This window comes from Pedobacter sp. CG_S7, from assembly GCF_040544395.1.
Classification (GTDB): domain Bacteria; phylum Bacteroidota; class Bacteroidia; order Sphingobacteriales; family Sphingobacteriaceae; genus Pedobacter.
The window spans coordinates 1-57,671 of the sequence record NZ_JBEONS010000013.1 but is presented as its reverse complement, the minus strand read 5'-3'; the positions used below and the strand labels follow the sequence as shown (position 1 = coordinate 57,671).

Here is a 57,671-nt window from a genome sequence, read left to right as displayed (position 1 = left end):
ATGTTTGTTATCACCCGTAAGCATGTAAACATCAATACCTTGCTCCTGTAAAGCTTGAACAGCTTTTTTAGAACCTGATTTAATTTCATCAGCTATGGCCACTATGGCAAAAACTTCCTGACTGTCTGCAAAGTAGATAACGGTTTGTGCTTTTTCCTGTAACCTTAAAACCTCCCCGGCTAAATCTTCATTCAGTTGAATGTTTAATTCAGTTAATATCCGGTGGCTACCTGCAAAATAAGTTTGTTTATTATATACGGCCTTTACCCCTTTACCTGTTAAACTCTCAAAGTCTGTTAGCGCTACTTTTTTAACCGATAAGCCGTTAAAGTACCGAACAATTGCTTCTGCAAGAGGATGTTCTGATTGCTGTTCTAAAGTAAGAAGGACTTGTTCCATTTGTACTTTATCACCTTTAAATTCTTCAGACCATCGAATTTGAGTAACAGTTGGTTTTCCTTCAGTGAGGGTTCCCGTTTTATCAATAATAACTGCATTCACTTTATAACCTAACTCGAGGGCTTCTGCATCTTTAATTAAAATCCCGGTTTCAGCACCTTTGCCGATACCTACCATTATGGCTGTAGGTGTAGCCAAACCCAAGGCACAAGGACAAGCGATGACCAACACAGTTACCATAGCCATTAAACCATGTGTAAAACCATTGCTTCCCCCTAGCCATATCCATGCAAACAAGCTTAGTATGGCAATCAATAATACTATGGGCACAAATATACCGGCAACTTTATCAACCAGCTTTTGCACAGGAGCCTTTGAGCCCTGGGCATCCTGAACTAATTTAATAATCTGTGCCAGCATAGTATCCTTGCCTACTTTTTCTGCCTTAAACTGGAAACTCCCTTTTTGATTGATGGTTCCAGCAAACACTTTTGAGCCCATATCTTTCAATACCGCCACTGGTTCGCCGGTAATCATACTCTCATCCACATAAGAATTGCCACTCACCACTTCCCCATCTACAGCAATTTTTTCACCTGGGCGTACCTGTAGCAGGTTTCCTTTGATTACTGCATTGACTTCAATTTCAATTTCTCCATTTGTGGTGATTAAATGTACTGTTTTTGGTTGTAAACCAATTAACTTTTTTATTGCTGTAGAGGTATTTGATTTAGCGTTTTCTTCAAGCAATTTCCCAAGCATGATAAATACAATAACCACAGCAGCAGCTTCAAAATAAACATGTGGCTGTAAACCTTTGGAAATCCAGAATTGTGGATAGAATGTATTGAACACACTAAATAAATAAGCTATTCCTGTACTTAAAGCAACAAGGCTATCCATATTGGCCATGCCGTGTTTGGCTTGCTTCCAGGCATTGATAAAGAAACTCTTCCCAAATACAAATAATACAGGGGTTGTTAATAACAACATCATGTAATTTGCATATTGCATTTCCATGAAGAACATGCCTATAATAACAACTGGTAAAGTTAATATCGCTGCTGCAATTGTCCGTTTTTTTAATGTTTGATAAAGTGCTGATTGCTGCTCTTCCTGTTGCTCCTTACCCGTTTCCTGATCCAGAATCAGATCGTAACCAATACTTTGAATAGCCTGCTGAAATGCTTCAGGTTGTATAACCTCAGGCTGATAAACTACCTTTACACTTTGTGTAGCATAATTAACCTCGGCACTGTTTACACCAAGCTGCGCCGCAATCATTGATTGCACACTTGTGGCACAGCTAGCACAAGTCATACCCAAAACAGGTAGAGAGATATTTTTTAAATGTTCCTTTTCGGCCATGGTATATTCTTATTAATACACAAAGATACCTCCTTTACTATCCGTTAATTTACATCATTCTGTGATATTTTTGCATAATTAGGCTGCAACAAGTATAAAACAAAAAACAAGCTAATAACAGCCTTATGACTGTTGTAATAAGTTCTTATTAAAGCTTAAGGAAGAGAATTTTGTTTTGGCCAGCTCAAATGAGCCAAACATTAAAAAGCCATAAACGAGGTTACTTACCAAAAGATTGCGTTCAAAAGGTATTGCTGCTATTAGTGCAGTAAGGTATCCACCGGATGTTTTAGGATAGATAGATCCTGCCATTAACACTACGCCGATATCAGAAACAATCCAATGAATGAAAACTGTGGCCAAAGAAGCAAGGATTACATTCACCGTGTTCACCTTTTTAAGGAAGGTACCGGCAAAAACCATTAAAACAAAACTTAAATATACCCAGAAAGCACCTTCATAAAAAAACACTAGCTTTTGGTAAAAAATATAGTTTAATACCAAATCGCTCAAAAACAATGTCAGTAAAGGCACGGCATAAGCTTTTATTTTATCTGAAAAATAAGCGCCTCCAAACATCGCCATCGCTCCAAGAGGAGTAAAATTAGTCCAGGAACTAAAACTTCCTAAATTCATGAAACGTGTGGCAGCTGCCGCAACTATAACAAAGATAAGGAAGGAATTACGGAAGTTTATTTTTTGTAATGACATCTTGTTGAATTTTGAAATGTAAAATTATCAATTCTTAGCGAATATTAAAACTTATACCAGCATTCATATTGAAGCCCATGCTGCTATAACCATAAAACTCCGTGTACTTTTCAGCTAATATGTTTTTTAAATCAGCAAATACTTTAACACGTTTATTTAAAAGCGCGTATTCTGCATAAAAATCCAATATTTTATATGCGGGCAAATCTATAAAAGCATAAGTACTGAAATCACCATCCTTACGCTTACCGGTATATTTAAAATTTGAACTCATATAAAAATCCTTTGTAAGCTGCACACCTGCATTAACACCAAATACATGTTTTGCCTTCCTGACGAGGAAATTAGAAACCTCATTTGTAATGTAATTGAACTCGGTACCTTCTACATAAGCATAATAACCCCTGGCATGGAAAATCCCTAATTTTAATGCAGGTTCCACTTCAAATCCTTTTACGTTTTGATTGGCCAGATTAATATAACTTGTATTTCCATAAACGATAGCATTGGTCAGGTCACGTTTATAGGTTGCAATTCGTAAATTGTATTTGTCCGCGGCAAACTTAAAGTCGACCCCAGCCTCATAGTTTTTAGATTTTTCTGGTTGCAGACCTAAATTCGCACCATATTCACCGAATAAATTCTCTAGTGTTGGCGCTTTAAATGCAGTAGAAATAGTACCATAAACTTTTATTTGTTTGCTAATAGCAATAGATGGCGTAAGGTTATAGGTGTAGTTTTCTCCATATGCCTTGTGCTTATTATAACGACCACCAATTTCTAAATTAAAGGCACTCACATCATGTAGAAATAAAGAGCCATAAGTACTAAATAAGTTAGTTTGAGGTGGTATAGCTGAATTTAACCTGAAAATGCTGGACCGGTTATCTACCCCAGCCAAGACATTTAATTTCCTACCAATATTCTGGTTATAAAATAAGTCGATCAAATGCGTTTTTCCTTCAGAAATGCTGTTGCCAAATTGGCTCCTTGAATCTGTCAGCGCATTTTCATAACTATAATTTAGCGTTATTTTACCAGATCCAAAATCATATTTAGTATTGAACCCGCCATTGAAATACTTCAATTTATAATTGTTTTCCAAATGATCTTCAAATGCATTGGCATCAAAATAATAGTGGCCATAGAAATAACGCAAAAATGGATTGATACTCAGTTTTTCATGGGCTTGTAAGGAGAAGTTTGCATTTACTGCACCAGTTTTATGTCCATCTTTTTCAAATGGGCCAGGGTTATTTTCTGGCAAGGCAGCTTCAGAGATACCATCGGTTTTGGCTTGTGTATAAGCAATATTATAAGAGAATTTATCGACATGGCTACTGATGCCTATCGTGCCTTTATAAGTCTGGTAGCTTCCATAGCTAGCCGTTCCATAAACACTATTGCCACCTTTTACACCTTTTTTTGTAATGATATTGATCACACCGGCTACAGCATCAGAACCATAGATTGTTGATTGTCCGCCCTTTAATATCTCTATATGATCAATCTGATCAATAGAAAACATCCTCAGGTCAAAGGCAGAACCATTTCCTACAGGACTGCTCACCAAAACGCCATCTATTAATACTACGGCATAAGCGCCTGATGCACCTCTGATAAAAACACTTTTATTTAAGCCTAGGTTTCCTGTTGCACCACTCACTACTATACCCGCCTGCTCATTCAGCAGGTCGGTCAGGTTTTTCCCATGACTGCGCTCTAAAATTTCAGGACCAATTATGGTAAATACTTTTCCCGTCTGGTGCTGTTTCTGATCGTTCTTGGTGGTGGATATAACAATTTCCTCTAGCTTAACCTCCTCTTGTGCTATGACTTCGTTGACAAAAGAAAATGACAATAAAGCCAATAAAAAATTAATAATGAAGTAGTTTTTAAAATTCATATGGAGTAAAAGTAATAACGCTTAAAGCTGGAATTTAAAGATTGCAAATCTATCATATTTGTAATACTGCACAAATATTATCTTTGACTATATTTAGCGTTTCAATTCTCCCTATGATCAAAACAGCATCCATCCTACTTTGTATGTTCAGCCTGCAAACTATGGCACAAAAAACTGATACCCTCTTGCTTGAAAAGTTAATGCGCTCTAAACCGGAACTATTTTCAACTATCCTCAATCACCCGCAAAAACACGAGGTACAAGTGCTATATACGCAGGTAATCCGCGATAAAAACATGCAGCCAACTTTTAAATCTTACAGTTACAATTTAAATGACCAGCGTTATTTTTACCCCGCCAGTACAGTGAAACTTGCCGCAGTGATCTTTGCCCTCGAAAAAATACAGGAACTAAAGATCAAAGGTTTAAGTGCTAAAAGCACCATGCTGACAGATAGCAGTGAAAGTGGACAAACGAAGGTCAGCATAGACGCTACTGCTAAAAATGGTTTACCTTCCATAGAACACTACATTAAAAAGATCCTGTTAACCAGTGACAATGATGCCTTTAACAGGTTATATGAATTTATTGGCAGGGCGGAAATCAATGAAAAATTAAAAAAATATGGTTTGCATAACAGCCGGATTCTAAACCGCCTTGCGATTGGTGATGCTGGAGAAGCCTCAAAATACACCAACCCCATCAAATTTTATAATGGCAAGAAACAGGTATATGTGCAACAAGCACAATATGACACTAAAGAATATCCTTTAACACTTAGCAATACAATAATCGGTAAAGCTTATATTGACAGCAACGAACGCCTGGTCAACAAGCCCTTTAATCTGGAAAATAAAAACGCGTTTTCTATTAGCGATCAACAAGCTTTGATGAAGAAGTTAATTACTCCAGAAGCTTTCCCTGCAGCTCAACGTTATAACCTTAGTGATGCAGATTATAAGCTTATTTACAAATACATGAGTAGGTTACCTACAGAAAGTGATTACCCTGCATACGACCCAAAGGAGTTTTGGCCTACTTATTCCAAAATGCTTTATTATGGAAGGGAAAAAAATGCTGTCATCAATCCTGACCTGAAAATTTTCAATAAATACGGAGATTCTTATGGCTTTATAATAGACAATGCCTATTTTAAAGATTCAAAGAACCAGGTAGAGTTTTTTTTAACTGCAGTCGTACAATCGAATGAAAATGAAATTTACAATGACAATAAATATGAATATGAAAGTATTTGCTATCCATTCATGAAAAACCTCGCAAGGATGATTTATGCAGCGGAACTAAATGACAGGTAAAAATCAATTATCCATTAGCAACTTCTTTTTAATGCTTTCCAATTGAGCTAACTGTTCCTTTGCTAATGCTGGAAACTGGAGGTATAAACTTGCCATAGTATGCTCCATAATTTTACTTATGGCTAACCTGGCTTGCCATTTATCATCTGCAGGAATAATAAACCAGGGGGCTTCTTTTGTAGAGGTCTCCTGAATGGCCTGCTCGTATGCTTTCATATAATCATCCCAAAGTTTTCTCTCAGCTAGGTCTCCTTCAGAAAACTTCCAGTTCTTTTTAGGATCAATGATCCTCTTGAGAAGTCTTTTCTTTTGCTCGTCTTTGGAAAGATGTAAGAAAAATTTAATGATTACGGTACCATTATTGCTTAAGTGCGACTCAAAATTACGGATACTTTCATAGCGGTTTTTCCAGAATTCCTTATCGATATTTTTAACAGTTGTATATCCAGGTAACTGTTCCGATAAAATATATTCCGGATGAACTTTACATACGAGTACATTTTCATAATGCGACCTGTTGTGGATCCCTATTTTACCTTTTGCAGGTAAAGCAAGGTTGTGTCTCCATAAGAAATCATGGGCATATTCTGCTGCATTTGGGGTTTTAAAGTTATGAACCTCACACCCCTGTGGGTTTAAGCCCGACATCACATGTTCAATCGCACCATCTTTTCCAGCAGTATCCATGGCTTGGAAAATAATTAATAAGGAATGAGTGTTGGCAGCGTATAACTTTTCCTGAAACACACTTAAGCGGCCCTTTACTTCTGCTAATTCCTTTTCACCCTGTTATTTGTCTTGCTGACCAGAATAATTAGTGGCATAGTGTTTAAGTGAATGGTTTTTTCCTGGTTCAGCAAAGTATTGCTCAATCTCTTTTTTCATCAGTATATTTATATTTTTAACGGAGGTGAAACTATCATAAGCTCCTAATCTTTGTTTTTGTTAGCCGTAGGCTTATGATGGATTGATGAAATGGTATTTTATGAATCCTACTTTACTAATGAAGCTTATTTAGCTTGCTTATTTAAATAAGCGCTAATAATTTCGCAAAATATTTACGTTAATTTGCAATATAAGTTTTAACACTTTTTAACTAAAACTGTTTTATAATTTTTTGATATTTATCCATGTTTAAAGAAATTCGTAATAAATACATTCGCTACCTTTCTATATTTATTTTTTCTATATTAATTTTCTTTTGTGCACTGCAATTAAATTTCTTGTGGCTGTTTGGTTATTCTCCTTCCTATGAAGACATTAAAGCACCTGCTCAAAGAGTTGGTTCTGAGCTCTACACCGCCGACGGAAAATTAATAGGCCGTTATTTTAAAGAAAACAGAACACCAGTAAATTTTACTGAGATCTCCCCGAGTGTTATCAATGCATTGATAGCTACAGAAGATGCGCGTTTTTACCAGCACATGGGTATTGACTTCAGGTCATTAATATCCAGTGGAATAGCTACTGCAAGCGGAGAAAAACGTGGTGGAAGTACGATTACCCAACAATTGGCGAAAAACTTATATCGTACGAGGTATAATAAAGCTCAGGGAGTATTTAAACATGTACCCGTCGTTCGAACGCTCGTTTCAAAATTAAAGGAATGGATGACAGCAGTTAAATTAGAATCCAATTATTCTAAAAAAGACATCATTACCATGTACCTCAACACGGTATCTTTTGGTAATAATGCTTACGGCATTAAAACTGCCGCAAGGGTTTATTTTGACAAGCAAGCGATGGAATTGGATATCCCTGAATCCGCACTACTGGTAGGTATGTTGAAAGGTACCACAACTTATAACCCCTTAAGAAATCCCCAAAGAGCTCTAGAACGCCGAAATATAGCGCTTTCACAAATGAATAAATACAATTACATTACAGCTGCAGCATTGGAGACTTATAAAAACACGCCAATCAAACTGAAAGAAGGGCATGTGGACGATAGTAGTTCAGGCGAATCTTACTTAAGGTCTGCAGTAGCTAAATACCTGGAAAAATGGTGCACAGATAATGGCTACGATCTTTATGAAGATGGTTTAAAAATCTACACCACCATTGATTCCAAATTACAAAAACATGCCGAAGAAGCCGTTAATGCGCAAATGAAGACGCTCCAAAAACGCTTTTATAATGTTTGGGGTAAGGAAGATCCATGGTACGACTCTGAAAAAAACAAAGTAGATTACCCGGACCGCGCAATGAAAAACCTTCCTATCTACACAATGCTGGTCAAGAAATTCAAGAACGAACCAGATTCTGTTGCTGCTTATTTTAATAAGAAAAAGAAAATGAGAGTCTTTACCTGGAGTGGAGACCGCGATACGGTTTTTTCCACATTAGACTCCATTGCCTATTATGGTAAAATTTTAAATACTGGGATGATGAGCCTTGATCCGTTTGAAGGGAAAATCAAGGTTTGGGTGGGCGGAATTGATCATAAGTTTTTCAAATATGACCATGTTAATCAATCTAAAAGACAAGCAGGGTCAACTTTTAAGCCCTTTGCCTATCTTGCTGCTTTGGAAAGTGGAATGAGTCCTTGTGATACTTTTACAGATAAACCTGTAAAAATAGCTTACGAAGAAAAAGGTAAAACGGAATATTGGGAGCCTAAAAATGCGAGTTATTCCAATACTTACCAGGAAATGTCGCTGCGACTGGCAATGGCCAGGTCTGTGAATACCATTACCGCACAGGTTACAGAAAAAGTGGGTTGGGACAATGTTGTTAAATGGGCTCATGAGTGTGGAATTGAAAGTAAGTTACAATCTGTTCCCTCTGTTAGTCTCGGCCCAAACGATGTTTCCGTTTTTGAAATGGTTAGAGCTTACGGCACTTTCCTGAATAATGGGATCAAAATAGACCCTATTTTAGTTGAAAAAATTACAGATCTTGACGGAAAAGTAATTGAAGAATTTAATGCGAAAAAAAAGAGGGTTTTAACAGAAGAAATCAGTTGGTTAATGCTTTACATGCTTAGAGGTGGTATGGAAGAACCTGGTGGAACTTCTCAGGCATTGTGGGAATGGGATCTTTGGAAAAAGAACAACCAGATAGGTGGTAAAACAGGCACTTCATCAGATTATGTGGATGCCTGGTATATGGGGATTACCAAAGATTTAGTTACCGGAGTTTGGGTGGGTTGTGACGAACGTACGGCACATTTCAAAACCGGGGAAACTGGGGAAGCATCGAGAACTGCACTACCTATTTTCGCTAAATTTATGGAGAAGGTTTACCAGGATCCTACATCGGGTTATACTTATGGTCCTTTTCCTAAAGCTACAGTAAAAATTAACATCAAATACAATTGTCCTACACCTCGATATGTGCCTGATACTGTTGCAACCGATACCATGCAAGTAGATTCTTTAGATATGGGCGAAACTATTCAGGATGATATACAGCTTCTGGGACAGCCAACTGAAGTCCAAAGTGCAGAAGAAAAAAAACAAACTGAACCTAAACCTGCAAAGCCTGCAACAATGGTTCCTTTAACCAGAAAAGAAGAAAGGGAATTGAAACGAGAACAACGCAAGTTAGAAAAAGAAAAAAATTCTGGGGAGGAAACAATTTAACTGTAATTATTCTTAAAATTAAGCTTACAATAATACTGACCATAGCTTCATCACCGTTAAAAACATAAAACCAATGAAACTAAATTCTACAATTTTTATGCGGTTAGTTTTATGCTTATTATTTGTATTGTCTTCAACCATTATGGTTAAAGCGCAGTATTTTGGTCAGAATAAAGTGAGGTATAAGAATGTGAAATTCAAAGTACTGCAAACCCCTCATTTTGAAATTTACTATTATTTAAAAAATGAGAAACTGGTTCAAAAGTTTGCTCAGGATGCAGAAACCTGGTATAAAATGCACCAGAAGATTTTCAGAGATACCTTCCAAAAAAAGAACCCAATTATTTTATATAATAATCATCCTGATTTTCAACAAACAACTGCTTTGCAGGGCGATATTGGAATAGGTACCGGAGGTGTAACAGAGGCCTTAAAAAATAGAGTTATTATGCCTGTTATGGAATTAAACAGTCAAACACGACATGTTTTAGGTCATGAGTTAGTGCATGCTTTTCAATACCATTCCCTACTGGAAACAGATTCCATCAATCTTGAGAATGTAAGTCAAGTGCCTTTATGGATGATTGAAGGTATGGCTGAATACTTATCCATAGGTAAAAAAGATGCCTTTACTTCTATGTGGATGCGCGACGCTTTATTGAACCGGGACATTCCATCGTTAAAAGACCTGACCAATTCAAATAAATATTTCCCCTACCGTTATGGCCAGGCTTTCTGGACTTTTATTGGTTCGGTTTATGGTGACTCCACAATAGTTCCTTTACTTAAGAATACCGCAAAATATGGCTATGAAAATGGTTTAAAATATACCTTGGGTTATGATGACAAAGCTTTATCTGGTCTTTGGAAAAATGCAATTGAATCCCATTACCGGCCAATGTTAAAGAATGATAGTTCACAGATAAGAATAACAGGCACCAAAATCATTGACAATAAAAATGCTGGAAATATGAATGTTGCACCGGCGTTAAGTCCTGATGGAAAATACCTGGCATTCATGTCAGAAAAAGATTTGTTTGGGATTGATCTATTCCTGGCAGATGCGAAAACAGGTAAAATCATTAAAAAATTAAGCAGTCAAATTTCAAATTCTCATATTGATGATTTTAACTTTCTTGAATCTGCTGGTGCATGGTCTCCTGACAGTAAGAAATTCGCCTTCAGCATTTTCAGCAAGGGTAGAAATCAATTGATGATTATTGACATTGAAAATGGTAAAACCCTTTTGAAAACAGGGATGGATAAGGTAGAACAATTCGGTAACCTTACCTGGTCGCCAAACGGAAATGACATCGCTTTTTCTGGCATGATAGAGGGTCAAAGCGACATTTTCTCTTATAACCTGCAGACAAAACAAATCACTGCCATTACCAATGATGTTTTTTCTGATTATGCTCCAAACTACTCTCCTGATGGCAAAAAGCTGATCTTTTCATCTGATCGGGCTTCAGTAAATGCTACAAATGAGCAGGCTGTTCATCCTATAAATCTGACCATTTACAATTTTGAAAGCAAAGCCTTAATTAACCTGCCTGTTTTTCCTGGTGCCAACAATTTAAACGCACAGTTTTCCGGCGATAGCCAAAGAATATTTTTCTTATCGAATAGAGATGGCTTCAGGAATTTATATGAATATAGCCTTTCCGAAAGTACAGTAAACCAACTTACAGCGTATTTTACTGGAATAAGCGGTATCACAGAGTACTCCCCAGCAATTTCTGTATCACGGAATGATGAAATCGTTTACAGCTATTACAGGTCTCAACGTTATACTTTATACAATGCTGACCGCCAGAATTTCACGTCCATCCCCGTTGATGCGCAAGCCGTAAATTTTGGCCCAGCCATATTACCACCGATGGAAAATGCAGGTGTCAATATTGTAAACCCAAATTTAGCCAACTTCCAGCGCTTCAATACAACACCTGTTGATTCCTTACATGAAATAGCTTACCGGCCAAAATTTAAATTAGACTACCTCGCAAATAGTGGTGTAGGAGTTTCTACCAGTAGTTTCGGGACTGGAGTGATGGGTGGTGTTGTTGGCATGTTCAGTGATATTCTTGGCAGAAACCAAATTATCGCCAATTTAGCCATCAACGGTGAGATATACGACTTTGGGGGTATGGTTGGCTACATCAACCAGCAAAAGCGAATTAATTGGGGAGCTGCAATTTCGCATATTCCTTATATTACCGGTTTTAGGCAAATTGTAACTGAAACTCTTCCTCAGGAAGGGGCAGATCCAATAGAGGTCATCACAGACAGAACTAACCTGATCAGAACCTTTGAAAATCAGGTGCAATTATTTGCAGCTTATCCTTTCAATAAAGTACACCGTTTTGAAGCAGGAACTTCCTTTTCAAGATACAGTTACCGTATCGACAGAATTAGTAATTACTATGAAAATATAGATGGATTTAAGGGTTATTATTTAGGCTCTGATAAAAAGAAAGTTTCCAAAGACCAAGCTGCAGAAGAATTTGGAGTACCCTTTAATTCCTTTTCTATCTTTAATTTGAAAGCTGAATTTGTTGGCGACAATACCATCATGGGTTTAACTTCCCCCTTAGATGGCTTTCGGTATAGAATTGGCGCAGGTCAAAACTTTGGCGATTATAAATTCAGTTCCATAAATTTAGATGGCAGGAAATACATTCGTATTAAACCATTTACAATTGCTGCCAGAGCTTTAACATATATGCGTATTGGAAAAGAGGGAGAAAACCTTTATCCTTTATTTGTTGGCTATCCCTACTTCATTAGAGGCTATGAAGCTAACTCCTTATACAACAATAGGAATATTGGCGGTAATTTTGACATTAACCAACTTTCCGGAAGTAAAATTGCTGTCTTTAACTTTGAAATTAGACTACCCTTTACAGGACCTAAAAAACTTGCACAGATACCTTCTAAATTTTTATTCTCTGATTTAAACCTGTTCTTTGATGCAGGCCTGGCTTGGAATGAAGATTCAAAAGTATCCTTTAAAAGTCAGCCGAATGGTATTTTATTACCTGACGGAACACCTGCTGAAAGAGTGCCTGCTTTAAGTGCCGGTATCTCCCTCCGGGTAAACATCTTTGGTTACTTCGTGTTGGAACCTTATTATGCTTTCCCCTTTCAACGAAAAGATGTTAAAGCAGGCGTATTCGGCTTAACTTTTGCTCCAGGCTGGTAATAAATGACCTGGCTTAAAGCAGCGCCTCAGGACATCCTGTTTAGCGTAAGTGCAATCTGATTATTAATCACCTTGCCCCTAATGAGGTGCTCAAAGTCTAAACCAATCGTTAAATCTACCCAGTCCGCATTGCAAGAACGCACCAGGCGTTCTTTTTGCATTCTGGTAAAACGGCTAATTAATTTAAACCGGTTAAGTGCCTGACTTTCTAATTTGAACTCTTCAAAATAAACCAGTCTCGTCAACTGCTGTCCACTATCAAAAAACAAGCTTGGCATCTGTTTATAGAAATCTAATGTCTTCATCAGATCAGCACTCATACCCACATGTAAACTGGTTCGGTTCCTATCAGTTAAGATGTACACAAATTTTTTCATAGCTTTTATCTTAAATTGTTTTAAACTAAATTAATTAGTATATATATTTGTACAACGAATAAATATTGCTAACTTTATTGGTACAATAATACTAACTATATTAGTAAAAAACAAAATTATTATATAATTTATTTTATGTCAAATATTTCAGCTAACCTTAAATACCTGAGGAAGAAAAAAAGCCTTACCCAACAGCAATTCGCTGATGCTATTGGCATTAAAAGATCTTTGGTTGGTGCTTACGAAGAGGATCGCGCCGAACCAAAATATGATTTACTAAAGAAAATAGCAGAATTCTATGAATTCAGCATAGATGAATTTATCAATGAACAAATCAATGATAAGTGGAAGCCAAAACTTAAAAGCCAGGGATCGAATCTCAGAATCTTAAGCATTTCTGTAGATAAAGAAGATAATGAGAATATCGAACTGGTGCCGGTTAAAGCAAGTGCTGGCTATTTGAACGGTTTTTCTGACCCCGAATACATCAGGGAGTTGCCGAAATTTCATTTGCCCCTACCTGGCTTAAAACAAGGAACATTCAGGGCTTTTGAAATCATGGGAGATTCCATGTTACCTATTCAACCTGGAAGTATTATTGTCGGAGAATACCTCGACAACTGGAACGATGTAAAAACCGGAGAAACCTATATTGTGGTCAGCAAAAATGAAGGTGTCGTTTATAAACGTGCGGGCAACCGTTTTAAAGAGAACAAGGAACTTAAACTCATTTCAGACAACAGAGTATATGATCCTTATCACATTGCCGCTGAAGACATACTGGAGATCTGGAAAGCTAAGGCTTATTTCAGTTCCAGCCTTCCTGACCCTACTCCGGACCCTACCATCGAAACCTTAACCAATATGATGTCTCAGATGCAGAAATCATTATCTCAACTCAACAGGAACTAAAAATATAAGACATAAAAAAAGGGAACCTTAACAGTTCCCTTTTTTTATAATCTTGAAGTACTATCTATTTAACTGTATCAATTACAGTTTTAAAAGCTTCTGGATGATTCATCGCTAAATCAGCTAGTACTTTACGGTTTAAACCGATGTTTTTAGTAGCTAATTTACCAATTAGTTGAGAGTAAGAAATACCGTGTTGACGAGCTCCAGCGTTGATACGTTGAATCCATAACCCACGAAATTCTCTTTTCTTAACTTTACGGTCACGGTAAGCATATTGCAAACCTTTTTCTACCGTATTTTTAGCAACGGTGAAAACCTTACTTCTTGATCCCCAATAGCCTTTGGCCATATTTAGGACTTTCTTCCGTCTTCTTCTCGAAGCTACTGCGTTTACCGAACGTGGCATAGTGTTGTTGTTTTTTGATAAACGGTGTTGCGTATTTCAGCAAACTTACTACCGGGTACCTGGTTAAAAATTAAATTATTTACCGATGCAAAGCATACGCTTAACGTTGCCTGTATCAGCTGCAGACACCATACTCGTGTGACCTAAATTACGCTTACGTTTTGTAGACATCTTTGTTAAGATGTGACTTTTGTATGCGTTCTTCCTTGCGATTTTACCGGTTCCAGTAAGCGAAAAACGCTTTTTAGCACTGGAATTGGTTTTCATTTTTGGCATAACCTGTGTTTATTTATGTAATTTACTTTATTTCTTTTGTAGTTTTGGCGCAAGGGTCAAAAACATCCGCTTGCCTTCTAACTTAGGTAACAATTCTACTTTACCTATGTCTTCCAAGGCTTGTGCAAATTTCAGTAACAAGATCTCGCCTTGTTCTTTATATACAATTGCCCTTCCTTTAAAGTGAACGTAAGCCCGTACCTTCTCCCCACTTTCAAGAAAACTAACTGCGTGTTTTAGTTTAAATTGAAAATCATGATCGTTGGTATTCGGTCCAAAACGAATCTCTTTAATAACAGTTTGTTTCGCATTAGCTTTAATTTCTTTCTGCTTTTTCTTTTGCTCGTAAACAAACTTACTGTAATCAATTATCCTACAAACTGGTGGAACAGCATTTGGAGATATCTCTACCAAATCTAATTCCAACTCGTCGGCAAGGGCCAAAGCTTTTGCCAAAGGATAAATCCCCGGTTCAACATTATCTCCAGCTAATCTCACTTCCTGAGCTTTGATGTACTGGTTAATGTTATGCTCTGCTTCTTTTTTCTTAAAAGGAGGACGTGGTCCCCTATTAAATCCTGGTCTGCCTAATGCCAAATTTATATCTTATTTAAATTGTAATTTCTTTAATTAATAATTCACTAAACTCCTGAATAGTCATCTCCCCTAAATCTCCATCTCCATGTTTCCTTACCGAAACTTTTCCTTCTGCCATTTCCTTCTCTCCGATAATAAGCATATAAGGGATTTTTTTAACTTCTGAGTCCCTGATTTTCCTTCCGATTTTTTCATCGCGGAAGTCAATCAAACCGCGAATATCGGAATTATTTAGTTCATCTGAAACTTTTTTTGCATATTCTTCATATTTTTCTGATATCGGAAGTATGATAAATTGTTCCGGCGACAACCATAATGGGAAGTTACCAGCGCAATGTTCAATCAATACTGCAATAAACCTTTCCAACGAACCAAATGGTGCACGGTGTATCATTACCGGTCGGTGTTTCAAGTTATCACTGCCTGTATACTCCAATTCAAAACGCTCAGGTAAATTGTAATCCACCTGTATCGTACCCAATTGCCATTTCCTTCCTAAAGCATCTTTCACCATGAAATCTAACTTCGGCCCGTAAAATGCAGCCTCACCATATTCTACAACAGTCGTCAAGCCTTTTTCATCTGCTGCCTCTATAATCGCAGCTTCTGCAAGTTCCCAATTCTCATCTGTCCCAATGTACTTACTTTTGTTATTTGGATCTCTTAATGACACCTGAGCAGTATAATGTTCAAATCCCAAAGACTTAAACACATATAAAACCAAATCGATCACTTTCTTAAATTCCTCTTTAACTTGATCAGGGCGACAAAACAAATGGGCATCATCCTGAGTAAACCCACGAACACGGGTTAGTCCATGTAACTCACCACTTTGCTCATAACGGTAAACGGTACCAAATTCAGCAAAACGTAAAGGAAGATCTTTATAAGAACGGGGCTTAACTTTATAAATCTCACAGTGGTGTGGGCAGTTCATTGGTTTTAAGAAAAACTCCTCACCTTCCTGTGGTGTCTTTATCGGTTGAAAAGCATCCTTACCATATTTCTCATAATGACCAGAAGTAATATACAAATTTTTATGTCCGATGTGCGGGGTAATGACCTGCTCATAGCCCGCTTTACTTTGTGCTTTTGTTAAAAACTGAACTAAACGTTCGCGCAAAGCAGCACCCTTAGGTAACCATAAAGGTAAACCTGCACCAACTTTTTCTGAGAATGCAAACAATTCAAGTTCTTTACCTAATTTCCGATGATCCCTTTTCTTAGCCTCTTCAATTAAATGAAGGTATTCAGTTAGTTCACTCGCCTTAGGAAAAGTAACCCCGTAAATACGGGTAAGCTGTTTCTTAGTTTCATCCCCTCGCCAATAGGCACCGGCAACATTCATTAACTTTACAGCCTTAATAAAACCAGTATTTGGAATATGTGGCCCACGACAAAGGTCTGTGAAGCTACCCTGGGTATAGAAAGTAATTTTACCATCTTCTAAACCATCAATAAGATCCAGCTTATATTCGTCGCCTTTTTCTGTAAAATAGGTTAGTGCCTCCGCTTTTGAAATACCTTCCCTCACAAAAACCTGTTTTTGTTTAGCGATTTCGATCATTTTTGTTTCGACCGCTTTAAAATCATCAGAAGAAAATTCTGTGTCGCCAAAATCTACATCATAATAAAATCCGGTTTCAATAGCGGGTCCAATGCCGAACTTCGTTCCTGGGTATAAATCTTCCAGAGCTTCTGCCATAATATGAGCAGAAGAATGCCAGAAAGTAGCTTTACCAGCTGTATCATTCCAAGTTAACAATTTAACTGCAGCATTGTCATTAATAGATCTGGAAGAATCCCAAACCTCACCATTAACTTCAGCGGCTAATACGTTCCGCGCAAGACCCTCAGAAATCGATAAAGCAATTTGGTGGGCTGTTGTGCCCTTTTCATACTGACGAACAGAGCCATCAGGAAGTGTAATATTAATCATCTACAACTATGATTTATTAAGTAAATTATTTATTTTAATTAAAATCACATACAATGTGATTTTGGAAAGGCAAAGTTAAGGTAAAATCCTAATTTATGGCAATATTTTGCTACACGATTCTTGCCATCATTTCAGCATTTAACTTAATGCCATTAGCTTCAGTCATTGCGACAGGTCAAATATCGACACAAACTGGATTGCTCCAGACTTAATCTTCTGTGCCTTTAAGCTAACCGTAAAAACAAACAGGCCCATTACGGCCAAAATAAATTTCTTCATCAATTTAATTATGATTAATTGTTTTCTAACCAGCCATTAGCCAGCACATCTGCCAGGTGCATGGTTTTTAATGCGATATCGTTTTTTTCAATATAACCCTGAAGGTGCATTAAACAAGACAAATCAGTCGATATAATATAATCTACACCTTGTTCCAATGCATTATTTACCTTTTGTTCTGCCATTGCTGAGGAGATCGAATCAAATTTCACAGCAAAAGTCCCACCAAAACCGCAGCACATATCTGTGTCTTTCATTTCCACCATTTCAAGTCCATGAACTTTAGACAACAATAAACGGGGTTCTTCTTTAATTTTGCATTCCCGCAAACCACTGCAAGAATCATGGTAAACAGCCTTCCCTTCCAATTCTGCACCAAAATAATCTTTCTTCAGAATGTTAACCAGGAAATCAGAAAGCTCAAAAATATTCGTCTGTATATTTCTACATTTGTTATGGACTATAGTATTGGTAAATAAATCATTAAAACCATTCTTTACCATACCCACACAGGAAGCAGAAGGTGCTACAATATAATGGTGATCAGAAAAATCATTCAGAAACTTGTTTCCAGTCTCTTTAGCCTCTTCCCAATACCCTGCATTGTAAGCAGGCTGGCCACAGCACGTTTGATTCGGATTGTAACTCACCACACATCCTGCCTTTTCTAACACCTTTATCGTATTAAAAGCCGTTTCCGGATAAAGTTGATCTACAAAGCAAGGAACAAATAATTCTACTTTCATTTATATATTATTTACACGGGTGTTGGTTTGGCAAACAATTAAATTATATTCAGCTCTTTTGAGCTTAAGCAGCATAAATAAACCTAATATAAAAAAGGAAGTTAAGGCAATGATAGAATTGCGCATACTACCCGTTAACTCTTCAATATACGCAAAGCTAGCCAATCCGGCAACAATTGCAAGCTTTTCAGTTACATCGTAAAAGCTGAAAAATGAGGCTGCATCAGCTGTATTTTGAGGGATAAGTTTTGAATAAGTAGATCTGGAGAGCGATTGTATACCTCCCATCACCAAACCAACAATTGCCGCTAGTATATAAAACTGTGTACCTGTAGTCACAAAATAGGCACAAATACACATTAAAGCCCACAACAGCACCACAGCAATTAAGACATTCACGTTACCATAAATCCTAGAAAAACGCGACATCAGGTTAGCACCGGCAATAGCGACCAGCTGAATGATCAGGATCACTGCTATTAAACTCGAAGTAGGTAAATGCAATACCTTTTCGCCAAAACTTGTGGCCACCAGCATGACCGTTTGCACCCCCATTGAATAAAAAAAGAAAGCATAAAGGAAGCTTTTCATCACGGTCATTTTTTTTATTTGCCGCCAAACCTTTTGCAGCTCTATAAATCCACTTGAAATTTTCCTTTGTTCTGCAGCATTAAAATTAGGACTACCCTTTGGCAGTACTTTAAATGGAATCTGCGCAAAGCCTATCCACCACAAACCAACCAACAAAAAGGAGAGCCGTGGCGGAAAACTAAGGTCTGTTATACCAAACCATTCTGGCTTTAAAACGAATACAAAACAAATCAGTTGCAAAATAACGCTACCAATATAGCCGTAACTAAAACCCTTTGCACTCACCGCATCCTGTTTATCCGGACTGGCAATTTCAGGTAAATAAGAATTATAAAAAACAAAGCCCCCTGCATAACCAATTGCTGCCAATGCAAAACAAATCACACCAAGCTCTAAAGTCTCCAGTTTAAAAAAAAACAAACAACAGCACGATACAGCACCCAGCCAGGTAAAAAACTTCATATAGACCTTTTTATTCCCCTTATGGTCGGCCATAGAAGTCAGTACTGGCGACATCAATGCAATGATAAGGTAGGCTGCAGCCAAAGCATAGTTTGCTAATGCTGTATTGACGAAACTTATCCCAAAAAAACTCACTTTATCACCATGTGCAATTGTAGTAGTAATGATAGAATAATAAGCCGGGAAAATAGTGGAGGTAATGACCAGGTTATAAGAAGAATTTGCCCAATCAAAAAATGCCCATGCCCGAATAACTTTTTTATTGTTTTTATTACCGTTCACCTAGTTTACCTTTTCCAACTTCGCATTTCCCGTTTTTTTCTTACTGATGTCTTTAGGACTACCTTTATAATAAATTTCGCTAGTACCAGAAGTTTCCACTTTTAAAACATTAAGCACATTGATGTTTGATTTATTTACACCTTCTGCATTTAAGTTATACTTGGCGACCACAAAATCAAAAGCATCAAGTGTTAAAACACCATTCGATTTAAGATTATGCTCACCAGCCTGGCCTACTAATTTAATTTTTGCAGTGCCCTCTACATTGGTCGTTAATATACCTGCTGTAAGTTGCATATCAACTTTGGTGGTTCCATTTAAAATCAATTCCACATCACGAAAGTTCAAAAGCGAACTAGAATAAACTTCACTTCCAGATTCCAGTCTGATGGATTTTAAATATTTAACCCCAGCATGAATGACTATAGAATCTGTACCACAATATTTTTCAGCATCAAGTTTTAACTTTAGCGTACCACTACTTACCGAAGCTTTTACAGCATCCACTACGTTAGAATCTGCTGCTATTCGAATTTTGTAAGTACTGTCCTGGTTTACTACTACTTTTATCGGACCTGCAACTTCCAGTTTATCAAATGCCTTAAATACTTTTTCGTGTTCTACACGTACCCCAGAATCTTCAATGCATTTAGTTTTACAAGCAGTAAATATTAAAGGGAAAGCAATTAATAGGAAGGAAAATTTTTTCATTGGTGTATATATATATTTAAAAGTGAAGAGGCTATTATAAGCTTCCATTTAGGGTTGTGCAAATTAAATAATTTCAACTAATGAACATAATTTAAAGATAATAGTTTTTCCCGTCCGTCTTTATTTTGCCGGCATCCATTAATTCCCTTATGCGGCCCAGCTTTTCAGCTTCGGTTCCGGTTTTTAACTCCTGCACAAGTTCATCTAAAACATGTGGTGATGTTTGCAGTAAAGTCGCAATTTCAAAATCAATTGTTTCGGTTAGCCCATCTAAATCCTGCGCTTTTTTTTCTGCCAGACAAACATCACAAACACCACATTTTGCCGCCTTTGGTTCATCAAAATAAGCCAGCAATTGAATGCTACGGCAAATGGATGTACTCGAATAGGCCAATACCGCTTTGATCTGATCTTCCTGTATTTTTTTTCGCAGTTCAATGTATTTCACATCAATATCTAAGTGCAACTGATCAGCCCTAGGTAAAATAAACTGCAATTGTGGCTGATCCGTTTGTGGCAAATAAGAAATCACTTCCTGGTCCTGCAGTCTTTTTAACATTGCGACAACAGTATTGTAAGAAATACCCAGTCTTTTAGCCAGCTCATCTTCTTTTATCTTTACATATTGATCAAAAGCTCCGCCGTAAGACCTTAGCAAGGTTTTAATTAATGGATCAAAACCCGCATTTTCAATCTGGAAACGATATAAATCTTCATTATTCAACAATACCAATACCCTGGATGGAAGGAATATATTTTCTGATAGCGTCAAATAACCATCATGTTCTAAAAACTTTAAAGCACCAATACTTTTAAGCACCCCTAAATCAAATTTCTTACAAAAATCGGCTAGTTCAAAAGGGAAACTCAACCCTTGTCCTACCCCATAAGCCAGCTGATAATAACTACCTAGGTAATGATAAGTCTTCTTTATTTCTTCTACAGAAGGAAAGTTATTAGTATATTTCTGTTTCAGTGAATGCTGATCAGATTTGTTGGCCAGTAAAACAGCAAAGGCACGATTTCCGTCACGGCCGGCCCTTCCAGCTTCCTGATAATAGGCTTCTAAACTTTCAGGAAGGTCTAAATGCACCACAAAACGAACATCTGGCTTATCGATACCCATGCCAAAAGCATTGGTTGCAACCATGATCCTGATTTTATCACTCTTCCAATCCTCCTGTTTCCTGGAGCGTTCGTCTCGGGGTAAACCGGCATGGTAAAAATCTGCAGAGATTTGATTTCTTTTCAGAAAAAGCGAAACTTCTGCCGTCTCCCTTCTATTTCTCACATAGACAAGTCCGCAGCCTTTAACATTTCTTGCAATATCAATTAGTTTTCTATACTTATCTTCCAGGTCAAACACTACATAACACAGGTTTTTACGCGCAAAACTTTTAACAAAAACCTTGGGTGCCGTAAGCTCCAGTTTATCTATTATATCTGCCCTAACATATTGTGTTGCGGTAGCGGTAAGTGCTATGACAGGCACTTTTGGGTGGATTAGGCGTAAATCCTTGATCTGCATGTAAGGCGGTCTGAAATCATATCCCCATTGAGAGATACAATGTGCTTCATCAACGGCAATCAAATTTACGTTCATATAGGAAATCCGTTCTTTTACAATTTCCGACAATAAGCGTTCTGGAGAAAGGTATAAGAATTTTATTTTGCCATAAATGCAGTTATCCAGCAGGATGTCGATTTCTCTTTTCCCCATTCCCGCATAAATGGCTACAGCTTCAATACCTTTAGCCTTTAAATTCTCAACCTGGTCTTTCATCAACGCAATTAATGGCGAAATAACCAAGCAAATTCCTTCCTTTACCAGTGCAGGAATTTGAAAACACAATGATTTACCCCCACCGGTAGGTAGTAATACCAAAGTATCTTTATTTTCCAAAACAGCATCAATTATATCATCCTGCAATGGCCTGAAAGCATCAAATCCCCAATATTCTTTTAAAATTTCTGCTTTATCCATAAAAGGTTGTGTCCAAAACTATAAAAATGAACTGATATTATTAAATTGCAGGCTTCAACAGTTTAGCTAATCTTTTTTCAATATGCGTAAATTTCTACTTGTTATCCTTTTATCAGTCTTTTTTATTCCAGCTTTTTCCCAAAATAAGCAAGAAAACCCTAAGTGGGATATAGAAAAATACAAAGGGACAGTTAAAAACTTCAACATTAGCACCAATGAAGGCACATGGATGAACCTTGATGTGAGTGCCGACGGAAAAGAAATTGTATTTGATTTATTGGGCGACATTTACGTGATGCCTGTAAGTGGCGGTACGGCCAAAGTATTGAGCGGAGGTGTAGCCTGGGATATACAGCCACGGTTTAGTCCGGATGGGAAATATATTTCTTATACCAGCGACAAAAGCGGTGCGGATAACATCTGGATGATGAACCGTGACGGGTCGAATAAAAGACAAATTACGAAAGAAAACTTTCGGTTATTAAATAACGCCACCTGGATGCCAAATAGTGAGTATTTAATTGCCCGGAAACATTTTACCGGTACACGTTCTTTGGGCGCTGGAGAAATGTGGCTCTATAGCATTTATGGTGGTGATGGCGTGCAGCTCACCAAAAGAAAAAATGACCAACAGGATGCCGGTGAACCTAATGTATCTCCTGATGGAAAGTATCTTTATTTTAGTGAAGACATGAGCCCTGGACCAAACTTTGAATACAGCAAAGACCCTAACGGAATGATTTATGCCATCCGCCAGTTAAATTTAACCACAGGTAAACTCACTAATTTTATTGCCCAGCAGGGTGGTGCTGCCAGACCACAAATATCTCCTGACGGACAAATGATGGCTTATGTTAAAAGAGTGCGGTTGAAAAGCGCTCTATACATGCAAAACCTTAAAACTGGCGAAGAATGGCCGGTATTTGAAGACCTCTCTCACGACCAGCAGGAAACCTGGGCAATATTTGGTGTTTATCCTAATTTCGCTTGGACACCAGATTCGAAAAACCTGATTTTCTATGCTAAAGGAAAAATCAAAAAAATAGACTTAAATACCCTGCAAACAGCAGAAATACCTTTCCAGGTCAATAGTGTACAAACCGTACAAGAAGCACTGCATTTTCCACAGCAGGTATTCAGCAATGACTTTTCGGTTAAAATGATCAGACAGCTAACTACTGCTCCAGATGGAAAATCAGTGGTTTTTAACGCAGCAGGTTATTTATACAAAAAAGAGTTGCCCAACGGCCAAGCACAAAGAGTAACAAACGGAACAGATTTTGAATTTGAACCTGAAATTAGTCCGGATGGAAAATTTGTTATTTATACCACCTGGAGCGATGAACTTAAAGGTGCTATTAAACGAACAGATTTGAAATCTGGAAAAACGATCACGCTAACTGAGGAAAAAGGTTTTTATCATTCCCCAACTTATTCCATTAAAGGGGATAAAATAGTTTATATTAAAGGAAGCGGCAACCAAGTTTTAGGACTAACGTATGGCATGAAAACTGGCATTTATACCATTTCTGCCACAGGGGCCAATAAAACATTCCTTTCTGATCATGGTATTAAGCCGCAGTTTAATACCGATGGCAGTCGCATTTATTTCCAAAGTAATAGTGGCGGTAAAAAAGCTTTCAAAAGTATTGACTTAAATGGCAACCATGAAAGAACGCATTATACTTCTACCTATGCCAACTCCTTTGCTCCTAGCAAGGATGGCAAATGGATGGCATTTACAGAACTTTTCAACGTATATATTACCCCAATGGTTACCACAGGTACTGAATTAGACCTCTCCTCAGGAAATAAATCCATCCCGGTAACCAGGGTAACTAAAGACGGGGGAAGCTATATTCATTGGAGTGGCGACAGCAAAAAACTGTTCTGGACCTTAGGTGAGGAATATTTCAGCAAAGATGTACAGCAGGCCTTTAATTTCGAGAATGAAAAGGTAGATAGTAGTCAAACAGGAATTGCCATGGGTTTAAGGCTCAACAGCGATTTGCCTACAGGTTTATTGGCTTTAAAAGGAGCCAGAATTATTACCATGAATGATGGGGATGTTATTGAAGTAGGAACAATCATTGTGGAGAACAATAAGATTATTGATATTGGAAAAACGGAAAAAGTGATCATTCCTGAGCATGCAATTGTAGTAGATGTTACCGGAAAAACAATTATGCCAGGAATGGTTGATGTGCATGCACATTTAAGAACCAGTCCGGATGGTGTAAGTCCGCAGCAGGACTGGTCGTACCTGGCTAATCTTGCTTTTGGTGTTACCACAGCACACGATCCTTCCAGCAATACAGAAATGGTGTTTAGTCAGAGTGAAATGTTGAAAGCCGGCAGAATGGTTGGCCCTCGTTTATATTCTACAGGTTCTATTTTATATGGTGCTGATGGCGATTTCAAGGTGGTCATTAACAACTTGGATGATGCACTGTCGAGCTTACGCCGATTAAAAGCGGTGGGTGCTTTTTCGGTAAAATCTTATAATCAACCGCGTAGAGAGCAGCGCCAGCAAATATTGGAAGCGGCAAGGCTGTTGAAAATGGAGGTGGTTCCTGAGGGTGGTTCTACCTTCTCTACAAACATGAATATGATTGCCGATGGTCATACGGGCATTGAGCACAGCATTCCTGTTGCCCCGGTTTATAAAGATGTTACTAGTTTTTGGAATAATACCAAAGTTGCCTACACTCCTACGCTAATTGTGAGTTATGGTTCGCAATGGGGTGAAAATTTTTGGTACGACAGAACCAATGTTTGGGAGAATGAAAGATTGATGGCTTTTACGCCAAGGGCTATCATTGATCAGCGTGCCAGAAGAAGAACCACCGCCGAGTATGGTGATTACGGACATATTGAGGTTTCCAAAGCAGTGAAACACATCGCTGATGGCGGCACCAAAGTTAACCTTGGTGCCCATGGCCAGATTCAGGGCTTGGGTGCACATTGGGAATTGTGGATGTTGGTACAAGGTGGTATGACACCACTGCAGGCTATTAAATGTGCCACCATTAATGGTGCTGCTTACCTGGGCATGGAGAAAGAAATAGGATCTTTAGAAAAAGGTAAACTTGCAGATCTGGTGGTGATCGATGCCAATCCTTTAGAAGACATCAGAAATTCTGAAAAAATTAAATTTGTAATGATCAATGGTCGTTTGTATGATAGCTTCTCCATGAATGAAACAGGCACCAGACAAAAAGCAAGGGCTAAATTATGGTTCGAAGATAATAAAGGAATGGGTTATGGAATGCCAACTGCAGACGCTGAAACCCATACTTTCACTGTTCCGGAATGTGATTAGAAAACTTTGTTTTAAATAGGTATTAAAAATGCCCTCGTTAAAATGGGGGCATTCAAAAGGTATCCTTTTATAATTAATCTTTAAAGGCGATCAAGTAGAACATGTTTTTTACTTGATCGTTTTTTTTGTCCAAAAGTCTTGATATAAAGTGGCGGATTTACTATTGTTGCCTGATTTGAGAAAGTAAAGGTATTATCGGCTGTTTTAAAGTTACGAAATTTCGCCTTTTATACAATCCGATTTTTAGGAGGGGTTACAGTTTCATATTCTAGATTTTTAAGAAAAATCAGGTTGTTGCTTAGTTCCAAAAAAATCAAGATTGCATCTTGTCTTATTTAACGAGATGGTAATATTTAAGAGAATAACATTTAAATGTATCTCATCTTTCACCTTATCTATAGAAACAATTATTCCATTTTTAGCCAACTCTTTAATTTTTAGCCAAAAACTTGGCACAACATCCATTGGGTAATGCATTCTATGTGCTTGAATAAAGAAGTTGCTATCTAAAACAAATGGAGCTGCCATACTAGATTAGAAGAGATGTTTAGTTACAAAATTTTGATATGTATCTCCCCTTAATCCTGTAATCTTATAAGCATCACGGTATAAAAGTTTATTCTGTTTTATCCTCAATGCTGCAATTATTACAGTCGATCGCCATATCCTTTTGTACAACCCTTTCTTATTTAAATATTTCCTCTAATTTAAATCTAGAACTTGGTTTGTTGCCGATTTCAAAATGCACATCTGGATAATATTTGTTTATATTTAAAACGCCTTAAAATGAACATAAATCAGGGATTAGCAGCTTCACCAGTTGTCATTAATTCGGATGTTGTAGCTATTACTGGATACACAACTTCAGGATCATTAAAATTGTCTAATTCGCTTTTTCTTTCGTCGTTATCAACAGTAATACGCATAATGTACTTGTGGTTTCTCGCAACTAAATCCCTATTTTGATAAGCCAAGGCGGAACGCATTCTTTCGGCATGATCTATATCTCTACAGAACACGATTGTTTTGGCAAACCGACCATAACCTTTCAAGAACTCAGGCTCCATGCCAGCTGTGATTTTTTAACGCCAGAAAAAGCACATTTAGAAACTGGCCCGCTCCGCAAAAGAGGGAAAGACAAAGTGTATAAAAACAAGCAAAATCCTGCTTGTATAACCATCTTAGGATTATCAAAAATTATTGTATAATACTTTCAGTATTAATTCAACTCCTGTATAGCTATTTTAGGATAAGACAGGATAAGACACATTGACTTCATAATGAGTCAACAGTGAGTCAAGGGTGAGTCAACAGTGAGTCAACCTTTTGCCGAAGAAACCCTTGACTCACCGTTAAGGCAGTCTTGACAGGTTATTGACGCAATATTAACTTACTTACTTGCAACCAGCTGAATATTAAGTTCAAAGTCATCATAGATAGTTTTATCACCCTTAATATTATATAACCCTCCACCCTTATTCTTGGCAGAAGTAATTACCAAATTTGCATTACCAAATTTATTAACGGCAAAAAAATCATCACTTTTCAGGTGACCTAACAACTTTGAGTTACTTGTTTTATCAGTAATATCCGTTACAGTAATTGATTTGGTGTCTAATTCGAAACTACCACGTTTTAAGACGTTTTTTTCAATAAGGAGCGAGCCTGAACTCACATTTATAGTTCCAGCATGCTCGCCTGTAACTTTCTTGGCAAGCCAGGTCAGCTTACTTTGTTCCATATCTACTTTAAAAGCTGTTGCAGCTTTCGACACGTCCATAATAGGGTTCGCAGCAGTTGGAGCCACTTCATGGACGGTTTTAAAGGAAGAAACCACAAAAACAGCGATTATAGCTGCGAGGGTTTTACCTTGTTTCAAATTTCAGGGTTTTAATTAAGGAGTAGAAGGAACGATCAGCAATAAACGAATTCAACACATTGTTGCTTTAAATATTTTGTGCAATAACGTAACCGCTTGCCCAGGCCCATTGAAAATTATAACCACCAAGCCATCCGGTTACATCAACACACTCGCCACCAAAATATACACCTGGAAGTTTTTTACAGGCTAAAGTTTTTGAGGAAAGCTCGTTGGTATGAATACCGCCACGCATTACTTCGGCTTTATCGTATCCTTTATCTCCTGCAGGCTTAACTTTAAACAGGTGAATAGTGTGGTGTACCAATTCTATCTCCGCCTTTGTTAAAGCAGCCACGGGCTTATCAACAGGAAGGAATTTACCCATAGCTTCTGTGAATTTACGGGTGTATAAGCGGTTAAATAAGGTTGATAATAATGTTTTACCATTGTTATTCCGCTCTTCATTGATCAGTGCAGTCATATTTTGACGGGGTAGTAAATCAATATTGATCACCTCTCCCGGCCTCCAGTATGATGAAATTTGCAAAACCGCGGGTCCACTTAAACCCCAATGTGTAAAAAGCAAGTTCTCTTCAAAAGAGATCTTTTCATTACTTACCTCACAAAAAACAGCATTACCAGACAACTGCGCATACCAGGATTCGTCTTTTCCCGTAATGGTTAAAGGAACAAGTGCCGGTGCCGTTTCTACAATATTTAAGCTATGTTTCTTCGCAAAGCGCAGCGCAAAATCTGTAGCGCCCATTTTAGGAATCGGCAAACCACCGGTTGCAATCACCAGTTTTGCGGTTTCCAGTTGTAAAGTTTTCCCTCCTTTTTCATAAATAACCTGGTAACCTTGTCCTGTTTTATTAACCTCCGTGATATTGGCATCGCACCTGATCTGCTGATCCAGATCCCGACATAAGTCTGTGAAAACACTGACCACATCTTTTGCATTTTTTCCTTCTGGAAACAGCTGACCTAAGGTTTTCTCTTTACCGGTGATGCCGTAAGTTTCAAAAAAACTAATGGTATCTTCAACAGTCCACTGCATAAAGGCAGATTTAAGAAAATGTTTATTTTGAGAAATAAATTGTTCATCGCTGGCAAAGAGATTCGTAAAATTACATCGCCCACCACCTGAAATAAGTATTTTAGCACCCGGTTGAGGGGCTTTTTCGAGTATAATCACCTTTTTTCCTAAAAAACCTGCCTGCACTGCACACATCAAACCGCAAGCACCCCCACCAATAATTATAGCATCCGCATCCATCAATCCGTTTATATTGTTATTTTTGTGCAAAATAAGCATAACTTTTTCATATTGACATGGCAAAACAGATAAGTGATTTAAAATTAGGAATTTTAGGTGGTGGCCAATTAGGGCGAATGTTGATCCAGGAAGCCATTAATTATAATGTTACTACGCTAGTTTTAGATCCAGACACCAATGCGCCTTGTAAATACATTTCAAATTATTTCGAATGTGGCTCTATTACAGATTATGATACGGTATATAATTTCGGACAAAAAGCAGATATTATCACCATTGAAATTGAAAAAGTAAACATTGAAGCGCTGGAGCAATTAGAGAAAGAAGGAAAACAAGTTTTTCCTCAATCAAGAGTAATCCGCCTGATTCAGGATAAAGGCGTTCAGAAACAATTTTTTAAAGAAAACGACATCCCTACCGCTCCTTTCATACTCGTAACTGGCCAAGAAGAAATGAGGAACAGCGGCTTTGCTTATCCTTATATGTTAAAGCAACGTAAAGATGGTTACGATGGCAAGGGTGTAATGAAAATTGATTCCGCTAAAGACCTGGAGAATGCTTTTGAAGGTCCTTGCCTGATTGAAGAGCTTATTGATTTCGAAAAAGAAATTGCCATAATCGTTTCTCGTAACTCGAAGGGCGATGTTAGAACTTTCCCTATAGTGGAAATGGAATTTAATGCAGAGGTTAATTTAGTAGAATTTTTGATCAGCCCCTCTACTTACCCGGAGGCTTTACAAAACAGAGCCGAAGTGATCGCAAAAAATATCGCCTCGGCTTTAAACATCACTGGCTTATTGGCTGTAGAAATGTTTGTGACTAAAAATGGAGATATCCTGGTCAATGAACTAGCTCCACGACCACATAACAGCGGTCACCAGACCATTGAAGGTAATTATGTTTCACAGTTTAATCAACACCTGCGTTCAATATTTAACCTCCCTTTAGGTGATACACGCTGCATTAATAATGCTGTAATGATCAATTTGTTAGGTGAAAAAGGTCATGATGGAGTAGCCAAATATAAAGGATTAGAAAAAATAATGACCTTGGATGGGGTTTACATACACCTTTATGGTAAAAAATATACCAAACCTTTCCGTAAGATGGGGCATGTTACCGTGGTAGACCAAAACCGCGAAAGTGCTATTGAAAAAGCAAATTACATTAAACAAGTATTGAAAGTAATTTCATAACCTTCCAGGAATTTATAATTACTTCTTAACCTGAAAGAATTGATTTACCCTAAAACCATACCAAAGAAAATAAATAATTTTTAAAAGAATATATAAAAGCAAGAAAAAATGAGTGCACAAGTAGGGATAATTATGGGTAGCAAATCTGATTTACATATTATGCAAGATGCTGCCGATATATTAAAGGATTTTGGTATTGAGTTCGAAATGACTGTTGTTTCTGCCCACCGTACACCCGAAAGAATGTTTGCCTATGCTAAAGAAGCTGCTTCAAGAGGTTTAAAAGTTATTATTGCAGGTGCTGGTGGTGCTGCACATTTACCGGGTATGGTTGCTTCAATTACAGTACTACCTGTTATAGGCGTCCCAGTAAAATCTTCAAATTCTATAGATGGCTGGGACTCCATTTTGTCTATTCTTCAAATGCCAAACGGTATTCCGGTGGCTACAGTAGCCCTTAATGCTGCTAAGAACGCTGGTTTATTAGCCACACAAATTCTGGCTACAGCCAATCCTGACCTGACAATTAAAATGCAGGCTTATAAAGATGAGCTAAAGAAAAAAGTGGAAGAGACAGCCGAGGAAATGGAAGGTAACTAAGTTTATTCTACCTCGGCATATTTAATTTCGTTTAATTTATTGCTGTTGATGTAGGAACCAAATACTTCTTCTGTAATTTTTTTGTCTTTTTTAAGGAGTACGCTTCCTGTAAAACCGATAAAAATGGCCTGCTGTAATAGCATCTTCATAGTCAGATATAATTTACTACTTTGTGCATGGTGACAATCATCTACGAAAACAAATAATTCAACACTAGTGTCAACGGGGTTTGCTTCCAGTTCTTTGATGAATTCTTCTACATTATCTTCAGATTTTTTTCCAAACTTATGAACTAAAGCGCATAATAATCTTGATGCCGGCTGACTAAGCTGCTGCAATAACTTTTTACCATTATTTGCTCTTTTTATCGTTTCTCCATTTTCATTAAACAAGGCTTCAATTTGCTTATCCAAGTCAGCGCTGTCTGTTAAAATGATAACCCTTGCATTACTGTAGTTTTCAAGGATCCATTTTGATAGCAGCACCATCAGACTAGTTTTACCTGCCCCCGGAGTATACCAGATAATGCCTCCTTCTTTCTGCTGAATTCGTCCCTGAGCAGCTTTAAGGGTAAAATATTGTGATGCTGATAATAGCTTTTTCTTTCCGGAATCAAACACTACACCTTCATAAATCAGCGATAAGAAACGCTCTTTATTGCAAATCTTGATGAGGTATTGGTCCAGCTCCAACGCGGTGCCTTCTGCAATCTCTTCATTCCAATTCAAGTATAGTTTTTCTTCTGTTTTTATTGTCCCATAGCGTAAACCCTGGGTATCATTTCCAGCCATTACAAATTGTATCGTAGAGAAAAAGGATTCATTAAAATAACCTTGCTGCGCAATTATAGATTGCTGAATACCTTCAGAAATATCAACATGACTTTTTTTCAATTCTAACAAACCTAATGCGATGCCATTAACATAGAACACCAGGTCGGGCCTTTTAAACTTATTGCCTTTAATATTTACTTCTTCGGCTATACCAAAATCATTATTATCCGTGTTTTTCCAGTCGATAAGTCTTACTACGGTATTTTGAGTCCCTGCTCCTTCATTAATCTGCACACCATTGCGTAAAAGAGAGAAAACCTTTTTATTTTTCTGATATAAGTCATCGCTGAAACTATTGACTGCTTGCTTCAATTCATAAATCACTTTACTGACCTGGACAGCGTTATAGCCCTGCGTGGAAAGATAATGGCTTAAATGCCTTTCTTCAATATTACTGTTACCAGCCAGCTCTTCCCAGTTGCCAAGATAGGTGTAACCTAAATTTTCTGTAAAAAGCGTTGTGATTCTACTATGATTATTTCGATTGATTTGATCGCCTTGATTCATCTTGTAATTTATTTCTCTAATATCAGGAATTAATTCTACACCTTAAGACAAAACTTATCAATTAAAGGAATTAATTTTCTTAAAGAAAAAGCAAAAAAAAATTCCTATAAACAGTGTGTTCCTATGCTAAACAACAAAGGTCATTAATAGGATTATTGCTTCATAAGCGTAAAGATAGTTTTAAAAAAAGCAAGACTTTTTGCTAATTCAAATTTGGATTTTGAGGAAATCTACTCACATGCGCATATTTCGGTCCCAAGTTAATGATGACCTCACGCCACACTTCCTCCTCATTGTTTGAAAACAACACATCGGGGTGAAATTGATCTGACACAATCCAGGTGTTTTCTTTAATTTCTGCAGTTAACTGTTCTGCACCCCAACCAGAGTAACCTACAAAAAACTTAATTTCTTGTTCGGAAATGTCATGGTTAGCAATTAAAACACGCAGGGTTTCTAAATTCCCACCATAATAGATACCGGGAGCTACTTCTTCCCCATCGTTCATTTTATCGTAACAACGGTGAATAAGGTGCAGGGTATCTGTACCCACAGGGCCTCCAAAATAAACCGGAAACTTTGCTTCTTCCAGTTCAGGCAACAAATCACAGAGTAATAAATCGCTTTTTTGATTGAGCACAAAGCCCAAAGTTCCTTCTTCAGAATACTCTGCAATATAGATCACGGAACGCTGAAAATTCGGGTCATTTAAAAATGGTTCTGAAATGAGTAGTTTACCGGCGGAAGGCTCTAATTGAGTTAACATTTCGGAAAATTACTGATAATTTTGATTAAACTAAAACCTATTTTTGTAGTATGGATTTAACCATCGAAACTTTACAAAATTTAAGGCAGGATTATCGTTCTGCGGAACTTACCGAACAAGAAATTGATGTAAACCCAATAGCACAATTTGCGCTTTGGTTTACTGAGGCGATGACGGCTAAACTTTATGAGCCTAATGTAATGACCTTGGCGACAGCAGATAAAACGGGTAAACCCTCGGCAAGAATTGTTCTTTTAAAAGGATTTAATGAACATGGCTTCAGGTTTTACACTAATTATAAAAGTCAGAAGGGATTGGAGCTCGCTGAAAATCCTCATGCGGCCCTCGTATTTTTCTGGGCAGAGCTTGAAAGACAAGTGCGCATTGAAGGCAGTGTGTCTAAAGTTGATCCTCAAATTTCTGATCAGTACTTCCACTCCCGCCCCATCGGTAGCCAAATTGGAGCGGTTGCCTCTCCTCAAAGTAGTGTTATCGATAATCGGAATATGCTTGAAATTAAAGTGAATGAGCTTACCGAACAGTTTGAAAACAAAGAAATACCAAGACCAGAACATTGGGGCGGCTATGTGGTAAAACCTACTCTTATTGAATTTTGGCAGGGAAGATCCAGTAGACTTCACGACCGGATTCAATACCAACTAGTAGATGGCAACTGGATGATTAATAGATTAGCACCATAAATTATAAATGAAGAATATAGCAGTAATTGGTTCAGGAACCATGGGTAATGGCATTGCACATACTTTTGCCCAATTTGGATATAAAGTAGTTTTAATAGATATAACTGAGGAAGCCCTAACAATAGGTCTTGCTACAATAGCTAAAAACCTTGACCGCCAGGTAAGTAAAGGAACCATCACAGAAAAACAAAAAAAAGAAATACTCCTTAATATCTGCAAGTCTACCCACATGGAAAGTGGTGTTGCAGAGGCAGATTTAATTGTAGAGGCAGCCACAGAAAACCTACAGCTTAAGCTGCAGATCTTTAGAGAACTCGAAGTTTTTGCTAAACCTAATGCCATAATTGCCAGCAATACTTCCTCCATCTCTATCACACAAATTGCTTCGGTTACCAGTCGTGGCGACAAAGTTATTGGCATGCATTTCATGAACCCGGTTCCGATAATGAAGCTTGTGGAAGTAATCAGAGGATATGCTACTAGTGATGACACAACTTCCAGAATCATGGAGCTTTCCGCTAATTTAGGTAAAGTTCCTGTTGAAGTAAATGATTATCCTGGTTTTGTAGCCAACCGCATTTTAATGCCTATGATCAATGAGGCTATATACACTTTGTTTGAAGGTGTTGCGGGGGTAAATGAAATCGATACTGTGATGAAATTAGGTATGGCTCATCCCATGGGCCCTTTGCAACTGGCCGACTTTATTGGCCTTGATGTTTGTTTGGCTATATTAAACGTGTTACATGATGGTTTTGGAAATGCTAAATATGCTCCTTGTCCGTTATTGGTTAACATGGTCATGGCTGGAAAAAAGGGCATTAAATCTGGTGAGGGTTTTTACAACTATAGCAAAGGAGTAAAAGAAGCAACAGTAGCTGCTAAGTTCAGCAAATTTTAATTTTCATAAACTTAACTTTACAAAATGAACGAAAATCTTGATGCCTCTTCAGAAAACCTGACGCCGGTTGAACGTGAAATAGAAAAAGTGTTACGGCCTCAAAATTTTGATGATTTTACTGGTCAGGAGAAGATCATGGAAAATCTTAAGATTTTTGTAAAGGCAGCAAAACTACGTGGCGAATCCCTGGATCATGTACTCCTGCATGGCCCTCCAGGCTTAGGAAAAACAACCTTATCCTACATCATTGCTAACGAAATGAATACGGGAATTAAGGTTACTTCAGGTCCTGTTTTAGATAAACCTGGTGATTTGGCCGGATTATTGACTAACCTTGATACTGGAGATATACTTTTTATTGATGAGATTCACCGCCTAAGTCCTTTAGTTGAAGAATACCTTTATTCGGCTATGGAGGACTTTAAAATTGATATCATGCTGGAGAGCGGGCCAAATGCCCGCTCTGTACAAATAAATCTAAATCCTTTTACCCTTGTTGGCGCTACTACCCGTTCAGGTTTGTTAACTGCACCTTTAAGGGCTAGGTTTGGAATTAATGCCCGTCTAGCTTATTATGATGCTAAATTATTGACAACCATCGTTCAGCGGTCTTCAGAAATATTAAAAACGCCAATTACAGATGAAGGTGCTTATGAAATAGCCCGACGTAGCCGTGGTACTCCACGTATTGCTAATGCTTTATTGCGCCGGACTCGAGATTTCGCCCAAATTAAAGGTAATGGTGAAATTGATACTGAAATTGCCCGTTTTGCGCTGACTGCCTTAAATGTTGATGAGCATGGCCTGGATGAAATGGACAATAAAATTCTATTAACTATAATTGATAAATTTAAAGGTGGACCTGTTGGTGTAAAAACCATCGCTACCGCTGTTGGTGAGGATGAAGGCACTATAGAAGAAGTTTATGAGCCTTTCTTAATTCAGGAAGGATATTTAATGCGTACTTCCAGAGGCCGGGAGGTTACTGAAGCAGCATATATCCACTTAAAAAGAACTTACCAGTCACAAACAGGCCGGTTGTTTTAAATATAACTCCATTTACTTGGAAAACAATACCTATCAAAATGAATATTGAACTTAGAAAATTAACATTAGAAGATTATGACGACCTGAAAGAATCTATGGCTCAGGCCTATGATACCCTGGGTGGTCAGATATGGAGTAAAGCTACAATAGCAAAATTACTTAAGCTTTTCCCAGAAGGTCAACTATGTATTGCTGTTGACGATAAAGTAGTTGCCTGCTCTCTTGCCATTATTGTTGATTACGATCAGTATGGTGATAAACATACTTACCAAATGATTACTGGTAGTTATACCTTCTCTACACATGACCCAAACGGAGATGTATTGTATGGAATTGAGATATTTGTAAGCCCTGAATTCAGAGGTTTGAGATTGGGAAGAAGATTATATGAAGCACGTAAAGAACTTTGTGAAAGCTTGAACCTCAAAAGTATCATCGCTGGTGGCAGGATTCCAGGTTATCATGAATATTCAGAAACCTTATCGCCAAGGGCCTATATAGATAAAGTTAAAGCTAAAGAGATTTTTGATCCTACCCTGACTTTTCAAATCTCCAATGATTTCCATGTCATCAAAGTACTTAAAAACTACCTTCCCGGTGATCATGAATCTAAAGATTTTGCTACCCTGTTAGAATGGAATAACATTTACTACCAGGGTATTGACGCTTCTGCACGATCGGCTAAAACGATCAGAATTGGTCTTGTACAATGGCAAATGCGGCTATTTGATGATAGAGAAGCCTTTTTTGAGCAAATAAAGTTTTTTGTGGATGTATTAAGTGGTTACAAGTCTGACTTTGTAATGTTCCCTGAGTTTTTCAACACCCCTCTATTGCACCCATACAATCATTTACCGGAAATGGAAGCTATGCGTTTGCTTGCAGAACAAACAGAAGAAATTGTTGCTCAAATTCAGGAATATGCAGTTTCCTATAATGTAAATGTTATTTCTGGCAGTATGCCTATCATTGATAAAGAAAACAATAAATTGTATAATGCCACCTACTTATGCCATAGGAGTGGTAAAACCGATGAATACCGCAAAATACACATTACCCCAAATGAGCAAAAGTATTATGGTATGGTAGGGGGCGACAAAATAAAGGTTTTTGATACCGACTGTGGAAAAATAGGGATTTTGATTTGTTATGATGTAGAATTCCCGGAATTGAGCAGAATTTATGCAGACCAGGGTATGCAGATTTTATTTGTTCCTTTCTTGACAGATACCCAAAACGGCTATACCCGGGTAAGAAAATGTGCTGAAGCAAGAGCCATTGAAAATGAATGTTATGTCGCTATTGCAGGGTGTGTTGGTAACCTGCCTAAAGTAAATAACATGGATATACAATTTGCACAATCGGCTGTATTTACACCATCTGATTTTGCTTTTCCAACCAATGCGGTTAAAGCAGAAACTACCCCGAATACAGAAATGGTACTAGTGGTGGATGTAGATTTACATTTGCTGGATGAACTCCACCACTTTGGCACCGTTAGGGTAATGAAAGATCGTCGTAATGACCTTTATGAAGTGAAGTTATTGAAATAAATCACCTAATAAAACACGATCCAGTAAACAATTAATAAGATGACGATAAGGACAGGGATAATCCATTTCATAGCTTTGGACGCCCCTTCTTTATCATATTCGAAAACAGCCTCTGGCGATGGCCCTGGATCGTTTTCATGTTGTGCATAATCATGCTCAATAGGTTTAACTGTTTTACCTCTATCTTCGGGATGTGTTTCCTTATTTTCCATGACATATAGTTTAATTATATAGATAACAGTTTAATCCGTAAATGGTTTTAGGCTTTAAAACTTATCTTTGCTTTATATGTTCAATAATTCCGCTTCTTACAGCCAGCTGATTAAGGAGGAAGCCCTACGTTTGGGCTTTCTGCAATGTGGTATTGCTAAGGCTGGTTTTCTGGAAGAGGAAGCACCAAGATTAACAAATTGGCTCCATCAAAATCACCATGGACAGATGAGTTACATGGAAAACAATTTCGACAAAAGACTTGATCCAAGACTTTTAGTAGAAGGTGCTAAATCTGTCATTTCCTTATCTTTAAATTATTTCCCATCCAAAAAACAAGAAGATCCTGAAGCACCAAAAATCTCTAAATATGCTTTTGGAACAGATTACCATCTGGTGATTAAGGATAAGCTTTTTCAACTACTTCAATTTATCCAGCAGTATATCGGTGAAGTTAGTGGAAGGGCATTTGTAGATTCTGCACCTGTATTAGACCGCGCCTGGGCAAAAAAAGCTGGAATTGGTTGGGTAGGTAAAAACAGCAATATCATCAGTAAAAAATCAGGTTCTTTCTTTTTTCTTGCTGAATTAATTATTGACCTGGAGCTGGCCTATGATTACCCTTTTACAAGCGATCATTGTGGAAGCTGTACTAAATGTATAGATGCTTGTCCTACTGAAGCTATCATTGCCCCCTCTATTGTGGATGCCAATAAATGTATTTCGTACCTGACCATAGAATTAAAAGAAGAAATCCCTGCTGCTTTTCACGGTAAAATGGAAAACTGGATGTTTGGCTGTGACATCTGCCAGGATGTTTGTCCCTGGAACCGCTTTTCCACTCCACACACAGAACCTTTATTCGAACCTAATCAGAACCTTATGGAAATGAAAAAAGAAGACTGGGAGGATATTACGGAGGATGTCTTTAAAACGATCTTCAAGAATTCTCCTGTAAAGCGCACAAAGTTTAAGGGTATTACCCGCAATATAAATTTTATTAAAAACAAGTCCGGAGAGCATTTTTAATTATTTCACTTTAAAAGTATTGTCGCTCAAATCTTTATCGGGCACATGACTGCTGCCGAGAATCACGCTTTTCAAGCTTTTTGCTGCCAGTACTTGAATAGTAATCATATCTTCCCCACTTTCCCATACGCCTATAGTCTTATGGATTTTAGAGAATGTACCATCCGAAAATTCCAACTGTAAGTCGACCGGCAAATGTTTAGCACTTTTATTCTTGATTTTTATAGCATACCCGTGTTCGTTATTATCTACTGCTGCAATAGCCAGATCCGTTACGCCGTCTTCGAAAAACCAGCGTTGCCAAAACCAATTCAAATTTTTTCCTGATCCTTCATTCATGCTGTTAAAGAAATCATAAGGCATGGGATGTTTACCTTGCCATTGTTCAATATAATGGTGCAAAGCTTTCGTGAAAAGTGAATCACCCAGGTAATCTTTTATAAATAAATAACCCATTCCTGGTTTAGGATAAGAAGAAGTAAAGATGCCTATCCCCTTTAAGGCTGTGGTTTTTGTAATAATTGGGCTATCATTTTTAGAACCAGATGTTGCTCCTGTTTGTGCAACACCATATAAATCAATCAAATTGGTATCAATCATTGGTGCAATCAACCACTCTCCAATCGTTGCCCAGCCTTCATCCATCCAGGCATATTTCGTTTCGTTGGTCCCCATATAAAAAGGGAACATCGTATGAAAGATTTCATGAACAGTTAGGGTAATGGCATCCTCCCTTTTGTTAACAGGGTTATCGTTCACCATCATAGGATATTCCATTTGGTCCAGGCCATCAAATATCGTCTCATGACTATAAGGAAACGGCCATTTTGGAAAGGTATGACTCATGGCGTGAACTGTTTTGCGGGCAAAAGATATTACTTCGTAGTAATCTTTATGATCAGGGTGAAATGCAGCATCAACTCTTGTCCTCCTTAAAGTAGCAGAATCAACAACCAGGCTGCTGGATTTCCATAAATAATGGTCGCTGATGGCAAATACAAAATCGGTTACATGATTAGCCTCAAATTTCCATGTATTAAGTTGCTTGCCTTTGGTTACGTTTTTATTTTCAAGGTCTTCCTTTGTAATCACATCAACCACTTCATCACTGCTTTCTGCAAGTTGAATACGATCTACAATCTCTTTTTGAAAAACATGAGTTGCATTAAGTAAATCACCAGTGGCCCAAACTACGTAATCTTTTGGCACGGTGAGTTCAGCTTTAAAAACACAAAAGTCGTTATAAAACTCTTCGTCGCCAGAATAAGGATATTTATTCCATCCGTCAATATCATCATAAACGGCAATTCTCGGAAAAAAATAAGCAATGAAATAAGAGCCTTCATCTACCTGACCAGTACGCACATGTGATCCTTTATTTAAAACATAGCTATAACTAATATTAACCTTTACACTTTTGCCCGGCGCCATTGGGGCGATGGCAACAGACATATTTGTTCCGGCTATAACACGGGCCTTTGCACTAATCATTTGGCTTCCTATTTTGAAGGTAGAAATTTGCAACCCATCACCAAGATCACGTTCGTTGATTTTAGCTTTGCGGGCCACCCCTTTTTTATAAAGATTAGGGTAGAGTTTAAACCAAATCTGTTTCAGGGTATCGGGGCTATTGTTAACATAATCAATTTCGATATTTCCTTTCAAGAGCCTTGTCCCAGGATCAAAGGAAGCCTTGATTTCATAATCTGCTGTATTCTGCCAATAGCTAGATCCTGGTTTACCATTAAGATTACGCGTTCCCTTTGTATAAGCATTTTGTATTTCCGAAGGTAACTGCAGGACTTGCTGTGCAAAAAGCCCTGCAGTTACTAGAATAAGCAGAAATGATAATTTTAGCCCCTTCATTCGCGCAGACCTATTTACCAAATTTCATTTTCAGCTGGTCTAACATATCATTAGTTACGGTCGCAGCAGGTTTATCCTTTTTTTGCTGTGGTTTATTAAAATGAGGATGTGGCTTGCTTTGAGTTTGAGGTTTAACCTCCTTAACATCAGCTTTAGTATTTGCACCAAGATCCGTTTTTGGGGATATTTTAACCGCTTTTTGCGCCGCTTGTTGTTTCAATGCTTTATTTTGATCCTTCTTCTTATTCCATCTTGCCCAAATCTCCTCCAGCTTTTTCTTCGTATATAATGGAAAATCACCCTGTTTCATCCAGGCGTAATAGCTAGGTTCAACATCAAAAACCTGTTCTACAGTTTTACCTTTATGCTTACCAAAATTAAAGCACTCTTCATTCTGCTCATTGTAAACCATTCTGCCGGCAAAATCAACAGGCTTATTCATGTTAGTGAAAATATGCAGCGCATCAACATCATTGAGTACTGGCTGACTAATTTTACCTTGTTTATCTTCGAAATCTACCTCTTTATAGCGTTCAATTTGCGCCAGTAAAACATGATAAGTTGCTATAATATCAGCCTCTGCGGAGTGCGCATTAATTATTTCTTTATTGCAATAAAATTTATAGGCTGCACGTAAAGTACGTTGTTCCATTTGGTGGAAAATATTTTGAACGTCAACAAACTTTCTGTCAGACATATCCAAATCAACTCCAGCTCTTAAAAATTCTTCCAGCAATACGGGAATATCAAAACGGTTAGAATTATACCCCGCAAGATCGGCATCACTAATAAAATCTGCCAACTCCTGAGCCACATCTTTAAAGGTCGGTTCATTAGCAATATGCTCCTCATAAATTCCATGAATCAATGACGATTGCAGGGGAATTGGCATCTGAGGATTAATTTTCAGTGTTTTGATTTCTTCTGTACCATCAGGCATTGCTTTTAAAATTGCAATTTCTACGATCCTGTCTGATCCAACGTTTACGCCGGTGGTTTCTAAATCAAAAAAAGCAAGCGGGCGTTTTAAATTTAATTTCATGTTGTAATAAATGCTATTGTATATGTCGATCTTTTAATGACTAGTTGGTATCAACCAAAAGTCGTTAAAATCATCCATTAATTCTCAATTATTTATCCTGAATTACAATAGCGTCTAGCTAAGGAAAATAATACCGAGGGCAATTCCTATGATCATGATAAGGTACATGAGCAATTCTGTTGTGGCAAACTTCTTGTATCTTGTCCAAAAAGAATAATCGTTTTGTGGCTCAGCCATTTTTTATAATTATTTAATGTGCATCTTTTATAGGTCCTGCTTTAACTAAAGCATTCTGATAAGCGGGTATTTTAATATAGTCTACAACGACACCCCTATTCGTTGAGGCATGAACAAAGAAATCGTCTTTAAGATAAACGCCTACATGATCTACCTCATTGCCACTAAAGGAGAAAAAAATTAAATCCCCCTCTTTGAGTTGACTAGGATTCGTATTTTTTATCACTTCAGCTTGATCCCGCGACCTCCTTGGCAATTGAATACCATAAATTTCCTTATTCAACAACAAAGCAAAACCTGAGCAATCGATACCTTTTTTATCCAGACCACCCAGTTTATATTTCACCCCTGCCCAATTAGTAATAAAGGTATAAAGGGATTTGTTTTTTAAGTTAGCCATTACATCTGCCGCGGCCGCGGCAGTAGTTGAAGATTTCACTACATATCTTTTGGAGCTACATGCGCTTAACACACAGGAGGCCACAATCACTATCAATAATTTCTTAACCATGGTATTATTGTTTAATTACTCTTTGAATTTCATCCAGCTTCAGCAAGGCTTCCACTGGTGTTAAAACATTTACATCAAGGTTATTCAGCATATCCCTTATTTTAACCAATACTGGATCATCTATTGCAAACATGTGCAATTGATAGGCCTGGTTTTGAACTTTCTTAATGCTGTCTTTAATACTTTGACCTTCAGTACGGTCTATTTCCAATTTCTTTAAAATCTCATTGGCTCTGGCAATCAACTTAGGTGGCATACCTGCCATTTTAGCCACATGTATTCCAAAACTGTGTTCACTTCCTCCAGGCACTAATTTACGGAGAAAAATTATTTTATTTCCTACTTCTTTGATAGTAACATTATAATTTTTGATGCGGTTCATCGTACTCGCAAGCTCATTTAACTCATGATAATGCGTTGCAAACAAGGTCTTAGGTCTTGCCGTGGGGTGGGTATGTAGAAACTCTGCAATAGACCAGGCAATGGAAATACCATCGTAAGTACTTGTGCCTCTTCCTATTTCATCTAATAAAATAAGGCTACGATCTGAGATATTATTCAGAATGCTGGCTGTTTCGTTCATTTCTACCATAAACGTACTTTCACCAGACGATAAATTGTCTGATGCACCTACCCTAGTAAAAATTTTATCCACTAAACCAATTTCAGCAGATTTAGCAGGCACAAAACTACCCATTTGTGCCATCAATACAATGAGACCGGTTTGTCGTAAAATAGCTGATTTACCAGACATATTCGGTCCGGTGATGATGATGATTTGCTGACTGTCATTATCCAGAAACACATCGTTAGTAATATATTCTTCACCAACGGTCAATCTTTTCTCTATAACCGGATGCCGGCCACCTTTAATGTCTAATACTTTTTGAGTATTTAATTCTGGTTTAACATAATGATTATTAACGGCAAGCTGCGCAAAACAAAGCAGAACATCCAGCTGTGCAATAAGATAGGCATTAAGTTGTATGGGTTTAATATAAGTAGCCACCTGGTACATCAGTTCATTATACAAGCGAACTTCTATTTGTTGTATTTTTTCTTCAGCTCCCAGAATTTGTTCTTCGTATTCCTTTAATTCAGGAGTAATGTAGCGCTCCGCATTAACCAAAGTTTGTTTCCTTAACCAATCTGCAGGAACTTTATCCTTATGTGTATGGGTAACTTCCAGGTAATAACCAAAAACATTGTTAAAAGCTATTTTAAGCGATGGAATACCCGTTGCTATAGCCTCTCTTTTTTGAATTTCGATCAGGTAATCTTTACCATGAAAGGATATTTTTCGTAACCGGTCTAATTCATCATCTATGCCGTCGGCAATAACATTCCCTTTGATTAACAATGCCGGCGGATCAGGGAAAAGTTCCCGTTCCAGCTTCTCTCTGATCGATAAACAAGGATTCAGTTGATCGGCAATAATAGAAAGAAAAGGGTTATTAGATTGATGGGTCAGTTTCTTAATCTCTTCAATATGGTATAATGCCTTTTTTAACTGGCACAATTCTCTTGGACCAACTTTTTGAAGGCCTACCTTAGAGATCAATCTTTCCAGATCACCGATTTGTTTAATAGCAGTTAACAGTTCATTAACAAGTTCATTGTTGCTGACCAAAAATTCTACCATACCCAGACGCTCCTGTATTGGCTTAAGCTCTTTTAGTGGCATAATTATCCACTTGTGCAACATACGGGCACCCATAGGGGTACAAGTTTGATCAAGAACATCAAATAAGGTTACTGCATTATCATTTACAGAACTTACCAGTTCCAGGTTTCTGATCGTGAACCGATCCAGCCACATGAACCTTTCTTCTTCTAATCTCGACAAAGAAGTAATGTGTCTTAAATTGCGGTGTTCCGTTTCATTTAAATAATGAAGTACTACCCCTGCAGCAACAATACCAATTTGCAATTTTTCAACACCAAAGCCCTTCAATGAACTCACCTCAAAATGTTTGTTTAAAGTTTCATTGGCATAATCTAAAGTAAAAGCCCAATCATCGAGGTTATAAGTGTAAAACTTATCACCAAAAAGCTCCAGAAACTCTTTTCTCTTACTCTTTTGGAAAACTACTTCTGTTGGTTTAAAACCCTGAAGCACTTTATCGATATATTCGGCATTACCTTGAGCAACTAAAAATTCTCCTGTTGAAATGTCCAAAAGCGAGACACCATAAGTATTTTTATCAAAGGAAACTGCAGCAAGGTAATTATTAGCTTTTTGGTTAAGAATTTGATCGTTATAGGCTACCCCAGGCGTAACCAACTCTGTAACACCTCTTTTAACAATTGTTTTCGTCGTTTTTGGATCTTCGAGCTGATCGCAAATTGCTACTCGCTGTCCTGCGCGCACAAGTTTAGAAAGGTAGGTCTCTAAAGAATGATGTGGAAAACCCGCTAATTCAATATGACCACCCGGGCCATTGCCACGTCTTGTCAATACAATTCCTAATATTTGTGAAGTCTTTATGGCATCTTCACCAAAAGTCTCATAAAAATCCCCTACTCTAAACAATAATAATGCACCAGGGTACTTTACTTTAATCGTATTGTACTGTTGCATTAATGGTGTTTCTTTATTCTTTTCTTTGGCCAAAATGATTCAATTTACAAAATCGTAAATATACCACCTTCATTCGTAGGCTTCGCCTTTTATTGAAAGTTTTTAATTTAATTCTAATGAAGCCTAAATTTATTTTAACAAAATTAAAGGCGTTCCATATACGCTAAAAACAAATTCATAGCTTCACGTTTCTGGTCTGTCAGCTCGAAATTAAGCTTATTCATCAGGTAATCTTCCATATCAAACTGCTCCACTTCGGGCAATTCCTTTAGTAATTCCTTCCGATGATCCAAACCTGATCTCAGCGCTTCATCAAACTCCTTTATAAAGTATTCAGGAATAACTTTATTCGCTATCCATGCAGCATACAGAAATGGTAACCCGGTAAAGTTCATCCATTCTTCCCCCATATCGTAACTAAAAGCATATTGATCCTTTTTACCAAAGGTTCTGTCGCCGATCAATACAATAGCATCAGTTGCGGCCTCGCTGTCAGTGGTAAATACAACCTCCAGCTTCCAATAAAACTTTAAAAGTACTTTAGCCAGGTTATTTGAGGTTCTCGAATGACTATCCAGGTGGATTGTCTTTATTTCCGATACCGGCACTTTACTAAATATGAAAACTGAATTAACTGCACCTACCGATCCAATACAATAACCTCCAATAACTTTACCGTTAGGAACCAGCGGAAATGCAGCAATAGGCATCAAACCCATATCCACCTCTCCATCAATAACTTTAGCGGCACAATCTGTAGGTATATCTAAGCTAAGTTCTATTTTATTTATAAGATCTGAATGTTCAATACCGTAAATAAACGGCTTGGTATTGGTGTAAGAAACTGCTGAAATTTTTATTTTTGACAAGATAATTTCACTTTTAAATGGTCGGTTTTATTAAAGTCTTTAATACTAAACTTATTGTTATTGAAAGATAGTTTATAAAGCGAGGTATTTTTATGTGGAAACGTGACCATGGCACAAATGGGCTTTTGGGTAAGCAAGCACAGCAATAACCGCATGGCGCGACCGTGCATACATATCAGGATAACCTTTTCACCCTTGTTACTCATGATAACCTCCATTGCTGCCAAAAGGCGGGTGGCTACTTCCTTAGGACTTTCGCCACCATTGAACTTCGCATCATAATCTCTGGATTGCCATTTCTCTAATAAATTCCTGAATAAGAGCAAAGATTCTGTAGTGCTGGTTTTCCCCTCCCATTCACCCCAGGCTAATTCATCCAGGCCACTCAGTTTCTGCCACGGTATTCCCGTTTCAATAAAGGTCTGTACAGTTTGCTGCGTACGTTTTAAGGTAGAAATATAAATATTATCAAAAGGCACGTTTTTATAACGCTGATAAAAGGCTTCCGCCTGAGCCCTACCAGTATCATTCAAGTCGCTGTCAATTCCACGACCTTGCACAATTCCGGTTTTATTGAGCTCTGTCTCCCCATGCCTGATTAGATATATCGTCTTACCCATTAATTAATTACAGGAAGTTTATAATACTGAGGTTTAACTTCATTTTCAAATTCAACGGCTGTATAATCCGTAACAACAGCATATAGCGTATCGCGTTCTATAGGTTTACGTTTTACCTGCTTAATTAAGGCAACAAGTTCCTGGGTACTCATCTTTGGGTTTTGCTCTTCCGCTCCAGCCATTGAATAAATTTTTGTGGTATCATCCAGCGTACCATCAATATCATCAACACCAAAATTCAGCGACAATTGTGCGGTTTCCCTGCTGATCATTGCCCAGTAAGCTTTGATATGTTCAAAATTATCAAGGTAAATCCTTGCGATGGCATAGTTACGCAAATCTTCAATCACAGAAACTTCCGGAAGGTAATCCATCTGGTTATTCTGATTTCTGAATTTTAAAGGTATAAAAGCCTGAAAACCACCAGTTTTATCCTGCAATTGGCGCAGACGTTCCATGTGATCTACCCGATGCCAATATTCTTCTATGTGGCCATATAACATTGTAGCATTAGTGCGCATACCTAAAAGATGAGCTTGTTCATGAATATCCAGCCATTGCTCGGCATTACATTTATCATGCGCAATCTTTTCTCTAACCTCAGGATGAAATATTTCTGCTCCTCCTCCTGGCATAGAATCTAAACCCGCTTCTTTAAGGTATTTCATTCCCTCAAAATGTGTTAATTTTGCCTTCTTGAAAATATAATAATACTCTACAGGGGTTAATGCTTTAATATGTAATTCAGGGCGGTGTGCTTTTGCACGCCTAAAGAATTCTGAATAGAACTCCAGATTTTGTTTTGGCACAACACCCCCGGTAATATGAACTTCTGTAACAGGTTCATTGTCGTATTTCTTCAACACCTCCATCATTTCATCAACGCTCATTTCCCAGCCCTCTTCCTTTTGTTTAATTAACCTGGAATAAGAACAAAATTTGCAGTCGTACACACAAAGGTTTGTGGGTTCTATGTGAAAGTTCCGGTTAAAAAAGGTTTGATCACCATGTTTTTCTTCCCTGATGTGATTTGCTAAAACGCCTAAATACCCCAATTCAGCATGTTTATATAAATAAACACCTTCATCAAATGTAATTCTTTCTTTATTTTGAACTTTAAAGGCAATCGCTTTTAATACTTGCGTTAAATTAGGGTCATTCAAAAGTAAAGACAATGTTGTAGTATCCATATTTTATTTCAAGATAATGTAAGCAAAGTAACAAAAATTTGAGATAATCATTGTTTTTGAAAAGTAAAAGAAAATATAGGGCAATAAAAAAGGGGACTAATTAAAGCCCCCCTTTTAACTAAACCAAACTTAAAAACAATATTATTTTGTTGCCTTAGAAAAATTCAATACAACATAAGCTGTTTTATTGCCATATTCTATTGGCGATTTTAGCACTAATTCGTCACCTGTAGTGGCAGAAAGCACCAGTCTGTAACCTGAGGTTACGTTTTTGGCTTTATCACCTTCATAGATTTTTTTAAACTGGAAAGTTTCATCAGCAGTACTTACCGACCAGAATATACTTTGTGTTGCAGCAGAACACCCTTCACCACCTGGCAAAGTATAACTTCCATTTCCACTATTCGTTAAGTTCCATGTACTACCAATAAAGCATTTATAGGAAGCCTCTTCAAATAAAGACCTTACAGCAATTGCGGGAATACCTTCAAAAGTTACGTTATTTAACACCCAGTTACCTGTAACTTTACTCCTTTTTAAATTTGCTGAAGTTGAAGTACTTTTAGTAGTGGAGCAACTTTGCAAAACCATTAATGAGCTGCAAAAAATGGCTGCTATAAACAATATTCTTTTCATATACTTGTATTTTCATTAGTCATTGCATAAATCTTGCCAAAAATTTAACTTTATCATCTTTTAACTTTATGAAAACAGAAACCATAGCTATACATAGTGGAAACATTATTAAAAGTGCCACAGGAGATGTTACTCCGGCGATAAGTCTTTCAACTACTTTCTTAAGAAACGAGAATGGCGATTATCCTGGGGGGCATATTTACAGCAGGGTGAGTAACCCTAATAGAAATGCCTTGGAAACAGTTTTAACAGCACTAGAAAAAGGCGCTGATGCTTGTGCTTTCTCTTCTGGAAATACTGCAGGCATGGCAATGTTTCAGGCGTTAACTCCTGGTAGTCATATTATTGCGCCAGACGACATGTATTGGGGTTTTAAAAAACAATTACAGACTTTATTTAAAGACATCTTAACAATTGACTTTGTAGACTTAACCGCTATCTCACAAATAGAAGGCTTTATTCAATCCAATACAGTAATGATTTGGACAGAAACACCTTCCAACCCATTATTAAAAATTACAGATATCAGCGCCATTGCTGCCATCTGTAAAAAACACAGCATCATGTTAGCTTGCGACAATACTTTTGCGTCGCCATGTTTACAAAACCCAATTGAACTGGGTGCAGATGTGGTCATGCATTCTACTACAAAATACATCGGTGGACATAGCGATGTATTAGGCGGTGCGTTAATAACGGCTAAAAAAGATGCCTTTTGGGAGAAAATTAAAAATATTCAACAAGTAGGTGGTGCCGTTTCCTCCCCTTTCGATTGTTTCCTTTTATTAAGAAGTATCAAAACGCTGCCTTATCGCATGCGTGGCCATAGTGCCAATGGAATGGCTTTAGCCGTATATTTAGAAAACCACCCGCAGGTGGAAGCCGTTTATTACCCTGGTTTACCCTCCCATCCACAACATGAAATAGCAAAAAAACAAATGAGCGACTATGGTGGTATGTTATCTATTTTAGTTAAAGGAGGTAATGAGGAAACTAAGAAAGTAGTTAATAAAGTTCAGCTATTTGCCCAGGCTACCAGTTTAGGTGGCGTGGAAAGTTTAATTGAACACCGCGCATCAGTGGAAGGTCCAGATTCTAAAACACCAAAAAACCTGCTCAGAATTTCGGTTGGATTAGAACATATTGATGACCTGATTGCTGATATGAAACAAGCGCTCGCCAACCTCTAACCTAATTTAATTATTTTGTAGGGTATAAATTTTAAAATATTCAGAATTTAATTTTGTAATTAATTTTTATTCCCTACATTTGGACTATCAACAACAACAACAACATGTTGATCAAGTCAATACTCTTTCAGAGATTGATTTATTAAGAAGTGGCGAGAGACAGGCTCCCTGACCCACTGGCAACCCTCCCAACAGGAAGAAGGTGCCAATTCCTGACCAGATAACAGGTGTTAAATGGAAAAATAAATTAATACTAAAATGAAAATTAACAAAAACCAGCTCCGCTTAAGCGAAAAATCGAAACACAACAAAGAACAATTACAGCGTTTTTTAACCCAAAATTCTTTCCCTTGTTGTATGCAGCCTACTATGAGTATGTGCTGTTGCCTATACTAGCCATAAAAAGTCTACCTTTTTATGCTTTAATCTCTTGCGCTTTATAATCATCAAAAGCAGAAAATCAATCAATAGAACCTTAATAAAAAAAAATAAAATGTCAGCACCCTATAAATTCGAAACGCTACAATTACATGCAGGACAAGAAATTGACCCAACAACCGGTTCAAGAGCTGTTCCAATATACCAAACTACCTCTTATGGATTTAAAAATTCAGCACATGGGGCCAATCTTTTTGCTTTAAAAGAATTTGGAAATATCTATACCCGCATCATGAACCCTACTACAGATGTTTTTGAAAAACGGGTTGCCGCTCTGGAAGGTGGCGTTGCTGCAGTAGCTGTTGCTTCTGGACAGGCCGCACAATTCATTGCATTAAACAATATTTTAGAGGCTGGAGATAACTTTGTTTCTTCCTCTCATTTATACGGTGGCAGCTACAATCAATTTAAAGTGGCTTTTAAACGCTTGGGTATAGAAGCGCGTTTTGCAAATGTCGACCACCCTGAAGAATTCATCCCACTTATTGATGAAAAAACCAAAGCTATTTACCTTGAAACGGTAGGTAACCCCTCTTTCAGTATCCCTGACTTTGAGAAAATAGCAAGTATTGCCAATAAATATGATCTTCCCTTAGTTGTTGACAATACTTTTGGTGCTGCAGGATATTTATTCAGACCTTTAGAACATGGGGCCCATGTTGTTGTAGCTTCTGCTACAAAATGGATAGGCGGGCATGGAACCAGCGTTGGCGGTATCATTGTTGACGGAGGTAATTACAATTGGGGAAATGGAAAATTCCCTGCCTTCTCTACCCCTTCTGAAGGTTATCATGGTTTGGTTTTCAACGATGTATTTGGCAGCAATGGTCCTTTTGGAAATATTCAATTTGCCATCCGTGCCCGTGTAGAGGGTTTAAGAGATTTTGGCCCTGCCCTTTCCCCATTCAACTCTTTCTTGTTGATTCAAGGACTGGAAACTTTATCCTTAAGGGTACAACGACATGTAGAAAATACACTGGAACTGGCAACATGGTTAGAAAACCATCCGCTGGTTAGATCTGTTAGCTATCCAGGCTTGGAGAGTAGCTCTTATCATACCCTTGCAAAGAAATACCTGAAAAACGGTTTTGGTGCAGTGCTATCCTTTGAACTGAACGGCACCAAAGAAGAAGTTACTGGTGTTGTCGACAACCTTAAACTGGTAAGTCACCTGGCCAATATGGGCGATGCTAAAACCCTGATCATTCAGCCATCGGCAACCACACACCAACAATTAAGTGATGCTGAACAAACCGCTGCCGGGGTTACCCCAAATCAGTTGCGTGTCTCTGTTGGCATTGAACATATCGATGATATTAAAGCAGATTTTGAGCAGGCTTTCCAAAAAATAAAATCCCTACAAGAACTACCTGCCTAAACATAATATAAGCACAAAAATGAGTACGATTAACACTTATAGTTACCAAAAGATTTTTAAACTTGAAAGCGGTAAAAAGCTGAGGGGATTAGAAATAGCTTATCAAACCTTTGGTAAACTTAATGCTAAAAAGGATAATGTTGTTTGGGCTTGCCATGCGCTTACCGCAAATTCTGATGTACTGGACTGGTGGAAAGGCCTTTTTGGAAACAATGACCTCTTTAATCCTAAAGATCATTTTATTGTTTGCGCCAACATCATTGGTTCGAATTATGGAAGTACTAATCCTTTAAGTATTAACCCGGTTAACGGACTGCCTTTTTACCTCTCTTTTCCTGAATTTACCGTTAGAGATCTGGCAAAGATACATGGGCTTTTAGCAAATCACTTAGCCATAGACCGAATTAAAGTGCTTATTGGTGGTTCTTTAGGCGGTCAACAAGCACTCGAATGGGCTATAAATGACCCAAGTAAAATAGAGAATTTAATTGTGGTAGCCACTAATGCTGTGCATTCTCCATGGGGAATCGCTTTTAACGAAAGTCAGCGATTAGCCATCAGCACCGATCGTACTTTCTATGCACAAAAAGCAACTGGTGGTTTAAAAGGATTGAAAGTTGCAAGAAGCATTGCCTTATTGTCTTATCGGACTTATGATGCCTATGCCTCTACACAATTGGAAACTGTTAATGACAAAACCACAAACTTTAGGGCTGCTTCTTACCAGAGCTATCAAGGCGAAAAACTCTGCAAACGTTTTAATGCTTACAGCTATTGGTATTTAACCAAAGCAATGGATAGTCATAATGTTGGCCGTGGCAGGAAAAGTGTATCCGATGCATTGGCTGCTATAAAAGCGAACACTTTGGTGATCGGGGTTGAAAACGATGTGCTCTTCCCCATCGCCGAGCAGCAATTTTTAAGTAACAATATTAAAGATGCTACATTTCATCAAATCATATCGGCTTATGGCCATGATGGATTTTTAATTGAAACTGATATGCTCACCAAAATAATAGGCAATTTTCTAAAAGCAAGTGTGAATAAGAAAATAATTAAATTTCAAAAAACGGGATAGATGAGTAAGAAACTTAAAATAGGTTTATTTGGTTTTGGTGTAGTAGGACAAGGGTTACATGATATTATAAAAGGTCAGGATCTAAATATTGAAGTCATAAAAATTGCGATTAAAAACCCTGAAAAAAAACGTAACCTCGACAAGAAGTTATTTACAACAGATCATCAGGAACTTTTAGATCATCCAGATATCAACACCATTGTTGAGCTCATAGATGATGCCGATGCGGCCTATGCAATTGTTAAAAAGGCTTTAATATCTGGTAAAAATGTTGTTTCTGCTAATAAAAAAATGATTGCCCTTCATCTTGCCGAATTGGTAGCATTACAAAAGAAATATGGCACCTCGCTTTTGTATGAAGGTTCAGTTTGTGGAAGTATCCCTATTATCAGAAACCTTGAAGAATATTACGACAATGAGTTGCTGCATGGAATAAGCGGTATTTTCAATGGCTCCTCCAATTATATTCTATCAAAGATTTTTAATGAGGGCATGAGTTATGATTTGGCCCTAAAACAAGTACAGGATTTAGGTTTTGCCGAATCTGATCCAATATTGGATGTGGGCGGCTATGATGCCAAATACAAACTGGCCATTGCTACGGCACATGCTTATGGCTTATTTATCAATCCTGATCATATCCTCAATATTGGTATTCAAAATTTATCTGAAAGCGATGTGAAATATGCTAAAGAAAAGAATTTTAAAATCAAACTGGTACCTACAGCCCGAAAAATAAGCACACAACAGGTAATTACCTATGTATTGCCGAAATTTGTTAGATCGGATGACTTCATTTATAATGTGGAAAACGAATATAACTGTGTGACGGTACAGGCTGCTTTTGCCGATAAACAGTTCTTTTTTGGTAAAGGAGCCGGTGGCCATCCAACGGGTGCTGCAGTTTTATCAGACATTGCCGCTTTACGCTATGGTTACAAGTATGAATATAAAAAATACCAGCAGCAAAATGGATTAGTACATACCGACAATGTAAACCTGGAGGTGTATTTGCGCTATGAGCATGAATATACAGTAGAAAAACTTAAAATAGAAAATATTAGGGAACGCTTTTCTAATAAAGATTATAAATATGTGATTGGGAATGTGAGCCTGAAATCTTTACTTGAAAACCGTGAATTGCTGCAAAATAAGGATGTTTTCATCGCACATACTGGAAAAATTACCTACACCGCACAACAAATTTTAGGTGCAAAAAACAATCTCCTTAGTATAGCAACTCTAGAAAATTAATATAACTAAAAAGCCCCCATTCCTTACACTGCCCCTAAAAAGTTACACACTATTTAGGGGTATTTTTATTTGTTTAGTTTCTAATTCTTCATGTAATTGAATAATCTTCACAAAGGTCTCAATAAAATTATTGTACTTTTTTTCTCCTAAATGCTTTACGTATCTTTCTGTAAGTTCATTACTCATCGTTTTAATTTCTTCAAATAAAACCTCCCCATCCTTAGTTAAGAAAATCATGATTGAGCGAGCATCAGATTCGCTTTTAGTAGTGTAAACCAATTTCAGTTTCTCTAATTCCCTTACAATTTTACTTACCCCTTGTTTAGTTACCTTAATTTTTTTAACGAGGTCGAGATTGGAAATTCCTTCATAACCAATATTCATAAAATAAGGCATGTAAGTGATATGATAACCACTAGAAATCATCAAAGCTAAATTATCTGAAGACCATTTATTAGTTAAATGATTGTAACGATATAATAATTTAAAAATTAGATTTTCTGGAACCTTGAAACTTTGCATGTGCTCAAATCAATTTAGTGCGGAAGGAACGAATGTCAATAAAATGTTGTTTTTACAAAAGTAAGTAAAAATAAACGTAAACTAAGTTTACTAAGTTAGTCAACTTAGTTTACATTTGCCCTCTAATTTCAAACAAATGGAACCCGAAGAAAAGAATCAAACTCCAGCTAAAAAAGGAGTAAAGACAATTATTATTGTTGCGGTAGTATTAGTAATAGGTTACTTTGCTTTTACCAAAATTAGTCATGCATTAACCCATCAATCGACAGACAATGCACAGGTAGAAACAAATTCAGTACCTGTATTAAGCAGGGTTCCGGGCTATATCAATAGTTTCTTGCTTAAAGACTTTCAAGAAGTAAAAAAAGGAGATACACTTGTGATCATTGACGACAGTGAGTATGTATTGGCGGTAAGACAAGCAGAAGCTGATTTATTAGCAGCTCAAGCTGATTTAAGTAGTGCCGAAGCAGCACTTCCAACCATTGGTTCTGATAAGGATGTAGCTTCAGCAGGTATTAGTGTGGAAGAAGTAACCCTGCAACAAGCAAAAAGAGATGTGGCCCGTGATAAAGCCTTATACGAGGAAGGTTCAATAACAAAAAGGCAATATGAACGCAGCCAGTCAGCCTTTCAAACGGCCATACAAAGACTTGCCAGTAGCAAAAGCAAATTAAAACAAGCCAGTACCCAAACAGGTGGCGCTAAGGCACAAATTATGCATGCCAAAGCAACAATTGCATCACGTGAAATCACTTTAGCTAAAGCAAAACTAAATCTAAGCTATACAAAAATCATTGCGCCTTCAAGTGGTAAGCTAGGCAAAACAAATTTAAAAACCGGACAATATGTTCAAGGAGGACAACAATTATTTAGTTTGGTAAGCAATGATCACTATTGGGTTACCGCTAATTTTAAGGAAACACAAATTGAGCACATGAAGGTTGGCCAAGCCGTTCACCTCCTCCTAGATGGTTATCCCGATCAAGCTATTACAGGTAAAATAACAGGCTTTAGTGATGCCACAGGAGCTAAATTTGCCCTTCTTCCTCCAGATAATTCCACAGGAAACTTTGTAAAGGTTACGCAGCGTGTACCGGTTATCATTGAAATAAATAATGCTGAAGCCATTAAAGAAATACTTAAAGCTGGCCTTAGTGTAGAAGTTGACGTAAAAGTAAAATAAGTGGAAGACAATAAGAATAGAATTATAAAAATAATCATTGTGCTCACCTGTATCTCTGCTGCTGTAATGGAGCTTATTGATACTTCCATTGTAAATGTTGCTTTAAACAACATTAGTGGAACACTAGGTGCAACACTAGAAGATGCCTCCTGGGTAATTACCGCTTATGCCATTGCGAACGTTATTATTATACCCTTAACAGGCTTTTTAAGCCGTTATTTTGGCCGGAAAAACTATTACCTGGCCTCTATCATCCTATTTACATTTGCTTCCTATATGTGTGGATCCTCTTCATCATTATGGGCGCTTGTTTTCTGGCGATTTATGCAGGGTATTGGTGGTGGGGCATTGTTAACCGTTTCACAAGGCATTTTATTTGAACAATTTAAACCTGAAGATAAAGGTATTGCCGGGGGTATTTTTGGAATGGGTATTGTTGTTGGGCCAACCATTGGTCCTATTTTGGGCGGATATATCGTTGATAATTACCATTGGGCACTCATCTTTGATATCAATATCCCAATTGGAATTATTGCAGCCATACTGACCTGGAAATATATTGAAAAACAGCCTAGTGAATACAATATTAATAGGAAATTGATATCTATCGACTACATAGGCATTATAGCTTTAGCAATTGGCGTTGGGGCACTCCAATATATCCTTGAAAAAGGACAGTCAGAAGATTGGTTTGAGAGCGAAAACATCCGCTTCTTTACTGCAGCTGCCGTATTAGGTTTAGGCTTATTTATATGGTGGGAATTACACACCAAACAACCTGCAATCAATTTAAGGGTAATGAAAAGCCGTAACCTGATTGGCAGTAATATACTCACCTTTGTCTGTGGTTTTGGTCTTTTCGGTTCCGTCTATTTATTCCCCGTAATGGTACAAAGGGTAATGGGCTATACCCCTACCGAAGCAGGTTTGTCTATGATACCAGGTGCGCTTGTCACTATTGTTGCTATGCCTTTTATTGGTGCAGGATTAGGAAAAGGAATTAAGCCGCTTTATTTTGTAATACTTGGCTTTATACTTTTTATCATTCACGGTTATACCTCTTCACAAGCCGCTCCTGATGCGGGCAGATGGTGGTTTATGGTGACGCAAATTTGCCGTGGTGTAGGCACGGGTTGTTTAACAATTCCTTTATTAACGCAGGCGGTAGTTGGCTTAAAACCCCAAGATATGCCTTATGGCATATCATTGAACAATATGTTCAGGCAATTGGGTGGCGCTTTTGGTATTGCCATTATGAATACCTACGCAACCAATCGTTTTGCTACGCACCGATCAGATCTGGTGTCAAATTTACAAACAAACAATCCTTTATTAACAGAACGCATCAATGGTATAACCCAGGGTATTATTGCCAAAGGCGGTAATCCAATAGGTGCTAAGCAAACGGCTTATCAAATTTTAGATCATACCATTTCTAATCAGGCTCAAATGCAAGCTTATCTGGATGGTTTTTTACTTATTGCCATTTTCTTTTGTTGCTCCATTCCTTTTATGCTGCTCCTTAAAAATAAAACCATGGATGCAGAAACCAGGGCTAAAGTTGCAAATGCTGCACATTAATTATCATTAAAAACATTATGAAACGTATATTCAGTTTAATATTTATACTTAGCATTTCTTCCAACTTGTATAGCCAGAACAATAGCGGAGAACTCAAAACACTCATTAATCAATCGTTTTCTTACTTCCCCCAGTTTAAGGAATTAGGACAGGCTGTTGAGGTAGAAGAAAACAGAATTGAACTGGCAAAAGCTAACGGTGGGCCTTCTGTTGCCGTTTTAGGGAGTTACAGGTATTTAAATCCAGTTTCGGAAATTAATTTACCTCTAGACAATCAAATGGTAGATTTTCAGATCATGCCTAAAAACAATTATAGCACCATGGTTAATGCCAACTATATGATCTGGGACTTTGGAGTGGTTAAAGCAGGCGTTGACCTTGCCAAAGCAGGCCTTCAATATGCAAAAGATAACATTGGGAATAGCCAAAATCAAATGGCATTTCAAGTTGGAAACATCTATTATCAAATAGCCTATTTAAAAAGAGCAATTGCAATTCAGGATAGTGTTATCGCTTTTCTTGTTGTAAATAAGCAAGACACCGAAATTAAACTGAGAAATGGTGATGCCATTAAATATGATGTTCTTTCTATACAATCAAGTATAGACCAAGAGAACAATCGTAAAATAGACTTACAGAAAACGCTAAATAAACAATTTGCTTTATTGGAATATACTACTGGTTCAAAACCAAGTACCGGCTCAACAGATTTTGTTTTCCCTGTTACAAACGATAGCGATCTGGCTAATGCGCTGGAAAGTGCGCAGCATAACAATCCTGAATTCAAATTGATTAAAGACAGGATTAAACTTGCAGAAGCTGAATTACAGCAAAGCAAAACCAGTGGAAAACCTTCCTTAAGTTTAAATGCTGGAACAGGATTTGCAAATGGATACGCCCCGCAGATTGATAAATTCAGGTATAATTATAATGCAGGAGTAATGTTAAGCATCCCCATTTATCAAGGTGGAAAAGCAAAAAAACAAATCCGCCTTTCTCAAAGCCAATTGTTACAAAGCAAATTAGCGGAAGAAAGTTTAAATAATACTTACAAGAAAGATATTGAGCAAGCATTGATTGACATTTACAGCAACAAATCGAGTTTATTAAATTCGGCAAAACAAGTAAAAGAAGCTCAAGAGGCGCAAAAACTTGCCATGAGCCGTTACAAAAATGGAATAGGTACAAACTTAGAGCTAACCAGTGCAAGTACTAACGTTCAAAGAGCGCTGTTAACAAACCTTCAATATGACTATCAGCTATGCATTGCGCAATTGACATTGGCAAAACTTACGGGTTTAAAATACTGGTAAATACGATTAAAAGACGCTGGATTTATTCTGAAGATTAATGATAAGATGGATTTATCCTTTTCTACACGATTTGCTGACTCAAAAAACACATGATCGAACAAGCGCTTTTAATTTGTTCGATTATGTGTTTTTTGAATAGCAGAAAACATCAGTTTTATGAGCCTTTTAAGTATGAGAGTTTACTTAAAAGAAAATCATACACACCTTGAAATTATAACCGCATTATTTTAGGTAACCACTCAGGTTCCCTCTAACTTACTTTACTGACCTGAAAAATCGTTTAAGGTGTTATTTTCTTTGGATTTTATTTTCAGAAAAAAGCGGGG

The 57,671-nt window shown here is 37.5% G+C and carries 49 protein-coding genes, 1 pseudogene and 1 riboswitch (1 of these 51 running past the window's edge); of the genes and pseudogenes, 19 read left to right on the top strand and 31 right to left on the bottom strand.

Annotated features, from left to right (window positions below; genetic code table 11):
- The 3 genes from AAKU52_RS09095 to AAKU52_RS09085 form a co-directional block, all read right to left on the bottom strand.
- Positions 1 to 1,767: the 5' portion of a heavy metal translocating P-type ATPase gene (locus AAKU52_RS09095; protein WP_354332534.1), read on the bottom strand. 468 nt of this gene lie to the left of the window's left edge; 1,767 of the gene's 2,235 nt are visible here — the first part of the coding sequence; the start codon lies at positions 1,765 to 1,767; the stop codon falls past the left edge of the window.
- A 123-nt stretch (positions 1,768 to 1,890) separates the two neighbouring features.
- Complete coding sequence (locus tag AAKU52_RS09090; protein WP_354332531.1) at positions 1,891 to 2,478, bottom strand: DUF6580 family putative transport protein; 588 nt, start codon at positions 2,476 to 2,478, stop codon at positions 1,891 to 1,893.
- 34 nt (positions 2,479 to 2,512) lie between these two features.
- Entirely contained in the window at positions 2,513 to 4,384 is a 1,872-nt protein-coding gene (locus AAKU52_RS09085; RefSeq protein ID WP_354332529.1) for a TonB-dependent receptor plug domain-containing protein, read from the bottom strand.
- Between the two features lie 113 nt (positions 4,385 to 4,497).
- Between AAKU52_RS09085 and AAKU52_RS09080 the strand changes: the two genes are divergently transcribed.
- Positions 4,498 to 5,700, top strand: a complete 1,203-nt coding sequence (locus AAKU52_RS09080) for a serine hydrolase (protein WP_354332527.1) — start codon at positions 4,498 to 4,500, stop codon at positions 5,698 to 5,700.
- Positions 5,701 to 5,703: 3 nt separating this feature from the next.
- Here the strand turns inward: AAKU52_RS09080 and AAKU52_RS09075 are convergent.
- Positions 5,704 to 6,474, bottom strand: a pseudogene (locus AAKU52_RS09075) (PPK2 family polyphosphate kinase); the annotation flags it as partial.
- Between the two features lie 356 nt (positions 6,475 to 6,830).
- On the opposite strand from AAKU52_RS09075, the gene AAKU52_RS09070 reads away from it, so the two are divergent.
- Both AAKU52_RS09070 and AAKU52_RS09065 read left to right on the top strand, forming a co-directional pair.
- A complete protein-coding gene (locus AAKU52_RS09070; RefSeq protein ID WP_354332525.1) occupies positions 6,831 to 9,284 on the top strand; it encodes a penicillin-binding protein 1A in 2,454 nt (817 codons plus the stop codon).
- Between the two features lie 73 nt (positions 9,285 to 9,357).
- Positions 9,358 to 12,486, top strand: a complete 3,129-nt coding sequence (locus tag AAKU52_RS09065; RefSeq protein WP_354332523.1) for a peptidase MA family metallohydrolase — start codon at positions 9,358 to 9,360, stop codon at positions 12,484 to 12,486.
- Between the two features lie 26 nt (positions 12,487 to 12,512).
- Here the strand turns inward: AAKU52_RS09065 and AAKU52_RS09060 are convergent, their stop codons facing one another.
- On the bottom strand, positions 12,513 to 12,863 hold the full coding sequence (locus AAKU52_RS09060) for a GIY-YIG nuclease family protein (RefSeq protein ID WP_354332521.1): 351 nt from the start codon (positions 12,861 to 12,863) through the stop codon (positions 12,513 to 12,515).
- Between the two features lie 135 nt (positions 12,864 to 12,998).
- On the opposite strand from AAKU52_RS09060, the gene AAKU52_RS09055 reads away from it, so the two are divergent.
- Positions 12,999 to 13,775 (top strand): XRE family transcriptional regulator, encoded by a 777-nt coding sequence (locus AAKU52_RS09055; protein ID WP_354332519.1) that lies wholly within the window; start codon positions 12,999 to 13,001, stop codon positions 13,773 to 13,775.
- Positions 13,776 to 13,839: 64 nt separating this feature from the next.
- Here the strand turns inward: AAKU52_RS09055 and rplT are convergent, their stop codons facing one another.
- The 8 genes from rplT to AAKU52_RS09015 all read right to left on the bottom strand — a co-directional run bounded on the left by rplT (position 13,840) and on the right by AAKU52_RS09015 (position 22,051).
- Positions 13,840 to 14,184 (bottom strand): 50S ribosomal protein L20, encoded by a 345-nt coding sequence (gene rplT / locus AAKU52_RS09050; protein ID WP_354332517.1) that lies wholly within the window; start codon positions 14,182 to 14,184, stop codon positions 13,840 to 13,842.
- 75 nt (positions 14,185 to 14,259) lie between these two features.
- Entirely contained in the window at positions 14,260 to 14,460 is a 201-nt protein-coding gene (rpmI, locus tag AAKU52_RS09045; RefSeq protein ID WP_133551816.1) for a 50S ribosomal protein L35, read from the bottom strand.
- 27 nt (positions 14,461 to 14,487) lie between these two features.
- A complete protein-coding gene (gene infC, locus AAKU52_RS09040) occupies positions 14,488 to 15,057 on the bottom strand; it encodes a translation initiation factor IF-3 (protein WP_354332514.1) in 570 nt (189 codons plus the stop codon).
- A gap of 13 nt (positions 15,058 to 15,070) precedes the next feature.
- Complete coding sequence (gene thrS / locus AAKU52_RS09035; protein WP_354332512.1) at positions 15,071 to 16,996, bottom strand: threonine--tRNA ligase; 1,926 nt, start codon at positions 16,994 to 16,996, stop codon at positions 15,071 to 15,073.
- A gap of 293 nt (positions 16,997 to 17,289) precedes the next feature.
- Positions 17,290 to 18,021: a (Fe-S)-binding protein gene (locus AAKU52_RS09030; RefSeq protein WP_354332510.1), complete on the bottom strand. Its 732-nt coding sequence runs from the start codon at positions 18,019 to 18,021 to the stop codon at positions 17,290 to 17,292.
- Complete coding sequence (locus AAKU52_RS09025) at positions 18,022 to 19,356, bottom strand: MFS transporter (RefSeq protein ID WP_354332507.1); 1,335 nt, start codon at positions 19,354 to 19,356, stop codon at positions 18,022 to 18,024. It lies immediately after the preceding gene.
- Positions 19,357 to 20,067, bottom strand: a complete 711-nt coding sequence (locus AAKU52_RS09020; protein WP_354332505.1) for a head GIN domain-containing protein — start codon at positions 20,065 to 20,067, stop codon at positions 19,357 to 19,359.
- Between the two features lie 91 nt (positions 20,068 to 20,158).
- Positions 20,159 to 22,051 (bottom strand): RecQ family ATP-dependent DNA helicase, encoded by a 1,893-nt coding sequence (locus tag AAKU52_RS09015; RefSeq protein WP_354332503.1) that lies wholly within the window; start codon positions 22,049 to 22,051, stop codon positions 20,159 to 20,161.
- Between the two features lie 82 nt (positions 22,052 to 22,133).
- On the opposite strand from AAKU52_RS09015, the gene AAKU52_RS09010 reads away from it, so the two are divergent.
- On the top strand, positions 22,134 to 25,373 hold the full coding sequence (locus AAKU52_RS09010) for an amidohydrolase family protein (RefSeq protein WP_354332501.1): 3,240 nt from the start codon (positions 22,134 to 22,136) through the stop codon (positions 25,371 to 25,373).
- A gap of 276 nt (positions 25,374 to 25,649) precedes the next feature.
- On the opposite strand, the gene AAKU52_RS09005 is transcribed toward AAKU52_RS09010, so the two are convergent.
- The 5 genes from AAKU52_RS09005 to AAKU52_RS08990 all read right to left on the bottom strand — a co-directional run bounded on the left by AAKU52_RS09005 (position 25,650) and on the right by AAKU52_RS08990 (position 28,549).
- Positions 25,650 to 25,901 carry a DUF4411 family protein gene (locus AAKU52_RS09005; RefSeq protein ID WP_354332499.1) on the bottom strand — a complete coding sequence of 84 codons (252 nt, stop codon included), beginning with the start codon at positions 25,899 to 25,901 and terminating at the stop codon, positions 25,650 to 25,652.
- Positions 25,902 to 25,907: 6 nt separating this feature from the next.
- Positions 25,908 to 26,009 (bottom strand): DUF8813 domain-containing protein, encoded by a 102-nt coding sequence (locus AAKU52_RS17525; protein ID WP_502931022.1) that lies wholly within the window; start codon positions 26,007 to 26,009, stop codon positions 25,908 to 25,910.
- A 161-nt stretch (positions 26,010 to 26,170) separates the two neighbouring features.
- Positions 26,171 to 26,440 (bottom strand): hypothetical protein, encoded by a 270-nt coding sequence (locus tag AAKU52_RS09000; RefSeq protein ID WP_502931021.1) that lies wholly within the window; start codon positions 26,438 to 26,440, stop codon positions 26,171 to 26,173.
- Between the two features lie 323 nt (positions 26,441 to 26,763).
- Positions 26,764 to 27,252: a YceI family protein gene (locus AAKU52_RS08995; RefSeq protein WP_354332497.1), complete on the bottom strand. Its 489-nt coding sequence runs from the start codon at positions 27,250 to 27,252 to the stop codon at positions 26,764 to 26,766.
- A 67-nt stretch (positions 27,253 to 27,319) separates the two neighbouring features.
- Positions 27,320 to 28,549 (bottom strand): BaiN/RdsA family NAD(P)/FAD-dependent oxidoreductase, encoded by a 1,230-nt coding sequence (locus AAKU52_RS08990; RefSeq protein ID WP_354332494.1) that lies wholly within the window; start codon positions 28,547 to 28,549, stop codon positions 27,320 to 27,322.
- A 17-nt stretch (positions 28,550 to 28,566) separates the two neighbouring features.
- On the opposite strand from AAKU52_RS08990, the gene AAKU52_RS08985 reads away from it, so the two are divergent.
- On the top strand, positions 28,567 to 29,706 hold the full coding sequence (locus AAKU52_RS08985) for a 5-(carboxyamino)imidazole ribonucleotide synthase (protein ID WP_354332492.1): 1,140 nt from the start codon (positions 28,567 to 28,569) through the stop codon (positions 29,704 to 29,706).
- 108 nt (positions 29,707 to 29,814) lie between these two features.
- The gene (gene purE, locus AAKU52_RS08980) at positions 29,815 to 30,306 is read left to right on the top strand and encodes a 5-(carboxyamino)imidazole ribonucleotide mutase (RefSeq protein WP_354332489.1); all 492 of its coding nucleotides are present in this window, start codon (positions 29,815 to 29,817) and stop codon (positions 30,304 to 30,306) included.
- 2 nt (positions 30,307 to 30,308) lie between these two features.
- Here purE and AAKU52_RS08975 read toward each other — a convergent pair whose 3' ends face one another.
- Positions 30,309 to 31,646 carry a type I restriction endonuclease gene (locus AAKU52_RS08975; RefSeq protein WP_354332487.1) on the bottom strand — a complete coding sequence of 446 codons (1,338 nt, stop codon included), beginning with the start codon at positions 31,644 to 31,646 and terminating at the stop codon, positions 30,309 to 30,311.
- 202 nt (positions 31,647 to 31,848) lie between these two features.
- Positions 31,849 to 32,412, bottom strand: a complete 564-nt coding sequence (locus AAKU52_RS08970) for a YqgE/AlgH family protein (RefSeq protein WP_354332485.1) — start codon at positions 32,410 to 32,412, stop codon at positions 31,849 to 31,851.
- A gap of 50 nt (positions 32,413 to 32,462) precedes the next feature.
- Here AAKU52_RS08970 and pdxH point away from each other — a divergent pair, with 50 nt between their 5' ends.
- Genes pdxH through AAKU52_RS08950 form a run of 4 tightly spaced genes read left to right on the top strand, consistent with a single transcriptional unit; the run spans position 32,463 to position 36,614 of the window.
- A complete protein-coding gene (gene pdxH, locus AAKU52_RS08965; RefSeq protein ID WP_354332483.1) occupies positions 32,463 to 33,113 on the top strand; it encodes a pyridoxamine 5'-phosphate oxidase in 651 nt (216 codons plus the stop codon).
- 7 nt (positions 33,114 to 33,120) lie between these two features.
- Positions 33,121 to 34,014, top strand: coding sequence for a 3-hydroxyacyl-CoA dehydrogenase family protein (locus AAKU52_RS08960; RefSeq protein WP_354332481.1), 894 nt, complete (start codon positions 33,121 to 33,123; stop codon positions 34,012 to 34,014).
- A 24-nt stretch (positions 34,015 to 34,038) separates the two neighbouring features.
- Entirely contained in the window at positions 34,039 to 35,061 is a 1,023-nt protein-coding gene (ruvB, locus tag AAKU52_RS08955; protein ID WP_354332480.1) for a Holliday junction branch migration DNA helicase RuvB, read from the top strand.
- 38 nt (positions 35,062 to 35,099) lie between these two features.
- Positions 35,100 to 36,614: a GNAT family N-acetyltransferase gene (locus AAKU52_RS08950; RefSeq protein ID WP_354332478.1), complete on the top strand. Its 1,515-nt coding sequence runs from the start codon at positions 35,100 to 35,102 to the stop codon at positions 36,612 to 36,614.
- Between the two features lie 5 nt (positions 36,615 to 36,619).
- Here the strand turns inward: AAKU52_RS08950 and AAKU52_RS08945 are convergent, their stop codons facing one another.
- On the bottom strand, positions 36,620 to 36,826 hold the full coding sequence (locus AAKU52_RS08945; RefSeq protein ID WP_354332476.1) for a hypothetical protein: 207 nt from the start codon (positions 36,824 to 36,826) through the stop codon (positions 36,620 to 36,622).
- Positions 36,827 to 36,902: 76 nt separating this feature from the next.
- Between AAKU52_RS08945 and queG the strand changes: the two genes are divergently transcribed.
- On the top strand, positions 36,903 to 37,853 hold the full coding sequence (gene queG, locus AAKU52_RS08940) for a tRNA epoxyqueuosine(34) reductase QueG (RefSeq protein ID WP_354332474.1): 951 nt from the start codon (positions 36,903 to 36,905) through the stop codon (positions 37,851 to 37,853).
- On the opposite strand, the gene AAKU52_RS08935 is transcribed toward queG, so the two are convergent.
- From AAKU52_RS08935 to AAKU52_RS08895, 9 genes are all read right to left on the bottom strand, one after another.
- Positions 37,854 to 39,719, bottom strand: coding sequence for a M1 family metallopeptidase (locus AAKU52_RS08935; RefSeq protein WP_354332472.1), 1,866 nt, complete (start codon positions 39,717 to 39,719; stop codon positions 37,854 to 37,856).
- 10 nt (positions 39,720 to 39,729) lie between these two features.
- Complete coding sequence (locus tag AAKU52_RS08930; protein ID WP_354332470.1) at positions 39,730 to 40,761, bottom strand: exonuclease domain-containing protein; 1,032 nt, start codon at positions 40,759 to 40,761, stop codon at positions 39,730 to 39,732.
- 114 nt (positions 40,762 to 40,875) lie between these two features.
- Positions 40,876 to 40,998 carry a hypothetical protein gene (locus AAKU52_RS08925; RefSeq protein WP_354332468.1) on the bottom strand — a complete coding sequence of 41 codons (123 nt, stop codon included), beginning with the start codon at positions 40,996 to 40,998 and terminating at the stop codon, positions 40,876 to 40,878.
- Positions 40,999 to 41,011: 13 nt separating this feature from the next.
- On the bottom strand, positions 41,012 to 41,509 hold the full coding sequence (locus AAKU52_RS08920; RefSeq protein ID WP_354332466.1) for a C40 family peptidase: 498 nt from the start codon (positions 41,507 to 41,509) through the stop codon (positions 41,012 to 41,014).
- Positions 41,510 to 41,513: 4 nt separating this feature from the next.
- Entirely contained in the window at positions 41,514 to 44,123 is a 2,610-nt protein-coding gene (gene mutS / locus AAKU52_RS08915) for a DNA mismatch repair protein MutS (protein ID WP_354332464.1), read from the bottom strand.
- 110 nt (positions 44,124 to 44,233) lie between these two features.
- Entirely contained in the window at positions 44,234 to 44,959 is a 726-nt protein-coding gene (locus tag AAKU52_RS08910) for a menaquinone biosynthetic enzyme MqnA/MqnD family protein (RefSeq protein ID WP_354332462.1), read from the bottom strand.
- Positions 44,947 to 45,579: a histidine phosphatase family protein gene (locus tag AAKU52_RS08905; protein ID WP_354332460.1), complete on the bottom strand. Its 633-nt coding sequence runs from the start codon at positions 45,577 to 45,579 to the stop codon at positions 44,947 to 44,949. The genes AAKU52_RS08910 and AAKU52_RS08905 overlap by 13 nt, the downstream gene beginning before the upstream one ends.
- On the bottom strand, positions 45,579 to 46,769 hold the full coding sequence (gene mqnE / locus AAKU52_RS08900) for an aminofutalosine synthase MqnE (RefSeq protein ID WP_354332458.1): 1,191 nt from the start codon (positions 46,767 to 46,769) through the stop codon (positions 45,579 to 45,581). The genes AAKU52_RS08905 and mqnE overlap by 1 nt, the downstream gene beginning before the upstream one ends.
- Before the next feature lie 141 nt (positions 46,770 to 46,910).
- Positions 46,911 to 47,405, bottom strand: a complete 495-nt coding sequence (locus AAKU52_RS08895; RefSeq protein WP_354332456.1) for a hypothetical protein — start codon at positions 47,403 to 47,405, stop codon at positions 46,911 to 46,913.
- A 68-nt stretch (positions 47,406 to 47,473) separates the two neighbouring features.
- Here AAKU52_RS08895 and AAKU52_RS08890 point away from each other — a divergent pair, with 68 nt between their 5' ends.
- The 4 genes from AAKU52_RS08890 to AAKU52_RS08875 all read left to right on the top strand — a co-directional run bounded on the left by AAKU52_RS08890 (position 47,474) and on the right by AAKU52_RS08875 (position 52,743).
- Positions 47,474 to 48,595 carry a trans-sulfuration enzyme family protein gene (locus AAKU52_RS08890; protein WP_354332454.1) on the top strand — a complete coding sequence of 374 codons (1,122 nt, stop codon included), beginning with the start codon at positions 47,474 to 47,476 and terminating at the stop codon, positions 48,593 to 48,595.
- Between the two features lie 136 nt (positions 48,596 to 48,731).
- Positions 48,732 to 48,844, top strand: a riboswitch (SAM riboswitch).
- A 244-nt stretch (positions 48,845 to 49,088) separates the two neighbouring features.
- Positions 49,089 to 50,411: an O-acetylhomoserine aminocarboxypropyltransferase/cysteine synthase family protein gene (locus tag AAKU52_RS08885; protein ID WP_354332453.1), complete on the top strand. Its 1,323-nt coding sequence runs from the start codon at positions 49,089 to 49,091 to the stop codon at positions 50,409 to 50,411.
- 19 nt (positions 50,412 to 50,430) lie between these two features.
- On the top strand, positions 50,431 to 51,489 hold the full coding sequence (locus AAKU52_RS08880; protein WP_354332451.1) for a homoserine O-acetyltransferase family protein: 1,059 nt from the start codon (positions 50,431 to 50,433) through the stop codon (positions 51,487 to 51,489).
- Positions 51,490 to 52,743 carry a homoserine dehydrogenase gene (locus AAKU52_RS08875; RefSeq protein ID WP_354332449.1) on the top strand — a complete coding sequence of 418 codons (1,254 nt, stop codon included), beginning with the start codon at positions 51,490 to 51,492 and terminating at the stop codon, positions 52,741 to 52,743.
- 42 nt (positions 52,744 to 52,785) lie between these two features.
- Here the strand turns inward: AAKU52_RS08875 and AAKU52_RS08870 are convergent, their stop codons facing one another.
- On the bottom strand, positions 52,786 to 53,265 hold the full coding sequence (locus tag AAKU52_RS08870) for a MarR family winged helix-turn-helix transcriptional regulator (RefSeq protein WP_354332447.1): 480 nt from the start codon (positions 53,263 to 53,265) through the stop codon (positions 52,786 to 52,788).
- 136 nt (positions 53,266 to 53,401) lie between these two features.
- On the opposite strand from AAKU52_RS08870, the gene AAKU52_RS08865 reads away from it, so the two are divergent.
- Genes AAKU52_RS08865 through AAKU52_RS08855 form a run of 3 tightly spaced genes read left to right on the top strand, consistent with a single transcriptional unit; the run spans position 53,402 to position 57,345 of the window.
- Positions 53,402 to 54,451: an HlyD family secretion protein gene (locus tag AAKU52_RS08865; protein ID WP_354332445.1), complete on the top strand. Its 1,050-nt coding sequence runs from the start codon at positions 53,402 to 53,404 to the stop codon at positions 54,449 to 54,451.
- On the top strand, positions 54,452 to 56,032 hold the full coding sequence (locus tag AAKU52_RS08860) for a DHA2 family efflux MFS transporter permease subunit (protein ID WP_354332443.1): 1,581 nt from the start codon (positions 54,452 to 54,454) through the stop codon (positions 56,030 to 56,032).
- Between the two features lie 17 nt (positions 56,033 to 56,049).
- Positions 56,050 to 57,345, top strand: a complete 1,296-nt coding sequence (locus AAKU52_RS08855; protein WP_354332441.1) for a TolC family protein — start codon at positions 56,050 to 56,052, stop codon at positions 57,343 to 57,345.
- The last annotated feature ends 326 nt before the right edge of the window (positions 57,346 to 57,671 follow it).

Excerpts from the sequence above, each read along its gene's own strand:
- AAKU52_RS09090 (WP_354332531.1), bottom strand. The coding sequence starts at position 2,478 with ATGTCATTACAAAAAATAAACTTCCGTAATTCCTTCCTTATCTTTGTT.
- AAKU52_RS09085 (WP_354332529.1), bottom strand. The coding sequence starts at position 4,384 with ATGAATTTTAAAAACTACTTCATTATTAATTTTTTATTGGCTTTATTG.
- AAKU52_RS09080 (WP_354332527.1), top strand. The coding sequence starts at position 4,498 with ATGATCAAAACAGCATCCATCCTACTTTGTATGTTCAGCCTGCAAACT.
- AAKU52_RS09070 (WP_354332525.1), top strand. The coding sequence starts at position 6,831 with ATGTTTAAAGAAATTCGTAATAAATACATTCGCTACCTTTCTATATTT.
- AAKU52_RS09065 (WP_354332523.1), top strand. The coding sequence starts at position 9,358 with ATGAAACTAAATTCTACAATTTTTATGCGGTTAGTTTTATGCTTATTA.
- AAKU52_RS09060 (WP_354332521.1), bottom strand. The coding sequence starts at position 12,863 with ATGAAAAAATTTGTGTACATCTTAACTGATAGGAACCGAACCAGTTTA.
- AAKU52_RS09055 (WP_354332519.1), top strand. The coding sequence starts at position 12,999 with ATGTCAAATATTTCAGCTAACCTTAAATACCTGAGGAAGAAAAAAAGC.
- rplT (WP_354332517.1), bottom strand. The coding sequence starts at position 14,184 with ATGCCACGTTCGGTAAACGCAGTAGCTTCGAGAAGAAGACGGAAGAAA.
- rpmI (WP_133551816.1), bottom strand. The coding sequence starts at position 14,460 with ATGCCAAAAATGAAAACCAATTCCAGTGCTAAAAAGCGTTTTTCGCTT.
- thrS (WP_354332512.1), bottom strand. The coding sequence starts at position 16,996 with ATGATTAATATTACACTTCCTGATGGCTCTGTTCGTCAGTATGAAAAG.
- AAKU52_RS09030 (WP_354332510.1), bottom strand. The coding sequence starts at position 18,021 with ATGAAAGTAGAATTATTTGTTCCTTGCTTTGTAGATCAACTTTATCCG.
- AAKU52_RS09020 (WP_354332505.1), bottom strand. The coding sequence starts at position 20,067 with ATGAAAAAATTTTCCTTCCTATTAATTGCTTTCCCTTTAATATTTACT.
- AAKU52_RS09015 (WP_354332503.1), bottom strand. The coding sequence starts at position 22,051 with ATGGATAAAGCAGAAATTTTAAAAGAATATTGGGGATTTGATGCTTTC.
- AAKU52_RS09010 (WP_354332501.1), top strand. The coding sequence starts at position 22,134 with ATGCGTAAATTTCTACTTGTTATCCTTTTATCAGTCTTTTTTATTCCA.
- AAKU52_RS09005 (WP_354332499.1), bottom strand. The coding sequence starts at position 25,901 with ATGGCAGCTCCATTTGTTTTAGATAGCAACTTCTTTATTCAAGCACAT.
- AAKU52_RS09000 (WP_502931021.1), bottom strand. The coding sequence starts at position 26,440 with ATGGAGCCTGAGTTCTTGAAAGGTTATGGTCGGTTTGCCAAAACAATC.
- AAKU52_RS08990 (WP_354332494.1), bottom strand. The coding sequence starts at position 28,549 with ATGCTTATTTTGCACAAAAATAACAATATAAACGGATTGATGGATGCG.
- AAKU52_RS08985 (WP_354332492.1), top strand. The coding sequence starts at position 28,567 with ATGGCAAAACAGATAAGTGATTTAAAATTAGGAATTTTAGGTGGTGGC.
- purE (WP_354332489.1), top strand. The coding sequence starts at position 29,815 with ATGAGTGCACAAGTAGGGATAATTATGGGTAGCAAATCTGATTTACAT.
- AAKU52_RS08975 (WP_354332487.1), bottom strand. The coding sequence starts at position 31,646 with ATGAATCAAGGCGATCAAATCAATCGAAATAATCATAGTAGAATCACA.
- AAKU52_RS08970 (WP_354332485.1), bottom strand. The coding sequence starts at position 32,412 with ATGTTAACTCAATTAGAGCCTTCCGCCGGTAAACTACTCATTTCAGAA.
- pdxH (WP_354332483.1), top strand. The coding sequence starts at position 32,463 with ATGGATTTAACCATCGAAACTTTACAAAATTTAAGGCAGGATTATCGT.
- AAKU52_RS08960 (WP_354332481.1), top strand. The coding sequence starts at position 33,121 with ATGAAGAATATAGCAGTAATTGGTTCAGGAACCATGGGTAATGGCATT.
- ruvB (WP_354332480.1), top strand. The coding sequence starts at position 34,039 with ATGAACGAAAATCTTGATGCCTCTTCAGAAAACCTGACGCCGGTTGAA.
- AAKU52_RS08950 (WP_354332478.1), top strand. The coding sequence starts at position 35,100 with ATGAATATTGAACTTAGAAAATTAACATTAGAAGATTATGACGACCTG.
- AAKU52_RS08945 (WP_354332476.1), bottom strand. The coding sequence starts at position 36,826 with ATGGAAAATAAGGAAACACATCCCGAAGATAGAGGTAAAACAGTTAAA.
- queG (WP_354332474.1), top strand. The coding sequence starts at position 36,903 with ATGTTCAATAATTCCGCTTCTTACAGCCAGCTGATTAAGGAGGAAGCC.
- AAKU52_RS08935 (WP_354332472.1), bottom strand. The coding sequence starts at position 39,719 with ATGAAGGGGCTAAAATTATCATTTCTGCTTATTCTAGTAACTGCAGGG.
- AAKU52_RS08930 (WP_354332470.1), bottom strand. The coding sequence starts at position 40,761 with ATGAAATTAAATTTAAAACGCCCGCTTGCTTTTTTTGATTTAGAAACC.
- AAKU52_RS08925 (WP_354332468.1), bottom strand. The coding sequence starts at position 40,998 with ATGGCTGAGCCACAAAACGATTATTCTTTTTGGACAAGATACAAGAAG.
- AAKU52_RS08920 (WP_354332466.1), bottom strand. The coding sequence starts at position 41,509 with ATGGTTAAGAAATTATTGATAGTGATTGTGGCCTCCTGTGTGTTAAGC.
- AAKU52_RS08905 (WP_354332460.1), bottom strand. The coding sequence starts at position 45,579 with ATGGGTAAGACGATATATCTAATCAGGCATGGGGAGACAGAGCTCAAT.
- mqnE (WP_354332458.1), bottom strand. The coding sequence starts at position 46,769 with ATGGATACTACAACATTGTCTTTACTTTTGAATGACCCTAATTTAACG.
- AAKU52_RS08895 (WP_354332456.1), bottom strand. The coding sequence starts at position 47,405 with ATGAAAAGAATATTGTTTATAGCAGCCATTTTTTGCAGCTCATTAATG.
- AAKU52_RS08890 (WP_354332454.1), top strand. The coding sequence starts at position 47,474 with ATGAAAACAGAAACCATAGCTATACATAGTGGAAACATTATTAAAAGT.
- AAKU52_RS08885 (WP_354332453.1), top strand. The coding sequence starts at position 49,089 with ATGTCAGCACCCTATAAATTCGAAACGCTACAATTACATGCAGGACAA.
- AAKU52_RS08880 (WP_354332451.1), top strand. The coding sequence starts at position 50,431 with ATGAGTACGATTAACACTTATAGTTACCAAAAGATTTTTAAACTTGAA.
- AAKU52_RS08875 (WP_354332449.1), top strand. The coding sequence starts at position 51,490 with ATGAGTAAGAAACTTAAAATAGGTTTATTTGGTTTTGGTGTAGTAGGA.
- AAKU52_RS08870 (WP_354332447.1), bottom strand. The coding sequence starts at position 53,265 with ATGCAAAGTTTCAAGGTTCCAGAAAATCTAATTTTTAAATTATTATAT.
- AAKU52_RS08865 (WP_354332445.1), top strand. The coding sequence starts at position 53,402 with ATGGAACCCGAAGAAAAGAATCAAACTCCAGCTAAAAAAGGAGTAAAG.
- AAKU52_RS08855 (WP_354332441.1), top strand. The coding sequence starts at position 56,050 with ATGAAACGTATATTCAGTTTAATATTTATACTTAGCATTTCTTCCAAC.